The organism is Arthrobacter sp. ISL-95 (assembly GCF_018613695.1).
Lineage (GTDB): Bacteria > Actinomycetota > Actinomycetes > Actinomycetales > Micrococcaceae > Arthrobacter.
On sequence record NZ_JAGGPR010000016.1, the window covers coordinates 214,582 to 272,252 of the forward strand.

The following is a 57,671-nucleotide window of genomic DNA, read 5'->3' on the forward strand; positions in this document are numbered from 1 at the left end:
CGGGATGCCGTAAGCAAACGAAACAATCGCCTGTGCACCACCGATGGCGTACACCTCATCGATGCCCAGAAGCTTGGCGGCGGCCAGGATGGTGGGGTGCGGGAGGCCACCAAAGTCTTTCTGCGGCGGGGAGGCCAACGCAATGGACTCGACCCCGGCGGCAACCGCAGGAACGACGTTCATGATGACCGAGGACGCCAAGGGAGCGAGCCCGCCGGGAACGTAGAGTCCAACGCGCCCCACCGGAATCCAGTTTTGGCTGACAACAGCGCCGTCGCCCAGTTCAACCTCAATGTTTGCAGGGCGCTGCCGGTCTGCAAACTGCCGGGCGCGGTTGATGGACTCCTCCAAGGCGGCACGGACCTTGGGATCAAGTTCGGTCAGGGCCCGGGTGAGCGCCTCTGCCGGAACCCGGGGGTGGGACTGCTCCACGCCGTCGAATTTGCCGGCCAGTTCACCCAAGGCGACGAAGCCACGGCTACGGACATCGGAAATGATGTCCAGGACCTTCTGCTCCGCGTCCGCCATGGTCTGATGCTGCGCCCTGGGCACAGCCGCACGCAGCTCCGCCAAGGAGAGGTGGCGACCCCGGAAGTCGATGCTCCGGAAGTCAAGGGCGTCAGTGGAGGGGGCGGAGGTATCCGAGGAAGTGGTCACCCGGCTATTTTACGGGCTTCTTTGACAGAACCCCGAACAGAGCCAGGACAAACGTGATGAAGGCGATCGCAGCGGGCCACAGAACCAGCACGGCGTAAGAGCGAAGCGTGAAACCAAACCCCGGGCCGAGGGCCGGGTCCGGGGCTGGACCCAGTAACTGAGCCGTAAGCAACCCCACGAGCCACGCGATGAGAGCTCCCAAGGCGCCGCCAACAAGAGCAAATGTCAAGCGGCGGCCGGAGCCCTCACTCTGCAGCTTTCCATCAAGCATGACCCCGGTAAGACATCCTGCCAGCAGCATCAGGGCTCCCAGGACCAGGTCGCGCGGGAGCCAGGAATCAGGATTAGCCGCGTTGGCCAGATCGGGATTGCCCGAGACCAGGTTCAAACCGCCTGGGGCGAGCAGCCACCAGATTACCCCGGCCACCAGGCCCAAAGCAGCAGGAAGAATCAGCCAAAGAACATCCTTCGACCGCCGGGGTTTCGAGGCGGACATCGGTTCTGCAACGGCTGGGACGTGCACGGTGGGCTCGGTCATGCATCTCACATTAACAAAGGTTCACACCTACCCAATAAAATGTGGGGCTCGCAGTACGGGAGGAATACTCTGAAGGAGAGATGTACCGTCGCCAGAGTTCAGGAGAATGCCCCGTGTCCAGCGAACCATCCGGCTTCGATCAGACTTTCAGGGAAATGTTCCGCCGGCATGCTGCCGGGGTGGCGATCATCACCGCGAACCTCAACGGAAACCCGTTTGGATTCACGGCCACGTCCGTGGCTTCCCTTTCCGCCGAGCCGCCCCGCTTCACCTTCAATATGGCCAGGAGTTCCAGTTCCTGGCCGGCTGTAGCAAACGCGGAGTACATCGGAGTCCACATGTTGGGGCTGGAAAACCAAGCCCTCGCCAATCGCTTCGCACGGACGCGCGATCGGTTCGACGGCGATCACTGGGAACCTGGCCCCCACGATGTCCCCATCCTCAAGGACGTCAGCGGCTGGCTGGTAGGCAGGATCCAGATGCGCCTGTCCTTCGAGAACAACGCAGTAGTGGTGGTGGAGGTCGTTGACGGGCAAGTCGGCGAGGACGGCACTCCCCTGCTCTACCACAGTGGCGGCTATAGCAAGCCTGCCCCGCTCGACTACGAAATTTGAGCTGGAGGCGGCCGGCCTGCTAGTTATCCAGGCAGGCCGGACCCAGCAGCACTTTGAGGTCACCGAACAATGATGGGCTCGGATTGACCCTCATGTGGACCGGCAAGCCCATGACCTCCACCTTCGTATCGCCCATCAGTTTGAGCCGGACTTCCGAGTTCCCGCGGTGGGTGCGCAGCACATCACGCAGGTCCGTTACTACTGCTTCGGTGGCCTTGAAGGTCGGGATGGTGATCACCACGGGACCGTTCACGCTTTCGCTGAGGTCCGGCACGGAAAGTTCCATGCAGTTCAGAGTGACAGCACCGTCATCGCGGCGTTGCAGCCGTCCCTTGACCACAACAATCAAGTCCTCAGCCAGGACCGAGGCAATGGGCCCGTACACCTGGCCGAAGAACATGACTTCCATGGAAGCACCGAGGTCTTCTATCTCTGCCCGGGCGTAGGCGTTCCCGCTGGCCTTGGCGATCCTGCGGCTCAGCGAGGTGATCATGCCGGCAATGGTGACGATTGCACCGTCGTGCGGTCCGTCCTCGGCGATGATCGACGTGATGGACTGTTCCGCGTGCTGGCTGAGCACGCCTTCCAGACCCTGCAGGGGATGGTCTGAAACGTAAAGGCCCAGCATGTCCCGTTCGAAGGACAGTTTGTCCTTCTTCTCCCACTCGGGCAGGTCCGGGATCTCGGTGGTCAGCGACGCTTCAGGCTCTTGGTCTTCAAAGCCCGCGAAAAGATCGAACTGGCCGATTGCTTCGTTTCGTTTGAGCGTGATCACCGAATCAATGGCTTCTTCGTGGATCATCGCCAAAGCACGCCGATGGTGGCCCAGCGAATCGAACGCTCCGGCTTTGATCAGCGATTCGATGGTGCGCTTGTTGCACACCACGGCGGGAACCTTGAGGAGGAAGTCCTTGAAGGACGTGTACTTGCCCTCGGAAGTGCGGGCGGCCACCATGGCATCCACCACATTGACGCCCACGTTGCGGATGGCGCCCATGCCGAAACGGATGTCCGTTCCCACCGGGGTGAAGTTCAGCGAAGATTCATTCACATCCGGCGGGAGGACAGTGATGCCCATCCTGCGACACTCGTTGAGGTAGATGGCCGACTTGTCCTTGTCATCACCCACGGAGGTCAAAAGGGCGGCCATGTACTCCGGTGCGTAGTGCGCCTTCAGGTATGCCGTCCAGTAGGAGATCACGCCGTACGCTGCCGAGTGGGCCTTGTTGAAGGCGTAGTCGGAGAACGGGAGCAAAATGTCCCAGAGCGTCTTGACGGCGGCCATGGAGTAACCGTTGTCCTGCATGCCTTGAGAGAAGCCGGCGAACTGCTTGTCCAGCTCGGACTTCTTTTTCTTACCCATGGCGCGGCGGAGGATGTCTGCCTGGCCGAGCGAGTAGCCGGCCAGCTTCTGGGCTACGGCCATGACCTGCTCCTGATACACAATCAGGCCGAAGGTCCCGCCGAGAATCTCCTTGAGCGGTTCTTCCAACTCCGGGTGAATGGGAATTACTTCCTGGATCCCGTTCTTGCGCAGCGCGTAGTCGGTGTGGGCGTTGGCGCCCATGGGACCAGGCCGGTACAGCGCAAGAACTGCGGAGATGTCTTCGAAGTTGTCAGGCTTCATGAGCTTGAGCAGGGACCGCATGGGACCGCCGTCGAGCTGGAACACACCCAAGGTGTCACCGCGGGCCAGGAGTTCGTAGGACGCGGCGTCGTCGAGTTCCAGATTTTCCAGATCCAGGTCAACGCCGCGGTTCATCTTGATGTTTTCCAGGGCATCGGAAATGATCGTCAGGTTTCTCAGGCCCAGGAAGTCCATCTTGATCAGGCCGAGGCCTTCGGACGTCGGGTAATCAAACTGGGTGATGACCTGGCCGTCCTGGAAACGGCGCATGATGGGAATGACATCGATGATGGGGTCCGAGGACATGATGACGCCGGCAGCGTGAACGCCCCACTGGCGCTTCAGGCCCTCGATGCCCAAAGCAGTCTCGAAGACCTTGGCGGCCTCAGGATCGTTGGCGATCAGTTGGCGGAAGTCCCCTGCTTCGCTGTAGCGCTTGGACTCCGGGTTCTGGATGTCCGCCAGCGGAATGTCCTTGGCCATGACGGCAGGCGGAAGGGCCTTGGTGAGTGTCTCGCCCATGCTGAACGGGTAGCCAAGCACACGGGAGGAGTCCTTGAGCGCCTGCTTGGTCTTGATGGTTCCGTACGTGACGATCATGGCCACGCGTTCATCGCCGTACTTCTTGGTGACGTAGTCGATCACCTCGGAGCGGCGGCGATCATCGAAGTCGACGTCGAAGTCGGGCATGGAAACACGGTCCGGGTTGAGGAACCGTTCAAAGATCAGGCCGTGCTGCAGGGGGTCAAGATCGGTGATGCGCATGGCATAAGCCACCATGGAACCTGCACCCGAACCACGGCCGGGCCCTACACGGATGCCGTTGTTCTTGGCCCAGTTGATGAAGTCGGCAACCACCAGGAAGTACCCGGGGAATCCCATGGACGTGATGACGCCCAGCTCGTAGTCCGCCTGCTTCCGGACCTTGTCAGGAATGCCTTGTGGGTACCGGTACTTCAGGCCGGTATCCACTTCCTTGACCAGCCAGGAGGTCTCGTCTTCCCCGGGAGGGCAAGGGAAGCGCGGCATGTAGTTGGCCCCGGTGTTGAAAGAAACTTCGCAGCGCTCGGCGATGAGCAGCGTGTTGTCGCAGGCTTCAGGGTGATCCCGGAAAAGCTCCCGCATTTCCTGCGGCGACTTCAGGTAATAGCCACTGCCGGAGAACGCGAAGCGCGAACCACCGTTGTCATACGTCGGTTCCAGAAGCGTGGAACCGGATTGGATCGCCAACAACGCTTCGTGGGCCTTGGCGTCGTGCTCATGGGTGTAGTGGAGGTCATTGGTGGCCACCAGCGGAAGGTTGAGTTCCTTGGCCAGGCGCAGGAGGTCTCCGGTAACACGGCGTTCAATGTCCAACCCGTGGTCCATCAACTCGCAGAAGTAGTTCTCCGCTCCAAAAATATCGCGGAACTCTCCAGCAGCCTCTACAGCCTCGCGGTAGAGGCCCAACCGAAGTTTGGTCTGGACCTCTCCGGACGGGCATCCTGTGGTGGCGATCAGACCCTCGGAGTAAGTGTTGAGCAGTTCCCGGTCCAGCCGCGGCCACTTACCAAAAACAGAGTCCAGTGAAGCAATGGAAGAAGCCCTGAAGAGGTTCCGCATCCCCACGTTGTTATAGCTCAGGAGCGTCATGTGGGTGTACGAGCCACCACCGGAGACGTCGTCCTTGCGCTGGCTCTCATCGCCCCAACGCACGCGCTCCTTGTCCCCGCGTGCGGTGCCGGGGGTTACATAGGCTTCGACGCCGATGATCGGCTTGATGCCCTTATCCGTGGCTTTGCGCCAGAAGTCGAACGCACCGAACAGGTATCCGTGGTCCGTAGTGGCCAGGGCGGGCATGCCCAACCGTTCGGTTTCATCAAAAAGTTCACCGAGCCGGGCAGCTCCATCCAGCATGGAGTATTCGGTATGGGTGTGCAGATGGACGAACGAATCATTGCTGGAAGTCACCACGACAGTCTACCGTCCCGGGTCAGACAGAAATCGGACCCGGGCAGTGAAATCCGTCTATGCGGAGCCAGTGGCCAGCAGATCCAGAGCGTACTGGAGGTCCGCCGGATACTCGCTGCTGACTTCCACCCAATCGCCCGTGCGGGGGTGCGTGAATCCAAGTTGACGGGCGTGGAGCCACTGCCGGGTCAGCCCCAGTGTGGCTGCAAGGCGCGGATCCGCTCCGTAGGTGAGATCGCCGGCACAAGGATGCCGCAACGCTGAGAAGTGAACGCGGATCTGGTGGGTGCGCCCCGTCTCCAGATGCACTTCCATCAGTGTTGCCTTGCCGAAGGCTTCCAGGACCTCGTAGTGGGTCACTGACGGCCGGCCGTCCTCGATGACGGCGAACCGCCAGTCATGGCCGGGATGGCGTCCGATCGGGGCATCAATGGTGCCTTGGAGAGGATCAGGCAGGCCCTGAACAACTGCGTGGTAGACCTTGTCCACGGTGCGTTCCTTGAACGCCCTTTTCAGCACCGTGTAGGCGTTCTCAGTCTTGGCCACCACCATGACACCGGACGTTCCCACGTCAAGCCTATGAACGATCCCTGCGCGCTCGGGCGCCCCCGACGTCGAAATTCGGTAACCGGCACCGGCGAGTCCTCCCACTACTGTGGGGCCTACCCAACCCGGTGATGGATGTGCCGCGACCCCCACCGGTTTGTCGATGACTACGAATTCCTCGTCGTCCAGCAGGATCTTCAGGCCTTCCACAACTTCCTCCACGACTTCCAAGGGATCCGGCCGCTCGGGAACCGTGACATCAAGCAATGCGCCGGCAACGAGCTTTGCCGATTTGCCCAGCGCAACTCCGCCGCTGGTGACGTTTCCTTCTGAAATCAGCAATGCTGCTGCCGACCGGGAAATGTCCAGGAGCTGCGCTAGACCGGCGTCAACGCGTACCCCGGCCAGCTCTTCGGGCACCACTACGGACCTACTCACCAGCAGGCTCCCCGGTGGTCCCGCCGGCGGCTTTGGCATCTTTGGGCGGCTTTGGTGCGGCAACGTGACGCGTTCCGTCCATGCCGATCCCCCGCAGTGTCAGGAGACAGATAATAACGACGCCGGACACCACCGCCGAGTCTGCGATGTTGAAGATGGCAAAATTCGGCAGCTGAATAAAGTCGACCACATGCCCCATGGCGAAGGACGGCTCCCGGAAGAGGCGGTCCGTCAGATTGCCGAGGGCGCCTCCCAGGAGCAGGCCGAGGGAAAGCGCCCACCAGGCCGAGCCCAACTTTCTCAATTGAAAAAGAATCGCTACCGAGACGGCTGCCATGACGATCGTGAAGATCCACGTCACGTTCTCTCCGATGGAAAATGCTGCCCCGGAATTGCGGATGTAGTACCAGTGCAGCAGCGGAGGCAGCACCGGAATGCGCTCCCCCTCTGTCATGGTGCTGGTCACCCAGAGTTTGGTGAGTTGGTCAAAAACGTAGGCGAACACGGCGAAGCCAGCGAAGAGCCAGAGCATGGCAGGACGCCACTTACGGCGCTCGGTGGGCGTCGGCTGTGTGGCGTCAGCGGTGAAGTCGTCGGTCATAGTGCTTTCATTCGGGAAGCGTGCGGGGTGCTGTCAGTCCTTTAACAGCGAAAGCCGGTGACCGAGGAATCCTCAGCCACCGGCTTTCAGAATACTTGCTAAACGTCAGCGGTTGCTTCGCCGACCTCAGGGGCAGCGACAGAACCACGTGCGTCAAGGTCGCGGAGCTGGCCTTCGATGTAAGCCTTCAGGCGTGAACGGTAGTCGCGTTCGAAGCCTCGGAGCTGCTCAACCTTGCGCTCGAGAACGGAGCGCTGCTGCTCGAGGGCGCCAAGGATCTTGCGGGACTTCTCCTGGGCGTCGTTGACGAGGCTGGAAGCCTCGATCTGAGCCTCGGCAATGATCTTTTCCTTCTGCTGCGCGCCGTCGGAAACGTGCTTGTCGTGCATCTGCTGTGCCATGGCAAGCAGACCTGCAGCGGACTCAGCGGAAGTGGTGACGCCGTTGTTTGCAGCGGGTGCCTTCGGAGCTGCAGCAGCAGCTGCTGCCTTCTCGGCTTCCTTCTTCTTGGCATCTTCTGCGGCCTTGGCTTCGGCTTCCGCCTTCGCCTCAGCTTCCTTGTCAACCTTGACCGGGGCCGGAACCTTCTCAACTACCGGAGCCGCAGCAGCTGCAGCGGGAACGGCCGAACCGGCCTCGCCGAGCTTCTTGCGAAGTTCGTCGTTCTCCTGGTTCAAGCGGCGAAGTTCCACCACGATCTCATCGAGGAAGTCATCTACCTCGTCCTGGTCGTAGCCTTCGCGGAACTTGGTCGGCTGAAAGCGCTTGTTGACAACGTCTTCTGGCGTCAAAGCCATCTGGTCACCTCGTTGGTCTAGTTAGTCAGTAGGCCTTCCGGCCGTTCAAAACTACGGTACCTAAATATCATCTTGTTCCTCCAATTCAACACCATCGTGTTGATTTGGAGAATTTGCGGCCTATGGACCATCGGTGGCCCGGGTTCCGCGGAGCAACTACGCCAGGCTGTTGGTCACTGCCATGGCAATGCTGACGGCAATAATAAGGATCAAGAACCCCAAATCCAGTGATATTCCACCCAATTGGAGGGGTGGTATCAGCTTCCTGAGTCTGCCAAGGGGAGGATCAGTCACGGAGTAGACAACATGGGCTGTAACCAACGCCACACCCCTGGGCCGCCACTGTCGGGCGAACATCTGAACCCATTCGAAGATGAGCCGGATGATCAGGGCAATGAAGAACAGCAACAACACAATATAGATAAGGCCGAAAACAATGCCCACGAGTTAGCTCAGATCTCCCACTTGTTCCGGAATGCCAATCGGTCCCTACTATTGCAACACAGATGCCAGGCGGGTTGACCCGCCTGGCATCCGCAAAGTCTTCTGTCAGCTCTGGTTGAAGAAGCTGGCCTGTGTTTCGCTGGCCTTTTTGTCATCTCCGATGACCTCAACGTATGACGGCGACAACAGGAAGACCTTGTTGGTCACCCTCTCGATGCTGCCGTGCAGGCCAAACACGAGGCCGGCTGAGAAGTCCACAAGCCGCTTGGCATCGGATTCGCCCATGTCAGTGACATTCATGATGACCGGAATGCCATCCCTGAAGCTCTCACCGATAACCTTGGCATCGTTGTAAGAACGGGGGTGAACGGTGGTGATTTGCCTCAGGCCCGAGGCATCTTCGCGGCTGGACGCCGCACGCTTGATGGGTGTCACGGGTGCGCGGTATTCCTCTTCGGCATCTACAGTGGGCATTTCACGGACAACTTCCCGGACGGGAGCGGGCGCCCGGCGCTCTTCCCGTTCCTGTGCCTGGGGGCGTTCATCGTCGTGGTTCGTGGCGACGGACTGCTCAGATTCGTAGTGTTCATCGCCGTCGGCGAGCCCAAGATAGATCATTGTCTTGCGCAGAGCGCCAGCCATGGTGCACTCCTATCGTTTCTGCAGTAGGCGGGCCGCCATGACTTGACATATTGGAACCCCGGCCCGTCATTCCAATACTTTGACGCTACCCCACGGCCGGACGGGAACCGAGAATATCGGAGCCAATCCTCAGGTGTGTCGCCCCGAACCTTACTGCGGATTCCAGGTCCTGGCTCATTCCGGCAGAAATACCTGTCGCAGCCGGATGCACTGCCCGGAGCGCCTCGGAAATCCCCGCGAGCCGTTCGAACGCCGCATCCGGATCAGCCCCCAACGGCGCCACGGCCATCAGGCCGGATAGCACGAGCCCGTCCGCCGACTCGATTTTCTCCGCCAGCACCTCAACGTCGGAGGGACTGGCGCCACCCCGGTGCGCACCGGCGTCGTCATCCAGGTTGACTTGGATGAAACAGTCAAGATCGCTCCGCCCCGTAGCATCCTTCTCCCGGGCGACCGCCCTGGCCAAGGCTTCAACAAGCTGCGGGCGGTCAACGGACTGGACCGAGGCAGCATACTTGGCAACGGACTTAGCCTTATTGCTCTGAAGCTGTCCGATGAAATGCCACTGGACATCAAGCCCGGTGAGCTCCGTGCTCTTGGAAGCCGCTTCCTGATCGCGGTTCTCGCCGACGTCCTTGACGCCAAGTGCCGCCAGACGACGGACATCAGCCGCGGGATGGAACTTGGTCACCACAATGAGTCTCGGCAGATCGCTCCGTCCTGCAGCGCGGGCAGCCGACTCGATCCGCTGCCGCACCAATCCCAGCCGGTCAGACAGCTCAGCGGCGCGGGAGTCGCCGCCTGCCTCTTTCCGCTGCTCGTTGCCATCTTCAAGGCTAGTCATGCGTCCACACCAAACCTGCGAACCGACCGGTCAGGGAGTCCCGCCGGTATGAAAAGAGGGAGTCGTTTTCCAGGGTGCACTCCCCCGAGTACTCCACGGGGACATTCAGTGCGGCCAACTGGGCCCTGACACCCGCAGGCAGGTCAAGGGCCGGCGTTCCCCACGAGGTGGAAGACCAGGTCTCGGGAATCTCTGCCGCCACCTCTTCGCGCAGCTGTTCCGGGACCTCGTAGCAAGATCCGCAAATGGACGGTCCGAGCCAAGCGCTGATATCCACAGCTCCCCGACGTCGCATTTCGGCGACAGTGGCGGGGACGACGGCTGAAGCTACGCCGGGTCGCCCGGCGTGGGCAGCAGCCAGGACGGGGCTGCTACCGGCGTCGGTGCCAACCAGCAGAACCGGGACACAATCAGCCACCATGACGGCCAGTGGCTGTACGGATCGATCTGAAGCCATGTGCAGCGCGGGGGCAGCGGAAACCATGGCATCTGCCGTTGGTCCAGGACCATAGGCTTCAATGAACTCAACGTGATTCCCATGGACCTGGTCCATGTACTGAAACCGCCGTGAAACCGATTGGTCTTCCAGTCCAAGAACCCGTTCCAATCGGGCGCGACGAGCCATCACTTCCGTGGGGTCGTCCTGCACATGGAGAGCCAGGTTCCCGGCGCCTGTATCCGTGAAGGCTACAGAAACGCCGGGCCGTACTTCATTTCGACACCAAAACACCTGGTACTGACTCTTTCGAACGTGGCTTACTTCAGGAAGTCAGGAACGTCGAGATCATCGGAGCGGCTGCCCGAAAGATCCGGTTCAACCACTGCAGGGAGGTCGACATCGAAGCCGGAGTCAGCGGGCAGGGCTGAGGGGCGCTGCTGGCCCCAGTTGCTCAAGCCTGCAGCACCGATACCTGCCGTAGCGTGCTGCGGGGCTGCAGCGCTGGACGGCGCACTGCTCGGAGCAGCCGGCCTATCCGAAGGTACCGGGTTCTGGGCCGGACGCGACTGGTCCATTGAAGGCGAGGTTGCCTTGACGTCGTCGAAGCCTGCGGCAATGACTGTCACGCGTGCTTCATCTCCCAAGGCGTCGTCAATGACGGCACCGAAGATGATGTTCGCTTCCGGGTGGGCAACTTCCTGAACAAGGCGCGCGGCCTCGTTGATTTCGAACAGGCCAAGATCCGAGCCACCCTGAATGGACAGCAGGACCCCGTGGGCACCGTCGATGGAGGCTTCCAGGAGCGGGGACGCGATAGCCAGTTCCGCAGCCTTGACGGCACGATCTTCACCACGCGCGGAACCGATGCCCATCAGGGCGGATCCTGCACCCTGCATGACTGACTTGACGTCAGCGAAGTCCAAGTTGATCAGACCCGGAGTGGTGATGAGGTCAGTGATGCCCTGCACACCGGAAAGGAGGACCTGGTCCGCGGAGCGGAAGGCGTCCAGGACGGAGACGTTGCGGTCGCTAATGGACAGGAGGCGATCGTTGGGGATGACGATCAAGGTATCGACTTCGTCGCGGAGCGCGTCTATACCGGCTTCGGCAGAGCCTGCACGGCGTCGGCCTTCGAAGGTGAAGGGACGGGTCACGACGCCAATGGTCAGCGCACCGAGGGAGCGGGCGATGCGCGCGACCACGGGAGCGCCACCGGTTCCGGTGCCACCACCCTCGCCTGCCGTGACGAAGACCATGTCAGCGCCGCGGAGAACTTCTTCGATCTCATCGGCGTGGTCTTCGGCTGCCTGTTTGCCGACCTCGGGGTTTGCCCCGGCACCGAGGCCTCGGGTGAGCTCACGCCCGACGTCGAGCTTGACGTCGGCGTCGCTCATGAGCAGCGCCTGCGCGTCGGTGTTGATGGCGATGAACTCGACGCCCCGGAGGCCGACCTCGATCATACGGTTGACTGCGTTCACCCCACCGCCGCCGATGCCGACGACCTTGATGACGGCCAAGTAATTCTGCGGTGCTGCCACGTTTCGTGCCCCTTGCTTGTGTCCTATAGCGAAACTGATCGAGTCCAACTTGAATCCTTGGACCTTAACCCTCTAGTTGAAGGTTATAGTTATGTCAAGTAACTCTACTGCGACGGTATTTCCTCTCGTTCCCACATGCAATCTCCGCTTGCGCGTGTCGTGTGATTGCCGCGAAATAAGGTCACCGTCAGTTACGTTCTCAGTACTGTTTATTTTGTAAACGGATGCCGGGGAACACTGACGTCGTAGACATTGACCGGGACCTTCGGATCCGCCGGCATCCTAAGCAGCGCTTCGAGTGCCTTCGCCTTCAGTTCCCTGTCCTCGGCATTGCCCCACACTACCGTCTTTCCGTCCACCAGTTTCAGCTCAACGGCGTCCGGTGAGGCTGCAGAGGCAGTGGACATCCTGGCCAGGATATCGGCGGGCAAAGTGTCCAGAACAGCAGCAATCGCCTTGAACGAGTCCGTACTAGTAGTGCCGACTCCGGCGTCTATCAAGGGCAGGGGCACGGCGGCCAAATCCTGTGTTGCTCCGAGTTGCACGCCGTCCACATCCACCATGACGTAGCTGTCCCCCTGCTTCAGCAGAGCCACCGGGACGCGCTCGTCCACGTGAACCAGCAACTCAGAGGGCGGCCGCGCTTCCATGGTGGCAGAGCGGACCTGGACGAGTGGTTTCAGGAGTTCGTTGATTTCCTGCTCGCTGACTTGTGGCAGCGGCTTGCCTTCGAGGCCGGACAGCGCTTTTTGCACCGCATCCGGCGTCACCAACGATGTTCCGTCCACGGTGATGGTGCGGACGGCCAACGCCGGCGAAAATATGGCCCCTGCGATCAGGGAACCGACCACCACGGCCACAATCGAGAGCGTCCAGAGCACTAGTCGTCGCTGACGCCGTTTCCTTGGCTCGGGAAAGGCAATGACGTTATCGGTCGGCGACTTACCGGCCTGCGCAGCACCGGCAGGCTTCGAGGGGCGGTCCGCCTCCGCGGCCTTCACCTCCGGTTCAACCGGGCGCTGCGCACTAATGACCTCCACTGAGTCACCGCTGGGGCGGCCCGCCTTGCTTTGCCGCGGGTCCGTAGTCGGTTTGAAGGTGGGCTTCCGCGTGCTAGCCATCCAATGCCGCCACAATTTGCGGTCCGTAAGCAGTGACGTCTCCGGCGCCCACCGTCAGGACTACATCACCGTCGATTGCAGAGTCCACCACGGCGTCCACAGCTTCATCAGCGGAAACAAGCCGGCCGTTACCCAAATGATCGGTGATGAGCGTGCTTGTTACCCCGGGGATTGGATCCTCGCGGGCAGGGTAGATATCCAAAACAAGAGCGGTGTCCGCCAGCTCCAAGGCGGCGGCGAACTCCTTGGCGAACTCACGGGTCCGCGAAAACAGGTGCGGTTGGAAGAGAACGTGCACCTTGTTACCCGCGGCCACGGAACGTGCGGCCGATAGTGCTGCGCGCACTTCTGTGGGGTGGTGGGCGTAGTCATCATAGACCCGCACTCCCCTCCCCTGGCCCTTGAGCTCAAAGCGCCTGGACGCACCTGTGAAGTAGCCCAAAGCGACCGCTGCCGTGCCGGCTTCCACGCCGAGTTCGACGGCGACTGCGAACGCGGCCGCCGCATTCAGGGCGTTGTGCCGGCCGGGCACCTGCAGGTCAAGCCTGTGGACGTCACTGCCAATGGCCACTGAAACGTCGCCAGGACCGCCATCATGAAGCCGGATGTCTGCGTCGCCGGATGTTCCGTATGTCAGTACCCGTGTTGTCCCGGTGGACGCTGTGCGCTCAGCCAAAGCCCGTGCTCCGGCGTCATCGGCACATGCCAGCAGGACGCCGTTGGCAGGCAGGAGTGCGGCGAAATCATCAAAGGAAGCAAAGACGGCCTCCGGCGTCCCGTAATGATCCAAGTGATCGGCTTCGACGTTGGTGACCACGGCAATCAGCGGACGGTAATTGAGGAATGACCCATCCGACTCATCGGCCTCTGCCACGAAAATGTCGGATTCACCGTGGGCTGCGTTGACGCCGAGTGCCGGCACGTTGGCGCCAATTGCGAAGGAGGGATCCAGGCCGGCCTTCTTCAGGAGCACAGCCACCATGGAGGTGGTGGTGGACTTGCCGTGGGTACCCGCTACGGTAACAACCCGGTGCCCGGCCATGGTGGCGGCCAAGGCTTCCGAGCGGTGGAGTACAGGCAGCCCGGCCTCACGCGCCGCCACTAACTCCGGGTTATCCGCCCGGATGGCTGAACCAGCGACGACCGTCTGGGAATCCCCGAGGTTCTTGGCGTCGTAGCCTACTGCAATGCGCGCACCTGCCAAAGCAAGGTCACGCATCACCGGCAGGTCCTTGACATCGGTTCCGCTGACCGGGACGCCTCGCGAGACCATGATGCGGGCGACTGCGGACATTCCCACGCCGCCGATTCCGATGAAGTGGACGCGTCCGAGGGACTCGAGCCGGGCGATGCTGGTGGTCATGCGGATACCGCTTCCAAGACAAGATCAGCCATCTGCTGATCGGCGTTTCTGATGCCAAGGGCTTCGGATTTCCGAGCCATGTGGTTAAGCCTGCTGCGGTCTGTCAGCAGCGGAATCAATTCGCTCCGGAGCCATTCCGGGCTGAGGTCCTTGTCCTCGATCATCAGCGCGCCGCCCGCGGAGACCAAGGGGGCTGCGTTCAATGCCTGCTCGCCGTTGCCGATGGGCAAAGGTACAAAGACAGCCGGGACTCCCACTGCAGCTACCTCGCTGACAGTTCCCGCCCCGGCTCTGGCGAGGATGACGTCGGCAGCGGCATAGACGTTCTCCATACCGTCCACGTACTCAACCTGCTGGTAGCCGTCTGCGATGAGGATGCCGCCGTCGTCATCCTTGACCGCTTTGCCCTTGCCTGTGATGTGGAGGGTCTCAATGCCGGCAGCCGCCAGTGCGGGCAGAGCAGCAGTGATTGCACGGTTGATGCTCAAAGCCCCTGAGGAGCCGCCTGTGACGATCAAAGCCGGACGGTGGGGATCCAACCCCAGCGCAGCCTTTGCCGCAGACGCAGCTTCAGTCCTGTTCAATTGCGAGATGGCCCGGCGCATGGGCATGCCCACGTGGCGAGCACCCCGCAAGCGGGTCCCGGCAAATGCCACGGCAACATGTTTGCTGAACCGGGCGCCGACGCGGTTGGCCAGGCCGGCTTTCATGTTGGCTTCGTGGATGACGATGGGGATCCGCAGTTTCCGGGCAGCGAGATACATGGGCGTACAAACGTACCCGCCCACACCCACGAGGACATCCGCACGGGACTCCTCCAGGATTCGCCGGGCCTGCCGCACCGCGCCGCCCAACCGGGCAGGCAGCTTGACGAGGTCCACTGACGGCCGCCGCGGAAAGGGAACACGGTCAATGGTGGCCAGCTGGTACCCGGCGGCGGGGACGAGACGGGTTTCCATGCCCGACGGCGTTCCAACAGCCAGGATGGAGGCTTCCGGATGTTTGTCCTTGATGGCATCGGCAATAGCCAACAGTGGGCTGACGTGACCGGCAGTTCCACCGCCGGCAAGGACGACGGACAAAGGCTTCGGCGCGTTTGCGGAGTCAAAAGTCATGAAGTGCTAAGTACGCTTTCGTGCGGTCTTGGACATGAGGCGCGGGAAGAATCCTGAGCGCTGTTGCGCCGGCAATTGGCCGCGGGCCAAAGACAACACTACGCCCACGCCGCAAAGGGACATGATCAGCGCGGAGCCACCATAGGAGATGAAAGGAAGAGGCACTCCCACCACCGGAAGGAGTTGGGTCACTACTGCCATATTCATGCTGGCCTGGCCGAGGAGCCACACCATGATTCCACCAGCCAGGGTGCGTTGGAACGGGTCGGTCTGCCGGACCACGACGCGGAAGATGGCGATGCCAAGGATCGCGAACAGGACCAGCACCACGATGGTACCCACAAGGCCGAGCTCCTCGCCGATGATGGCAAAGATGAAGTCGTTGTGCGCCTCCGGCAGCCAGTTGTATTTCTGCCGGCTTTGGCCAAGGCCCAACCCGGTCCAGCTCCCTTGTGCAAGGCCGTACATGCCGTTGGTGGACTGAAAATCGAAGTCAAACTGCTCGGTGCACTGCGTGGAGGCTGTTCCCAACCACGAGGTAATGCGGCAGATCCGGTTTTGGCTGCTGATGGTGCCGAGGACAGCGCCCAGAGCACCCACCGCGCCGGCAATTGCCAGCATGCGTCCGGGAACTCCGGCGAAATACAGCCCGGCAGCGGTGATCGCCGCGATGACGATGACAGTTCCGAGGTCGTTGCCCAACATTACCAAGGCAATGACGAGGCCGGCACCGGGGACGACGGGAATGATGACGTGCATCCAACGGTTAAGGAGTTTCTGTTTCCGCGCCAGAACGGCAGCGATCCACACGCAAAGGATCAGCTTGGCCATCTCGGAAGGTTGGAGGGTGATACCTCCGATGTCAATCCAGTTCTTGTTGCCGTTGACGCTGTTGCCCATGACCTGGACTAACGCCAGAAGAACAATCACGGCCCCCAGCGCCCACCAGGAGAGTCTCTTCATCCAGTTCACGTTGGTCCGCGAAATGACGTACATGGCAATGAGTCCAACAACACCGAAGAGCGCCTGTTTGAGGGCATCAGCGTACGGCGATTTGCCCTCGGAAATTGCCTCAACGCTTGAGGCGGACAACACCATCATGATCCCGATTGCCGTTAACGCAAGGGCACAGCCGAGTATCAGGTAATAGGTGGAGCTGTTAGGTGCTTTGCTCTTGCCTTCAAGGCTCTCCCAAAAGCCGCGCAAGTGTCCGCGGAGCCCTGTGGGGCGGCTGCCGTCACCGGATGCCGGCTTGGACTTCCCGTCCCGGGGTCCTTTGCCGCGGGTGCGGGTGGGCGTGCTGACCATTGTTACTCCTCGGTGGTCGGTGCCTGCCCTTCCATAAGCTCGCGTACTGCCAGGACGAAAGCATCGCCACGGTGAGCGTAGGAAGAGAACTGATCCATGGATGCAGCCGCTGGCGCCATCAGCACGGTATCGCCGGGCGTTGCCACCTCGGCCGCCGAGGCCACGGCCCGGGCCATGATGGTCTCACCGTAGATTGGCGAAGCGGCGTCTCCGGCTGCGGTCTGCACTCCCTCAGTGTCGCCCTTGGAAGGCGCGATCACGGGGACATCGGATGCGTGTCGCTGCAGGGCCCCTTCCAATGCCTCGGTGTCCGTGCCAATGAGCACCACGGCTTTGAGCCTGGGTGCGTGTTCTTTGACGAGGTCGTCATAGTTGACGCCCTTGGACAATCCGCCGGCTATCCACACCACCTTCTGAAAAGCCGAAAGGGCGGCGGAGGCCGCGTGCGGGTTGGTTGCCTTCGAATCGTTGATCCACAAGACATCCTTGTGGTTGGCCACCAGCTGGATGCGGTGGGCACCTGGCAGGTAGTTGGCAATACCCTGCTTTACCGCTGATGCATCAACTCCGTAGGCACGGACCAAGGCCGCTGCCGCGAGGGCGTTGGCCACCATATGGCGGGGTGCCACCGGACCTAGATCAGACATTGCGGCAAGTTCCGCCGCGGAGTCCTTACGCTCGGCAATGAATGCGCGGTCAACAAGCAGACCATCCACCACGCCCACCATGCTGATGGCCGGCGTGTTGGTGGTGAAGCCGATTGCCCGGCAACCCTCAACGACGTCGGCGTTCTCCACCATTCGTTCGGTTTCGATCTGTTCGGCATTGTAGATCGCCGCTTTTTGGGTGTTCTGGTACACCTTGGCTTTGTCCGCGAGATAAGAGGCGTAGGAGCCATGCCAATCAACATGGTCCTCGGCTACGTTCAAGCAGACACTTGCCACAGGGGACAACGAATGGCTCCAATGCAGCTGGAAGCTGGAGAGCTCAACAGCGAAAGCATCGTACTCCACCGGATCCCGGAGTGCGTCAAGAATCGGCGTGCCGACGTTTCCCACGGCTATGGCTTTGAGCCCGGCTGCCTGCAGCATGGATTCAGCCATACCCACCGTGGTGGTCTTGCCGTTGGTACCGGTAATCGTCAGCCAATCCGCGGTCTTGCGCCCGGCCCGCTCCCTCAGCCGCCACGCGAGCTCGACGTCGCCCCACACGGGGATGTGCCTGCGCTTCGCAGCGGCAAGCAATGCTTGGTCGGGGCGCCATCCGGGTGATGTCACCACAAGGTCCGGCAAAGTCTCATCGATCAACGGGAGGGCCTTCACGGCTTCCTCTCCCAACAGCACATCAACGGCACCCACAATCTTGAGGGTGTCGGCCTGGGCTTTGGCCTTGACGCTGGTGGCGGCGTCAACCACCACCACTTTCGCGCCGAGCTCGATCAGGGTATCTGCAGCCGCAAAGCCGGAGACACCGATTCCGGTCACCACAACGCGCAGACCGGCCCAGTCCGCATCCCAGCTGTTGAGCTGACTGAGCCTGTCAGTGTTTGACGGCGTCATCTCCGGGCTTTCGTTCACAGCAGCACCACCCATTCAGCGTAGAAAATTCCAAGACCTGCAGCCACGAAGAGCCCGGCGAGTATCCAGAACCGGACCACAACGGTAACTTCTGCCCACCCCTTCAATTCAAAGTGGTGCTGCAGCGGGGCCATCTTGAAGACACGCTTGCCGCCACTTAGCTTGAAGAAGCCCACTTGGATGATCACGGACAAGGTAATGAGAACAAAGAGCCCACCAACGAACGCAAGGAGGAGTTCGGTGCGTGACAGGATGGCGAACGCGGCAACGGCACCACCAATGGCCAAGGAACCTGTGTCACCCATGAAGATCTTGGCAGGTGAGGTGTTCCACCAAAGGAATCCCACCAGAGCAGCACTGAGAATTGCGGCCAGCAGGGCGAGGTCCATGGGGTCGCGGACCTGATAGCAGCCGCTGCCGGCTTCCCGGGGTGAGCCGCAGGCCTGGTTGTTCTGCCATATCCCCATGATGGTGTAGGCACCGAAAACCATGATCGACGCTCCTGCAGCCAAGCCGTCCAGGCCGTCGGTCAGGTTAACGCCGTTGGTAGCTGCGGTGATGATCAAGTTTGACCACAGCACAAACAAGATGGCGCCGACCACTGTGCCGCCGAAAGCGAGGTCCAGCCACGGGATGTCCCGCACCAGGGAAATTTGGGTGGACGCGGGACGCAGGCCGTCCTCATTGGGGAACTGAAGAACCAGCACGGCAAAGATGATGCCCACTGCCGCCTGCAGGATCAGCTTGGCCCGTGCATTGAGGCCAAGACTGCGCTTGTTGGAGATCTTGATGAAGTCATCGAGGAAGCCAACAAAACCCATGCCCACCATGAGGAACAGCAGCAACAGCCCCGAGGCTGACGGCCCGGCCGAGGCCGGATTCATCATCCACATGATCAGGTGTGTCACGAAGTAACTGATGAGCACCGCAGCCACCACCACGGTTCCGCCCATGGTGGGCGTGCCGCGCTTGGTGTGGTGGGACGTCGGTCCGTCGTCCCGGATAAATTGTCCGTAGCTCTTGGCCACAAGGAACTTAATGAACAAGGGTGTCCCGATCAGGGCTACCAGAAGGGCGACGCCAGCGCCGATCAAAAGTGCAATCACAGCAGCTCGTTCCCTTCGCTTGCGGCAGCTTCATCCGCGTTTTCTCCAGTGGGCTCGGCCCGTGGAGGTAATGCTATCCGATCACCCAAATGCCGTAGACCCACACCGTTGGAGGATTTGAAAAGCACCAGGTCTCCGGGTTCCAGCTCATTTTGAAGCAGCTCGTAGGCTTCTTCCACTGTCTCGGTGAAGGAACACTCGTCACCCCAGGAACCTTCCTGGATGGCGGAGACGTAAAGCGCACGGGCCTCACGTCCCACCACCACCAGCCTGGAGATGTTCAGGCGCACCACCTGGGTGCCCACTACGGTGTGTTCACGGATGGAGTCCTCGCCCAACTCGAGCATGGCTCCAAGAACGGCCCAGGTCCTTCTGCCTTGTCCCAGGTCCGCCAGCGTTCGAAGGGCAGCCCGCATGGATTCGGGGTTGGCGTTGTAAGCATCGTTGATGATGGTGACGCCGTCTTCACGTTCGGTCCGCTCCATCCGCCAGCGGCTGGCGGCCGACTGGGAGCTGAGCGAGGACGCGATGTCGGCGGCCGGGATGCCTGCGGCGAACGCGGCTGCGGCTGCTGCCAACAGATTAGTGACGTGGTGGCCACCTATCAGGCGGCTCCGCACCTCAACGGACGGGCCGCCGTCGGGCAGCACCAAATCAAAATCCGGGAAGCCTTGCTCATTGACCACAACGTTGCGGGCTTCCACCTCTTCAGTGGTAGCAGGCGAGGCGGTGAACCCCAGCACCTTGGCCTTCGTCCGGGTGCGCATGGCAGCAACCCGGCCGTCATCGAGGTTGATCACGGCTGTACCGTGCTCACCCAGGGCTTCCACCAGTTCGCCTTTGGTCTTGGCGATATTCTCCACGCCACCGAATTCACCGGCATGGGCAGTGCCAACCACCAGGACCACGCCGATGTCCGGTTTGACCATTTCCGCCAGGTACTTGATATGTCCCAGACCGGTAGCGCCCATCTCTATCACCAGGAAGCGGGTTCCGGCGTCCGCGGCGAATACCGTCAGCGGGACGCCCACCTCACCGTTGTAGGAGCCCTGTGGTGCCACTGTGGCACCGGCGGTGGACAGCACACCGGCAAGAAGGTCCTTGGTGGTGGTTTTGCCCGCAGAACCGGTGATGCCGATGACGGTAAAGTCCTCGCCACGGCTCTTACGCTCAGCACGGATGCGGCTGACGGACTCCGCTGCCAGCGCCCCCATGGCCAACACGGCATCTTCAACCACGACGGCGGGATAAGGGCGGCCCTCGACGTCGGTCACTTCACGTTCGGCGAGAACCAGGACGGCACCGCGTTCGAAAGCGGCGTCGACGAAGTCATGTCCATCGGCGTGCTCGCCGGGCTTGGCAACATACAACGATCCGGGCGTCGCTTCCCGGGAATCAGTGACGACGGAAGTGGGCACGATAACCGGATCTCCGGTCAATCGGCCATGGGTGATGTCGGCGATCTCCGCCGCAGTAAGTGCAATCATCTCGGTTTAGGACTCTATCCGCTGGTCCGTTGAAACGCTGAATCCCTTGGATGTCAAGGCGGCCCGCAACTCCACTCTGTCGTCCAGGGCAAGATTCACGCCCTTGACCTCTTGCCACACCTCGTGGCCGCGTCCGGCGATGAGGATGGTGTCTTCGCCGGTGGCGATGTTAACAGCCAGCCTGATGGCGGCATCCCTTGGGTAGGACTCAATAATTTCGCTGCTCAGGTTCCCGGAGTCCCGGGCAGCGTAGGCGCCTTGGAGGACCTCAGCCCGGATTGCTGCAGCGTCTTCGTCATGGGGATCGTCATCGCTGACGATCACGACGTCGGCAAGGCGGGCAGCAATTGCGCCCATGGTGGGGCGCTTGCCTTGGTCGCGCTGACCCGTCGCCCCGAAGACCACGATGACCCGGGATCCCTCCTTGGAAGAGCGAACGGCTTCCAGGGCACGGGACAAGGCGTCAGGATTGTGGGCAAAATCAACAACCGACGCAGGTTCTGTCGAAACGAGCTGCATGCGTCCGGGAACTGCCACCGTGAAGGGGTCATGCGCATCCAAGGCAGCCTGCAGCGTGGTTTCGTCCACCCCGGACGCCAGGACCATGATGGCGGCCAAGGCTGCGTTGGCCACGTTGAAGTCGCCCGGCAGGCCCGTGTGAACGCGCAGGGTGCGCCCGTTAGCGTGCCTGAGTTCGAATTCCGAGCCCAGTCCACGCGCCGTAATGTCGGCAACCTTCCAGTCGGCGTCGGCGCTGCCTTCATCCAGGGGCTTTGTTGACAGGGTGGTCACCGGGATGTCGGCTGCACCTGCCAGCCTGCGCCCCCACTCGTCGTCCACCGTGACCACAGCGCGCCTGGCCCTTCCGGCAGTGAAGAGTTCAGCCTTGGTTCGGAAGTACTCGTCCATGCTGCCATGAAGGTCCAGGTGGTCCTGGGTCAGGTTGGTGAAACCAGCGACGTCGAACATCACGCCGTCTACGCGGTGGAAAGAGATCGCGTGGGATGAAACTTCCATGGAGGCAGCATCCAAGCCGCGTTCTCGCATCAGGGCCAGCAGCGCATGGACATCCGTGGACTCCGGTGTGGTGAGGAGGCTGGGGATCGGCTTCCCGCCTGCAAGGATCTCGATGGTCCCGATGAGGCCGGGCCGCTTGTCCAGGGCACTCAGCAGGGAGTTGATGAAATAGGTAGTGGTGGTCTTTCCGTTGGTACCGGTCACCCCGTACAGTGTCGGGAACCCGCCTTCGGCAGGCTGGCTGCGATAGATCAGTGCGGCCAAACGTCCGACGGCGGTCCGCGGCTCGGCAACGATGAGTACCGGCACGGGCTGCTCACCTGCCAGCGCAAGCTGGCGCGCCCCGGCGTCGTCCGTGACGACGGCAACCGCTCCTGCGTCGATTGCCTGGGGAACGAAGTCCGCACCATGGCGGGAGGCACCAGGCAGGGCCATATAGAGGTCACCGGCTTCGACGGCCCTTGAATTGAGGGTAATGCCGGTCACTCCCCCGTCATGGCTGGCTTCGGGAACGGCAACACCGAGGGTTTCCGCGATGGTGGCCAAAGGCACTGCAGCCACGGATGCGGGCCGAAAGCCTGTGTGGCCGGCGTCCGGCGTCGTGGCGTTGGTAGCTGCCTCATTGTGCTCTGACACGTGGTTCTCCGTTGGTGCTCGTGGAACGACCGGCTGGGGGCCAGCGGCGCCCGGGCCGTTTGTGGTGGATCGAAATTTGGCCGAAACAGACGCCCAAGAAGCTTACTTGACGAACTGCGGCAATCGCGCGGGGGTGCCGGTGGATGGCGCCACATTGTAAGTCCGAAGGACCTGTGACATCACGGATCGGAACACGGGACCATTCGTGACGCCATAGATGTTTCCCTTGGGGCGTTGAAGGACCACTTCCACGATGAACCTGGGGTCATCCATGGGCGCCATACCCACCATGGAGGCCGTGAAGCCGTCGAATCCGGGAAGCCCGTCCTCGCGGGGCGCCTGGGACGTTCCCGTCTTGGCCCCCACACGGTAGCCGTCAATGGCCGCATCCTTGATCTGGCCCTCGGTCACTGCGCTTTCCAGGATGTCCCGGACTTGCTGGGCAGTTTCCTTGGAAACCACCTGGCGCGAGTCCTTTGCAGGAACCTTCTGTTCCTCGCCCTCAGGAGTGATGTAGCTGTCAATGAGCCTGGGCTGCAGCATCACTCCATCATTGGCGATGCTTTGGAACGCTCGTACTGTCTGGAGTGTCGATTGGGAGACGCCTTGCCCGAAAAGCACGGTGTACTGCTGGCGGTCGTCCCACTGCTCGGGCTTGGCCAGTATGCCGGTGGCTTCCGCGGGCAGGCCGATGTCCGTCTGCTCGCCGATGCCGAATTTCTTCAACCAGTCATACCGTTGTTCCTTGGTGAGCCGGCTGCCCGCCATCACCGTTCCGGTGTTCATGGACCACCCAAGGATTCCGGCAAGTGTGCGCTCTTCAGTGCCGTGCTCAAAAGCGTCGGTGAACGTCTGCCCATCAATGGTGTATGCCGGCGGGATGGTGTAGTGGTCCAAGGGAAATGACTTCCCCTCCTCGATCACGGCCGCGGCGGTGATCATCTTCTGCACGGAGCCGGGCTCGTAGGCGGCCGTCACGGACCTGACACCGCGATCCTTGGCATCAACTTTCCCGGGGTTATTGGGGTCCGGAGCATTGGTATCTGCCAAGGCAATGAGATTACCCGTTTTGGTGTCGATCACAATGATGGAGCCCCACTCGGCGTTCATCTTGTTGACCTGGCTCTGGATGGCCTGCTGGGCAAAGTACTGAATGTCCGTGTTGATGGTCAGCTTGACGTCGCTGCCATCAACGGCCGGCGTAAGCTCATCCGTCGCCACCGGAATCCTTAGCCCATCAGCACCAATTTCGAAGACGCGCTTACCTTCAACACCCCGAAGAATCTCGTCCTGGGTTTGTTCGATCCCTGCTTGACCGTTCGTTCCGTCCTTGAGGAAACCAACCACGCCGCCGGCGACGCTGCCGTTGGGGTAAACGCGCTTGCTGACACCCTCGGCGCTAAGTCCCGGGATGTATAGCTTGGAAATCCGGTCTTCCAGCTCCGGCTTCACGTCCTTAGCCACTGTGAAGTACTTCTTTTCTCCGGTCAGTGACTCGCGGATGGTGCTCACGTCCGCCCCCAGAAGCCCGGCGAGGTCGGCAATCCCCTGATCCCGGGTGATCTCGTCCAGCTTCTCGGTCTTCTCGTTGAAGCGGTGGAAGGTTTCCGTACTGGTATTGACCGTTTGGTCCACCACGATGTTGTAGCGGATCACGCTACTGGCCAGCACAGTGCCATTGGCGTCCACAATCTGTCCCCGCTCAGCAGGGAGCACTTGCGGTGTCAGGCGGCTCGCCAGGGCAGCTTCAGCCATCCCGCCCATGTCAAGGCCTTGGACCATGAACAGTTTGCCGCCCACCACCAGAAGCAGGGTCAGCATGATGCCAAGGCCAACGCGCAACCGCTTTCTTGCCGCCGGCGTCTTCGTTTTTGTCGATGTGCCGGGGTTCTTTGCCACGTTGTTTCCTTGCTGCTGGCCCTGCTCGGTGGTTTGACGATCTACTGCCCTGGTGCCTTTTGCCGGGGTGCCGGTACCGATCCCCCATGAAGCTCAACAGGCGGGGTGGCCACAGGGGGCGCGGGTGTTGCTGCCGGGGTGGACGGCGTTGCAGCCGGGGCCACCGGAGTTGCCTCCGGCTTACGGCTTTCCAACGGATCCTTGGTAGTCACCGACGGAACCACATCAATCAACCCCTCTACTGCCGGAGCAGCAAGAAGGGCACCGGGGTTGTCTCCCTTAACCGCCGGAGAAGCCTTGCCGGTCACCGCCATGGTGTTCAGATCGATCTGACCCTTAACTGTGGAAGCAACCATTCCCAATTCTGCCGCCTTCGCGGCCAGGTTCTGTGGAGCTTCGTAGTTCTGCTTCTTCTGTGTCAGGTCCTGGTTTTCCTTGTTCAGCGTGGCAGCTTCGGCTTTCAGCTGGACCAACTGGTACTGCGCTGTGGACACGGAGATGTTCAACACGAGGACCGTCAGGAGTGCCGCCGCCATCGCCACAAAGCACAAGACGACGAATGGCGTCCTTCGCTTGCCCGGCGCACTGCGTACCAGCGACAGAGGAGTACGGACTTTGCGACCGGTTTCGGCCCTTTCCGGAGGCGCGGGAAGGGTACGGGCGACGCTGCCCACCGTGGAGGGCAAAGTCTTCGCTGCGGCGTTGCTCATGCGCCTCTCCTCGGTTTGATACGCTCCACTGCCCTCAATCGGGCAGACGCCGCGCGGGGATTTTCAGCGATTTCTGCTGCCGTAGGCACTTCCGTGCCCTTGGTGATGGTCTTCAATTCGGGTTTATGTTCTTCAAGCTCTACCGGGAAGCCAAGCGGCGCCGAGGATTTGGAACCTGACTGGAAAACTGACTTCACGATCTTGTCTTCCAGCGAGTGGTAGGACATCACCACGATCCGACCTCCCATGGCCGTCGCGGCCACAGCTGCCGGAACCGCGCGTTCCAGGACATCAAGTTCTTCGTTGACCTCAATCCGCAAGGCCTGGAAGGTGCGTTTGGCCGGGTGTCCGCCACTCTTGGCTGCTGCGGCAGGAACAACGCCGCGGATCTGCTCTACGAGCTCCCCCGTAGTAGCAAAGGGCTTCTCCGTGCGGGCGTTGACGATCCTGTTGGCGATCCGCCCGGCAAACTTCTCTTCGCCCCATTTACGGATGATGCGCACCAGTTCGTCTTCTGTGTAGTTGTTGACCACATCAGCCGCGGTTTGGCCGCGGCTGGTGTCCATGCGCATATCCAAGGGGGCATCGTACGAGTAAGCGAAGCCCCGCTCACGCTCATCCAGCTGCAATGAGGAGACTCCCAGGTCCATCAGAATGCCATGGACTTCGGAGATGCCAAGGTCCAGCAGGACGTCCTCAATCTCGTCATAGACCGCGTGAACGAGGTCGGTACGGTTGGAGAAGGATTCCAAACGGGCGCCCGCCAAGGCCAAAGCTTCCTCGTCGCGGTCGATGCCCACCAGGTGAAGATCCGGGAAACGCTGCAGCATTGCCTCGGAGTGACCACCCATACCCAACGTGGCATCGATAGCGACGGGGGTTTGGCCGCGTTTCCTGGCAGCTTCAAAGCCGGGAGCGAGCAGGTTGATGCAGCGGTCTTTCAGGACGGGCACGTGGCGCTCCGATGTGGGCTTTGCCGCGTCCTGCTCTTCCACGCTGCCTCCTCTTTCCTCAATCGCTTGCATACTGATTCTTAAATCGGATCCCCATCCGCGCCTATCGGCCGCCGGCCTGGCTCAGGGGAAGTTGAGCCAGGAAGACAGTTCGATGGGCGGCTGGAGATCCCATTCAAGAAGCTGGACTGCGGTTTCCTCCAACCGGGGTCAGATGAACCCGGGCAGATTGTCGTCATCCGTTTCCGAGAAGGCTGCTTCCTTCTCATTGAGGTACTCATTCCAAGCTTCGGCGTCCCAGATCTCAGCCCGGGTACCGGCTCCGATCACCGCCAGTTCCCGACCAAGCCCTGCGTAAGCCCGGAGCGCCGGCGGAATCGTCACGCGCCCCTGCTTGTCAGGTACCTCGTCAGAAGCTCCAGACAGAAAAACCCGAATGTAGTCACGTGCCTGTTTGGAAGACAGTGGTGCCTCCCGCATCGACTCGTGGATGCGCTCGAATTCTTTCTGGCTGAAGACGTAGATACAGCGTTCCTGGCCCCTGGTGAGAACCAATCCCTCGGCAAGCTCCTCGCGGAACTTGGCAGGAAGGATGATCCGGCCCTTTTCATCGAGACGCGGCGAGTGAGTACCCAAAAACATTGGCCCCACCGCCCCTCAGTCAAGGTGCCCGTACATGCCCAACACTGCCACTACCCTCTTATGTACTCCACTTTACTCCACAACGCCCCACAGTCAACGCACACAAGCGCCTTTCTCCACCACTTTGAGAATCGTGGGGCCTGAACTCACGCTGTTTTTGGGTGGTGGCGCAAAGTGGAGGACACAGCGCAAAAGGACAGAGCCGTCCGCGTCAGGGTCACGGATTTTCGAGATCCGGCGCCGCCACTACCAGGTCTGATCCGGAGCAAAGGGGGCAAAGTGGAGAAAAGGGTGGGAAGTGGAGCAAGCGGCCCTTAAATGCAAAAAGACCCGCAGTGCGGGTCTTTCGTTATGCCTCGTGGAACCTTAGGGGCATGGTTGACTCAGGAGAGGCCGGGGCTGCCGACCGGTGAGCCGAAACGGATCGTCAGTTGTCGTCGCGACGCCGCTCGTCCCATCGTTCTTCCAGGCTGCTCATGAACGAACTCTTCGGTTTGCTCTTTCCGGGCTTCCCCTTGCCGGCTTTGCCGAAGGCCGCGCCACGCAACGTAGCGAAATAGACGCCAGCACCCATGACAACAAAACCGAGGACACCCACAGGTATCGCCTGCAGTGATACGCCAACAAGCAGGAGGAGGATACCGGCAATGGCACCAAGCACACCTATGATTACGTGCCGGGTAGACCAGCTGCGGATGGGATCCGAACCCATGGTGTTGGCGAACTTCGGATCGTCCTCATGAAGTTGCTTTTCAAGTTGCTCAAGCAGCTTCTGTTCGTGCTCCGAGAGGGGCATCGCGACCTCCTTTTTGTCAGCCAGCGTCTGGACATAACGCTTCCTGTGCGTCTGTTTCCAAAACGATCGGACCAAGAAAATCGTTCCCCGAAAATCCCCTCTTGGTTCAGCGGGCATCTCGGGGCCGACTGTTCAGGAAACAGTTTGTCCAGACGATCTAAATCTCTGTAATAAATAGGATAGTTTGTCGGACGCCGTTCTGAAAGACGCCCGGACTCCTGCCGGTAAACCCTCCGCGTCTCAGGTGTCCGTTGGGGGCTTGCCAGGTTCCAGCAGCCGGGCCGGCAGAAGGGTTTTGGACCCAAAACGCTTGGAGACACGGTCCAATGCCTGTTCGGCCGCCCGCCAGTTATCATCCCGTCGATCAAGGCTTAGTTGCAGGGACGTCTGGCCCGCCGGCTCCAACTGCTCGGCACGCACGCCTACCAGACGAACGCTCATGGATCGGGTGCCCAAAGACTCAAGGAGTTGCACCGCCACTTGGTAGATCAGTTGGGCGCTGTCCACGGGAGTCTGAACGGTGCGGCTGCGGGTGACCGTTGAGAAGTCCGAGTACCGAAGCTTCAACGCGACAGTCCTTGCCAGCATGCCTGAGCTCCTCAGCCGGATGGCAGTACGGTGCGAGAGACGCAGCAACTCCCTGTGCAGCAAAGCCTCGTCCCCCGTATCCACGGAGAACGTCTCCTCCGCTCCGATGCTTTTCTCCAACCTGGCTGGAGTTACGGGGCGGGGGTCAATGCCCATGGACAAACGGTGAACGTGCTCACCACTGGCTCCCAGGACCTTTTTGAGCGACGCCAGCGGGGTGGCTGCGACATCGGCAACTGTGCGGATACCCAAACGGGACAACACTTCGGCTGTCTTCCCTCCCACACCCCACAAAGCGCCGACGGGAAGACTATGGAGATAAGGCACGGAGTCCTCGGCATCGATTTGAAGGATGCCATCCGGTTTGCACCGCGTTGATGCGATTTTGGCCACGAACTTGGTGCTGGCGATCCCTACGGATGCCGTAATGCCAAGCTCCGACTGGACCCTGCGACGAATGAGGTGGCCGATGTCCATCGGTGACCCCAGGCGACGAATTGCGCCGCTCACGTCCAGGAAGGCCTCGTCCACGCTCAGGGGCTCTACGAGGTCCGTAATGGAGGCGAAAATCTCCATAAGCCGGGCTGAGACCTCGTAATACTCTTTGTGTCGGGGGTTGATGATCACCGCCGACGGACACCGCCTCATGGCAATGGACATCGGCATGGCCGACTTCACGCCCGTGGCCCGGGCCTCGTAGGAAGCGGAGAGCACCACGGACCGCTCCGCCGGGAATCCTACAATGACCGGCTTGCCTCGAAGTTCGGGGCGGCTACGCAGCTCCACGGAGACGAAGAAGGCGTCCATATCCACGTGAAGTATGCTGGTTCGCCGCATTTCCCGCAGGGCATCTCCGGCGCTGCGGGCGGGCCTGCTGCCGGCGCTTTGAGCGCCACCGAATGCTTCCTGCCTCACATCGGCAATACTATGCCCGGCCACTGACTAAACTGGAGGCACAGTCCGGCTCAGCCCCAGGAAGGATACCCTGTGAAGCTCTTTGGAACTCCTCAAACGCGAGGGTTTGCCCTGCTCGCAGTCAGTGTCGCTTTGGCGGCGTCAGCTTGCACACCATCGCCCGGCGGTACGGCAGCACCGTCCACGTCAGGTGCCGCTTCGGCATCCACCCAGCCGACGTCAACACCGTCGCCGTCTGTTTCGGGTTCCGCAGCCTCACCTGAAACCACGACGTTCACCGAGACGCCAGCGCCGGAACCCGATGCCACAGCAACGGTAAATGCACTGGTCCCTGGTTTTCCTGCGCAACTTATACCGGTCATGCCCAACACTTCCATCCGTTCAAGCAGCGTGGATAAGAGCGAGGCAGTAGCCACCGTGGCTCTCGTCGGCACGGTCAAAGCCCCACCGGAGGGGGTTATGGACTACTACAAGACCTCCATGGAAGCCCAGGGCTTCAAACTTGTCCCGGGACCGTCCGCTGTTGGCACTGTCACGTCCTTGGACTTCATTCGCGGTGACGGCGAAACGGTGAATGTTTCGATCAGGCAAAAGGAAGGCGTCTCAACGTTCACTATCGGTGCGAACGTGGCGGCCGGGTCCGTCAAGTGACGGCCGGTTCACCTGTCAGCTCGGAGCAGGGACAGTTCATAGGTGGCGTCGCCAGTAAATTGAACCGGTTCCTGTCAGCGCAACAGGAGCTCATGGCTGCTGTTTCCCCGGACGTCGAGCCGCTCATTGGATCGATTTCGAATCTTGTGACGGGCGGCAAACGCCTTCGGGCCCTGATGTGCTACTGGGGTTGGAGAGGCGCCGGCGGCCCTGCCGACAACCCCGACATCATCACCGCCGGGTGTGCCCTGGAGCTCTTCCAGGCAGCCGCCCTGATCCACGATGACATCATTGACCGCTCCGACACCCGCCGCGGCGGTCCAAGCGTGCACAAACGGTTCAGCCAGCTTCATGAAGTTAATGGTTGGGCCTTGGACAGCGGGCGTTTTGGGGATGCCGCAGCCATCCTTACCGGCGATCTCTGCCTTTCCTTTAGCGAGGAATCCTTTACGGAAATCGGCCCCCGGGCAGCAGCGGGAAGCCCTGCCCGGCGCATCTTCAACGTGATGCGGGCAGAAGTAATGGCAGGTCAGTACCTCGACATCCTTGAAGAGGTGGCCGGCCCCGTACGCGACCGGGCGGGCTCTGTGGCGCGGGCACAATCCATCATTCGGTACAAGTCGGCAAAGTACTCCACTGAGCACCCACTGGCTTTGGGCGGGGCCCTGGCCGGTGCGCCGGCCACCCTGATGGAAGGTTATTCGGAGTTCTCATTGCCGCTGGGCGAGGCATTCCAGATGCGGGATGACGTCCTGGGTGTCTTTGGGGATCCCGAAACCACCGGCAAGCCCGCCGGGGATGATCTCAGGGAAGGCAAGAGAACTGTATTGGTTGGGTTTGCCATCAACCAAGCACCCCGTGCCGAGGCAGATTATTTGGATCGGATGCTTGGCGACCCCCTCTTGTTGGAGGACGAAGTTGCTGAGATTCGGCGCATTATCATCGAGTGCGGCGCTTTGGAGGCCACGGAATCTTTGATCGCCGAGCTAAGCAACAAGGCCTTCGACGCCCTTGAACGCCTGCCCCTCGAGGACCTGCCACTGGTGGCACTGCGTCAGCTGGCCGAGGCCGCTGTCAGCAGGACGGCCTGATACCGGTTCTCCCGCACGGCACAATCCTTTAGCTGTTGTGTAACGTCCCCAGTAGCTCTTGTGTAGCGTTGCAAAAGAGCGTCGTTTGAGGTGGACCGGCCCTGGAGCAGATGCGGCGACGACGGCGGTGAGTCACCGCCGTCGTCCGCATTTATGCCGGCTTCCTGTTGAGGAGGCCGGTTATCCATCCAAAGACATTACCAAGCCAGAGACTGGGCGCGACGCCTGATTTCTGTTTTACGCCCCTCACGCAGGGCGTCAATGGGGCGCCCCCGCAATGACTCGTCCGGGGTGAAAAGCCAGATAATCAATTCTTCGTCGGTGTAGCCGGCGTCGCTGAGAACCGCAATGGTTCCCTTCAAGCTGTCTACAACATGCCCGTCCTGGACAAAGAGGGCCGGGATTGAGCGGATGTTCCGCTCTCCCCGCCTAATGGCGACAAGCGCACGCTCATCCAGAAGTCCGTGGACTTTGGTGATGGAAACTTCCAAAAGTTCAGCTACATCCGGCAGCGGCAGCCAGTCGGAAACAAGGCTTTCTACATTACTCACGGAACAAGGTTGCCACGCCGCCCTGCCCGGCGCCTAGCCGAAGCCCGAGGCCGGTTCCTTCGGGCCGCATGGAAACGGTCTTTAGTCCGCACGAATTGTGGCTATTTGTTTGGTTTGACAGGAATTGTTGTGTTGATCGACCAAGTGTGAGAGATTCACACTGATCACATTTGCATCATTGATAACATGAGCAACATTGGTAACACTGACAACAGCGCTAACCATCGCACCCGCTGTTTGAGATGAGGACACATTCCATGACGACGCCCCGCTCGCCGAAACGAACCATGAGCATGCCGGTCATCGCGGCAACCACGGCTGCGCTTCCCGCCGTGGTTTTGTCATCGCTTGCCCTGGCCCAACCGTCCATGGCAACACCGGCACCGCAGCCGCGAAAGATTCCCGCCACGCTGGCCGCGGCCATGAAAGCGCAAGCAGTTAACGTAGGCACCGTCATTCCTGCCAATGCGGTCGCAGCCACTATTCCTGCCACCCTCCGCCCCATGGCTCCGTCCGTCCCGGACACCTACACGATCGTGCGCGGTGACACCATCAGCGCGATCGCACGCCGCTTCAACCTGGACACATCGGCGGTTCTTCAGCTGAACAAGCTTTCTGCCACCACGCTGATCTACCCGGGACAGACCATCAAGCTCACGGGCACCGCCTCCTCTGCACCGGCGCAGCCGGCCCCGGCCGCCCCTAGTGCACCCAGCGCCCCCACCAGCGCAACCGTTTACACCGTGGTCTCCGGAGATACCCTGGGAGCCATTGCTGCAAAACATGGCGTTCCCTTGTCCAGCATCTTCAGCTGGAACGGGCTGAACGGAAGCTCCATCATCTATCCCGGCCAGAAGATCAAGGTCAGTGGCGGATCCGCTCCATCAGCACCGGCAGCACCAGCGCCGGCTCCTGCCCCCTTGGCCGGCACAGGTTCCTACACCATCAAAGCCGGCGACACCCTGAGTTCCATCGCTTCCCGCCACGGCGTTTCCTTGGCTGCGTTAATGGCCGCCAACAACAACGTGACAGCCACCACCGTCATCTATCCCGGCCAGAAGCTCACCATCCCGGGCGCCGGCCTGCAGCCGGTTGGCGAGACCAAGCCACTGGTACCCAGTACGTTCCTCGGCTTCACCTACCCGCCGGCAGTTGTCAGCTCCGCCAACGAGAACAAAGCCCTGCTCAACGCCTCACCGGTGCCCAGCCGCGCCGAGATGAAGGGCATCGTGGCAGACACCGCCCGGCGCATGGGAGTAAGCCCGTCCCTGGCTTTGGCCTTCGCCGAACAGGAGTCCGGCTTTGACCAGCGCGCCGTCTCCCCTGCCAACGCAATTGGCACCATGCAGGTCATCCCCTCATCGGGGCAGTGGGCTTCAGATCTGGTGGGGCGCAAGCTCAACCTCCTGGACCCCTATGACAATGCCACGGCAGGTGTGGCGATCATTCGAACACTCATTGCTACAAGCAAGGACCTGGACACGGCAATCGCCGGTTACTACCAGGGCCAGTATTCGGTCAGCAAGTACGGCATGTACGACGACACCAAGCGCTACGTCGAATCGATCAAGGCACGCCAGCGCACTTTCGGCTAGGCCTTCAACTGCACCTCGGAAGGGGCCCGCATCCCGCGTGGATTCGGGCCCCTTCCCTGCCTCGTTTAGGATCGTATGGTGCAAGAACCAACGCAGGACCACCTCATCGGGACCACCGTGGACGGCCGATACTCGGTCCGTTCCCGCTTGGCGAGGGGCGGAATGTCCACTGTTTACCTGGCCACGGACCAGCGCCTTGAGCGCGACGTGGCTCTCAAAGTCCTGCACCCTCACCTGGCCAACGACCCCACGTTCCTGGAGCGCCTGAGCCGGGAAGCCAAGGCGGCCGCCAGCCTCTCGCACCCTCACATCGTTGGAGTGCTCGACCAAGGGGAGGACGGCCATATTGCCTACCTGGTGATGGAGTACGTCAAGGGCCATACCCTTCGGGACACCCTCAACAAACAGGGCCCGTTGCCGCCGCGTCTTGCCTTGGCGCTGATCGATCCTGTCATTGAAGGCCTGGCTGCCGCGCACCGCTCAGGGCTGATCCACCGCGACGTCAAACCTGAGAACGTCCTCATAGCAGACGACGGTCGGATCAAAGTAGGCGACTTCGGCCTCGCCAGGGCGATCTCTGCCAACACCAGCACCGGCGCCCTGATAGGCACAGTGGCCTATTTGGCTCCCGAGCTTGTGCTCGGCCAGCCAGCAGATGCCCGCAGCGACATCTACTCGGCCGGCATCATGCTCTATGAGATGTTGACGGGCAAACAGCCCTACGCAGGAGACTCCCCCATCCAGGTTGCCTACCAGCACGTCAATGCCGTGGTGGGACGCCCCTCGGATGCCGCTCCGGGCCTCGCCGAGGACCTTGATGAGCTGGTGCAGTGGTGCACTGCGGCTGATGCGGAGAACAGGCCCGTGGATGGCACTGCGCTGCTGACCGAACTACGCCATATCCGCACCACACTGACCGACGAGGAACTGGACCGCAGGCAGGCATCCTCCCGGTCGGCGGGCTCTCCCCTGGCCGCCGCAGCAACTACCCACCTTGACACGTCGCTTAGCAACCCCACAGAGACCATAGCCGCTACTGCCTCGCCCACGGAATTCATCTCCCACCAGAGCAACCCCACCACCATCATGGCCGCGGGTGGTCCCGGCAGGCCATCTGCCGGCGCCATTTTTCCAGGCAACCATCAGGACGGGCGCCAGCCCGGCAAGCGGGAGCTGAAGAGACTCGAACGGCAAGAGAGCAAGGACAGGGCCCGTGCCGCAGCCACACCGAGCCGCCCGCTACGCGAGGGCAACCCACGCCGGCGCGGCATCATCTGGACCATCGTGATCGTCCTCCTTGCAACGCTTGCGGCATCTGCCGGCTGGTTCTTCGGAATGGGCCCCGGATCCCCGGGCACCGTCCCCGACGTCAAGAACAAAACCGTTGCCGAAGCCCAACAACTCCTCCGCACTGCCGGATTCCAATCGGAACCAAAGGACGTTTTCGACGACGACATCCTGGCAGGCCTGGCCGTTGGGACCGAACCCGAATCCGGCGCCGAAGTACGCAAGTTCCAACCCGTTACGCTTTTCGTTTCCAAGGGTGCCCAACTCTTCCCGCTGCCGGGTCTGGCCGGCGTCACCCTGGACGAGGCCAAGATCGCCTTGAATACCGCCGAGATGGCTCTCGGCGACGTGACGGAGGCTTTCGACGAAAAGGTTCCTGCCGGCGTCGTACTGTCCCAGGACCCGGCCAAAGGCACCGAAGTGAGGCATGGCACCCCGGTCTCGCTGGTGGTCTCCAAGGGGCCCCAGCCCATCCCTGTTCCCGATGTGCGTGGCCTGGCACAGGATGCAGCGGTCAAGGCTCTTCAGGAGGCTGGCCTCAAAGCCGTGGTCGCTCCGGAGACTGTCAACGACAAGACCGTGCCCAAGGGCGCCGTGGTCTCCCAGCTGCCTGCCAATGGCACACTGATCCGCGGCGAAGCTGTGACGCTCACCGTGTCCAAGGGGCCCAAGTTGATCAAGGTCCCCAGCTTCGTCGGAAAGCAGTCCGCCGAAGCTGAACGGGAGTTGAAAAAACTGGGGTTCAAAGTTGAGGTCAACAAAGTCCTGGGCGGGTTCTTTGGCACCGTCCGGGACCAGAATCCCGTCAATACCGAGATACCGGAAGACTCAGTGGTGACACTGACAGTTGTTTAGCAACCCTCAACCACAACAAAGGCGCGGCCCGAAGAATCCGGACCGCGCCTTTGTGTTGTATCGCTACTTCTTGGAGAGAGCTCCGGCCACAAGGAAGGCCATCTCGAGGGACTGCATGTGGTTCAGCCGCGGATCGCACACCGACTCGTAGCGATCCAGGAAGGCGTCCTGATCGATAGGATCGGCACCGCCCAGGCACTCGGCCACGTCATCGCCGGTCATTTCAACGTGGAGACCGCCCGGCACTGTGCCCAAGGCCTGGTGGACCTCGAAGAATCCACGCACCTCATCAATGACGTCATCGAAGTTGCGCGTCTTGTAGCCGTTCGGCGAGGTGACCGTGTTGCCGTGCATCGGGTCTGTCACCCACAGCACCTGGGCGCCGGATGACGTGACGCGTTCGACGACGGCAGGCAACTTCTCGCGGATGTTTCCGGCACCCATGCGGGTGATGAACGTGAGGCGGCCCGGTTCGCGGTTGGGGTCCAGCTTGTCGATGAGGCGCAGGGCGTCATCACCACTGGTGGTGGGGCCAAGCTTGACGCCGATGGGGTTCCGCACACGGGACAGGAAGTCCACGTGGGCGTGGTCCAGTTCGCGGGTCCGCTCGCCGATCCACAGGAAGTGTGCGGAGGTGTCATAGGGCAGTCCGGTCCGCGAATCGATGCGCGTCAGTGCGCGCTCGTAGTCCAGCAGCAGCGCTTCGTGGCTGGCAAAAAATTCCACACGCTTGAGTGCTTCGAAGTCAGCACCGCAGGAGTCCATGAAACTGATGGCACGGTCGATGTCCCGTGCGAGCGATTCGTAGCGTGCGTGTGCCGGGTTCTCGGTGAACCCCTTGTTCCACTGGTGAACCAGGCGAAGATCTGCGAAACCGCCTTGGGTGAAGGCGCGGATCAGATTCAGTGTGGATGCGGACGTGTGGTAGGCCTTGAGCATCCTACCGGCGTCGTGGGCGCGGGATTCGGGGGTGAAATCGTAGCCGTTGACGATGTCGCCGCGGTAAGCGGGAAGCGTCACGCCGTCGCGGGTCTCGTCGTTCGAGGAGCGGGGCTTCGCGAACTGTCCGGCCATCCGGCCCATCTTGATGACGGGCATTGCGGCACCGTATGTGAGCACGACGGCCATCTGCAGGATCGTCTTGACCCGGGCACTGATTTTGTCGGCCGTAGCGGCCTCGAAGGTTTCCGCGCAGTCTCCGCCCTGCAGGAGGAAAGCCTTGCCTTGGGCAGCTGCGGCGAGCCGCTCCCTCAGAACGTCCACTTCACCGGCGAAGACCAGAGGTGGAACGACGGAGAGTTCCTTGACGGAAGCCTTGAAGACATCAGTGTTCGACCACGTGGGCTGCTGGGAAATTGGCAGGTCCCGCCAAGCGTCAAGACCGGGATAGTTTGCCGCCCCGCTCTGGGCGGTGCTGGCGAGGGGATCTGCTGCGGAGGGTGCGGTGTTCGCGGTTAGCTCAGTCACCCTTCAAGAGTAGTAGCCCCCGGCAAGGTTGCGGGACTGCAGCCGTAACCGATGCCGCCGCCTGCGTCACAGACTCCCCGTTGATCCGGTCCCCTGGCTCCGGGGTTCGTCCCTGTCTTCGGCAATGTCCGCGGCGGCCTCTTCGGCAACCTCAATATTGTGGACCGGTTCCGGGCCCTTGCCGGCCAACTGGGCCTTGACCACCGCTGCGTACTCATCAACGTACTCCTGGCCTGAAAGCCGCATTAGTTCGTACATGATTTCATCGGTGATGGCCCTCTGGATCAGCCGGTCGTCCTCCATGCCGTAGTAGCGGCTGAAGTCCATGGGCTGGCCGAAAATGAGCCCGATCCGCCGGATGTTGGGGAGCCGTTTACCAATGGGTTGGACCTTTTCCGTGCCGATCATGGCCACGGGAACCACCGGGACACGTGTCTGCAACGCCAGTTTGGCCACGCCCACTTTGCCGCGGTAGAGCCTGGCGTCCGGGCTGCGCGTGCCTTCGGGATAGATCCCCAGCAGGCCCCCGGAGTTCAGGACGTCCTTGCCTGCCTGCAGCGACATCTCAGATGCCGCTCCTCCCGAACGGTCCATGGGCAGTTGGTTGCTCAACCTGAAAAAAAGCGCAGTGAGCCGGCCTTTGAGTCCTTTTCCTGTGAAGTACTCGGACTTGGCCAGGAAAATCACAGGGCGGTGAACCATCAGGGGAAGGAAGATGGAGTCCGAGAACGACAAGTGGTTGGACGCCAGGATCGCGGCTCCGCTTTCAGGAACATTGTCCAGCCCCTTCACCCAGGGACGGAACAGGAGCTTGAGAATGGGACCGAGAAAGATCCTCTTCATGACCCAATAGAACACATTTGTCCTCTCACGGCCGATTGGTTGGCATGCACCCGGGCAACCCGGCCGGCACTCAACAGCAACCCTACTCCAGTGAGAAATGTCCGGAACAGTGACACGATGGATGCATGACGGAACGCAACCAACCCGCCACGCCGCTCGCTTTCCACCATGCCGGACACGGGCCCAACGCGTCCATCGGAGTGGCAATCTGCCACGGCTTCACGGGAAGCCCCCTCACCGTCCTCCCCTGGGCCGAATATCTCGCCAAGCAGGGCTTCGCCGTGTCCGCGCCCCTCCTTCCCGGGCACGGCACCAGTTGGCAGGACCTCGCCAGCACAAGGTGGCAGGACTGGTACCGGACTTTCGAGCAGAGCTATCTGGAGCTTGCAGGGAAGACCAGGACGTGCTTTGTGGCCGGCCTGTCCATGGGCGGAGCAGTGGCTCTTCGAGTAGCGTCCCGCCATGAGGTTCCCGGACTGGTCCTGGTGAACCCGGGGCTGAGCTTCTATGACCGCCGCGTGAGGTACGTAGGAGCTTTGAAGTACGTTATGCGTACAACTACCCCCATAGTGGAGGACAACCCCGCACCGGCAACAACCGAAACCGGCGACTATTCAAAGACATCATTACAGTCGGTCCACGAACTCAAGAAACTCTTCCGCGCGGCTACCCGGGGCCTACCGCACGTAGACGCACCGGCTCTGGTATTCAAATCCTCCGTGGACGAAGTTGTCCCGCCGAGCTCGCTGGCCACCATCGGCAAGTACATCGACTCCTCCCGTCTGAAAGTGGTCACGCTTCCGCACAGCGCGCATGTTGCCACCCTGGATGTTGATGCACCCACCATTTTTGAAGAATCAGCCAGCTTTTTCCGCCAGCATGCCCGGGACAGAGTAGCCTCAGAGTCATCATGAGAATGCTCCCCGACTTTTCGCCGTTCCACAGCAGCTGGACGGGTGCCGGGCCGCGCGTCGGTGTCGTCATGTCCCATGGGTTTACCGGAAGCCCGCACAGCGTCAGACCGTGGGCAGAACACCTCGCTGCGTCCGGCTTCGCCGTCAGGCTGCCGTTGCTGCCCGGTCATGGCACCACATGGCAGGACATGGCCACCCGCTCATGGCGGGAGTGGCACCGTGCTGTGGATGACGCGTATCTTGAGCTGGCATCCGAGTGCGATTACGTTTTCTCTGCCGGTTTGTCCATGGGCGGAACTCTGGCCTTGCGGATAGCAGCCACCCGCCCTGTTGCAGGCACAGTGGTGGTTAACCCGGGACTGGTCCTCGACGATCCGCGGGCTGTTATCGTCGCTGCCCTCAAGTACGTGGTGAAGACAACCCCGGCCATCGCCAACGACATCCTCAAACCGGACCAGGACGAAGGTGCCTACGCCCGCACACCCGTGGCGGCCGCTCACCAACTGAAGAAGATGTACAAGGACACTGCGGCCCTCCTGCCGCGCATCAGCTCCCCCGTTCGGATCTACAAGTCCACGGTGGACAACGTCATCTCGAATGCGAGCCTGGAATTCCTCCGTTCCAGGGTCCAGGCACCTGTGGATGTGAGGTATCTCCACAACAGCCGCCATGTAGCCACCCTTGACAATGATGCACCGGAGATTTTCTCCGGGACGGTCGACTTCATTCAAAAGACCGTAGCGGCCTTGGCCGGGCACGGGCATTCCCCCGAAAAGGACACAGCCCATGAACAGGCCTGATCCCAATTCAGCCGATCAAAGTGCCAACAAGGACGACGACGCCGTGTGGCTGGATCTGGTGTCCAGGCTGGAGGCGACGCAGTCCGGCCCTGCAGGGGAACTGTCTGAGGACACCCAAGAGAGCCAGGACTCTGAAGCCCGGCATGCACAGCCCGGGCCTGGCAGGGCCTTCAAGGACTTTGATCCACTGGGCCTCTCCACCCCGGCGCAGGAACCGGTGCCTGATGCCGCCGCCGCCCGCGCAGACGCCGACCCGCCCGGCCGCCCGGCCGGACCCCGTGACTTCGACGTGGAGGACGAGGACCACACGTTCGTTCCCGAAGAGCCACCAAGTTTGGCGGGAACTGAACCGTTGGTCATGCTGGCATGGGTTGGTGCGGTGGGCGGACCCATCGCGCTGCTCTTCACGGCCATGTTTTGGAGGTCCGCACCATTAACTGCCACGCTGGGCATCGTGGCAGTTTTCGTCGCATCCGTGATTTATCTCATCATGCGGCTTCCACAGGAAAAGAATGAGGACGACGACGGCGCGCGCCTCTAGCTGCGCGCCCTGCCACTGACCCGGGACAGGTCCGCCGCGCCGATCATGCCCGCACGCGGACCGAGTGCTGCCAGTTCAATCCTCGCCATGGGCCGGAAACCTCGCCCCGTCAGGTTCTTTGCAAATGACTCCCGGGCCGGCGCGGCAAGCAACTCCCCCGCATCACACAGCCCCCCGCCGATGACGAACATTCCGGGGTCCAGTGCCGCCGCGAGGTTGGCCAAACCAAGGCCCAACCACTCGCCTTGGTCGGCAATGAGCTCACGCGAGGTGGCATCGCCCGCGAGCGCCAGCGAGGTCACGGCCGCCCCGGACAGGTTTTCTTCCGTTCCACCCGCCTTTTCCAAGAGGGCGCAACCTGCCGGGGAGTTGGTCCGTACCAGTTTCCTGGCTTCCCGCCCCAAGGCGTTTCCGGAGGCGTACTGCTCCCAGCATCCGCGGTTGCCGCATTCGCAGCGGTGTCCCCCGGGGAAAATGATCTGGTGCCCGAATTCCCCGGCCACGCCGTAGCGCCCACGCTCCACGCGGCCATCCATGACCATGGCTCCGCCGATGCCCGTGCCCAGCGTGATGCATACCAGGCGGCTTTCGCCCTGCCCCGCGCCAAAACGCCATTCCGCCCACGCCGCAGCGTCGGCGTCGTTGGTCAGCAGCACTGGACGCCTCAGCAACTTCTGGAGGCTATCCCTCAGGGGCTCATTACGCCAGGCCAGGTGCGGGCTGAACAGCACCGTACCGCCGTCGAGGTCCATCCATCCTGCGGCGCCAATTCCCACCGTAGCGATCCGGTGGCCTGCACTGAGTTCGTTCACGAGCTCCACGATGGTCTGCTCAACGGCACGGGGGTCTGCGCCCGGCGTGGACCTGCGGGCTTCGGCGAGGACGCGGCCCTCAGCGTCCACTACCCCCGCGGCCACTTTGGTTCCGCCGATGTCAATCCCGATCGCCAGTCCCCGACGGCCCAAATGGCTCCGCCGGGCAGCCCAGGGCGCGTCCCTCCATGCCGAGGCCGGGGGCTTGGGTCTTATAAGGGAACTGGACCGTGGTGCGGGCATCCCATCATCTTATTCCGCAGGGCACAATGGCATGCGCACAGCACGGCGCAGAGGGCCCGCATTTGCTTGACATGACTGCTGATCCGTAAAGTTACTCGCCAGTAGGTGAAATAGAACACACCACCGCGAGCGGGCATACTAGAGTGAAAGCAGCCCCTCGTGGCCCGTGGATATCAAAGGAGCTACCGTGCGTGAAATTAGTGTTCCTCCCCTCGTGAACATTGCCCCGGAAACCAACATCACGGACTTCGTGATCCGCGAGGCAGAGAAAGCATCCAACCCTGCCCTTTTCTCAAAGCGGGACAGTGACGGGCAGTGGCAGGACATCCGCGCCAAGGACTTCCTCGAGGACGTGCGTGCCTTGGCTAAAGGGCTCATCGCCAGTGGTGTTGGTGTAGGCGACCGCGTGGGCATCATGTCCCGCACGCGCTACGAATGGTCCCTCGTGGACTTTGCCATTTGGTTTGCCGGCGCCGTCTCCGTCCCCATCTACGAAACGTCCTCCCCCTCGCAGGTGGCCTGGAACCTCGGTGACTCCGGTGCCGTGGCTGCCTTCGGCGAAGCGGCACACCATGAGGACGTCATCCGACAGGCTGTGGCCGCAGAGGACATCACGTCCGTTGCCAACGTCTGGCAGCTTGAGGGTGCCGGACTGGACGCCCTGCGCACTGCAGGCGCAGGGGTCCCCGACGACGAACTTGAGTCCCGCCGTTCCTCGGCCGGCCTCAAGGATCTCGCCACGATCATCTATACCTCCGGCACCACGGGCAGACCCAAAGGCTGCGAACTGACGCACGGCAACTTTGTGGAACTTTCGGAGAACGCCCGCGCTTCCCTGCCTGAGATCATCAACGAGTCGGGCAAGACCATCATGTTCCTCCCCCTGGCGCACGTCTTCGCCCGCTTCATCTCCGTGCTGGCTGTTGCCGGCGGCGTCCAGGTGGCACATACCCCGGACATCAAGAATCTGTTGGCTGACCTCCAGAGCTTCCAGCCGACGTTCATCCTGGCTGTACCCCGGGTCTTCGAAAAGGTGTACAACTCGGCACTGACCAAGGCAGAGGACGGCGGCAAGGGCGCCATCTTCCACCGGGCAGTGGATACTGCGATCGCCTACTCCAAGGCGCGCGAGGCCGGTTCGCTGGGTCTTGGTTTGAAGATCAAGCACGCCGTGTTCGACAAACTCGTCTACGGGAAGCTCCGAGCCGCCATGGGCGGCCATGTTGCACACGCCGTCTCCGGCGGCGGTCCCTTGGGTGAACGCCTGGGCCACTTCTTCCAAGGCATCGGCCTGCAGATCCTGGAAGGCTACGGCCTGACGGAAACCACCGCCCCCATCTCTGTGAACACGCCGTCCATGATCAGAATCGGCACCGTGGGCGCCCCGTTGCCGGGCAACTCGGTGAAGATCGCTGACGACGGCGAAATCCTCGCCAAGGGCGTCTGCGTCATGCGGGGCTACTACAACCGTGAAGACCTCACGGCCGAGACGTTTGCCGACGGCTGGTTCCGGACCGGTGACATCGGCGAACTGGACAGCAACGGCTTCCTTAAAATCACCGGCCGCAAGAAGGAAATCATTGTGACCGCGAGCGGGAAGAACGTAGTTCCTGCCCTGTTGGAGGATCAGATCCGCGCGGATGCCCTGGTTTCCCAAGTTCTGGTAGTGGGCGACAACCGGCCATTCATCGGCGCTTTGGTCACTCTGGATGAAGAAGCGCTCCCGGGCTGGCTTGACCGCCACGGACTGCCCGCGGGCACCACGCTTGCCGACGCCACTGACCACGCCGTAGTGAAGGCCGCAGTCCAGGAGCTCATCAGCAAAGCCAACCAGTCCGTCTCCCAGGCCGAGGCCATCAAGTCCTTCAGGATCGTCCCGGCGGACTTCACTGAAGCCTCAGGGCACCTGACGCCGTCCCTCAAGGTCAAGCGTGCGCAGGTCATGAAGGACTTCGACGCCGTCATCGAGGAAATGTACTCAGCACCCCGCGCTTCCTAGGCACCGGGAACAAAAAAGTACCCCGTCCGGATGTTTCCGGACGGGGTACTTTTGCGTGTACGGCTAGCCGATCACCAGCAGCAAGTCGCCGCCTTGGACCTGCTCCACAGAGGAAATGGCGAGGCGTGAAACCGTGCCCGCCACCGGGGTGGTGATGGACGCTTCCATCTTCATCGCCTCAATGGTGGCCACGGTATCGCCGGCGTTGACTGCATCGCCCGCCTTGACCGTCACGGTAACTGCGCCGGCAAACGGAGCGGCAACCTGACCCGGCTGTGCCGGATCTGCCTTCTCTGCTGCCTTGACGTTACTGACCACCGAACGGTCGCGGACAACAACCGGCCGGGACTGTCCGTTGAGCGTGCACATCACAGTGCGCAGGCCCTTCTCATCGGCTTCTGAGACAGCTTCAAGCTGGGCTATGAGGCGGACGCCCTTCTCCAGCTCGATGACGTGTTCTGCGCCCTGCTGGAGACCGTACAGGTAGTCACGGGTATCCAGCACGGAGATGTTGCCATAAGTGTCAACGCTCTTCAGGTAATCCTTGGTGGGACCCGCGAAGAGCAAACGGTTCAGCGTGTGCTGTCGCGTCTTGGAGTCACCCTTGAGCGCTGCGCTGTCCTCTGCGCTGATATCGACGTCGCGGACCTTGACGCTACGGCCCTGAAGGGCTTTGGTGCGGAACGGCTCGGGCCAGCCTCCGGGAGGATCACCAAGTTCGCCGGAGAGGAAGCCGATCACGGAATCCGGGATGTCGTAGTTCTGCGGGTTCTCGTTGAAGTCTGCGGGATCGGCATTGAGCCCAACCAGGTGCAACGCGAGATCGCCCACCACCTTGGAGGACGGAGTAACCTTCACCAAGCGGCCAAGGATGCGGTCAGCCGCCGTGTACATGTCCTCGATCGCCTCAAACTGCTCACCGAGACCCAACGCGATGGCCTGCTGGCGAAGGTTGGACAACTGACCGCCGGGGATTTCGTGCTGGTAGACGCGACCTGTAGGACCCGGAAGACCGGATTCGAAGGGGGCGTAGACGCGGCGTACAGCTTCCCAGTAGGGCTCGAGCGCGCCAACGTTGGCCAAGCTAAGACCGGTATCGCGGGGCGTGTTGGCCAAGGCAGCAACCAATGCGGACGCTGCGGGCTGGCTGGTGGTGCCGGCCAGGGAAGCCGCTGCCACATCAACTGCGTCCACGCCGGCGTCAACAGCTGCCAGCAAGGTGGCAAGCTGACCGCCCGCGGTGTCGTGCGTGTGCAGGTGCACGGGGAGATCGAAACGCTCGCGCAGTGCCGAGACCAGCTTCGCCGCAGCAGCCGGACGCAGCAGGCCGGCCATGTCCTTGATGGCCAGGATATGTGCACCAGCGTCGACGATCTTCTGGGCCAGGTCCAGGTAGTAGTCGAGGGTGTACAGGTCCTCGTTGGGGTCCAGAAGATTACCGGTGTAGCACAGGGCAACTTCCGCAACGGCCGTCCCGGTGGCACGAACGGCTCGAATGGCGGGGGCCATCTGGTTAACGTCGTTGAGGGCGTCGAAGATACGGAAGATATCGATGCCTGTAGCGGCAGCCTCGTTAACGAAGGCCTCCGTCACTTCCTCCGGGTACGGGGTGTAGCCCACCGTGTTACGTCCGCGGAGCAGCATCTGGATACAGGTGTTCGGCAACGCCTTGCGCAAAGCAGCCAAGCGGTCCCACGGATCCTCACCAAGGAAGCGGAGCGCGACGTCGTACGTTGCACCGCCCCAAGCCTCCACGGAAAGCAACTCCGGCATGAGTGCCGTGACTGCGGGGCCGGCAGCTACGAGGTCGCGGGTACGCACACGCGTTGCCAACAGCGACTGGTGAGCATCACGGAACGTGGTGTCCGTGACAGCCAGTGCTTGCTGTTCACGAAGCGCCTTCGCGAAGCCTTCCGGGCCAAGTTCAATCAACTTCTGGCGCGAGCCCGATGTGGGAACCGGCCCGTCGATCACCGGAAGCTTGCTGGCCGGGTCCGAATGGACAGCGAGTTCGCCGTTTGGCTTGTTCACGGTGACTTCTGCCAGCCAGGTGAGCAACTTGGTGCCGCGGTCTGCGGAAATGTGCGACTTCAGCAGCTCAGGGCGCTTGTCGATGAAGTCCGTGGCCACGTTTCCGGCGATGAAGTCCGGATCCGCAAGCACTGCCTGCAGGAACGGAATGTTGGTGGACACGCCACGAATGCGGAACTCGGCCAGGCCACGACGCGCACGGGCCACAGCGGCGGGGTAATCGCGGCCACGGCAGGTCAGCTTCACGAGCATGGAGTCAAAGTGCGGGCTGATCTCGGCACCCGAATAGACCGTACCGCCGTCGAGCCTGACGCCGGCACCACCGGCGGAACGGTAGCCGGTGATCTTTCCAACGTCAGGGCGGAAGCCGTTGGAGGGGTCCTCGGTGGTGATACGGCACTGGATGGCAGCGCCCTTGATGGACACCGAATCCTGGCTAAGCCCCAGGTCCGCAAGGGTTTCACCCGAGGCGATGCGCATCTGTGCCTGCACGAGGTCAACATCGGTGATTTCCTCGGTGACGGTGTGCTCAACCTGAATACGGGGGTTCATCTCTATGAAGACGTGCTGGCCGGCCCGCTCCCCCTCCGTGTCCACCAGGAACTCCACGGTTCCGGCGTTGACGTAGTTCAGGGCCTTGGCGAACGCCACCGCATCCCTGTAAAGGGCCTGGCGAATGTTCTCATCCAGGTTCGGCGCGGGCGCGATCTCCACCACTTTCTGGTGGCGGCGCTGCAGCGAACAGTCGCGCTCAAAGAGGTGCATGACGTTGCCTTCGGCGTCAGCCAGAATCTGCACTTCAATGTGGCGGGGACGCAGGACTGCCTGCTCCAGGAACATAGTGGGATCGCCAAAAGCTGCATCAGCTTCCCGCATGGCGGACTGCAATGCTTCAGGAAGGGCTTCGCGCGTCTCCACTCGGCGCATACCGCGGCCGCCGCCACCGGCCACGGCCTTGGCGAAGATCGGAAAGCCGATCTCGTCAGCTGCAGCGATGAGCTCGTCAAGGTCCTTGGAGGGCTTGCTCGACTTCAGGACAGGGACGCCTGCCTTACGTGCGGCCTCCAAAGCGGCCACCTTGTTGCCTGCGAGCTCCAGAACCTCCGCGGGCGGACCCACAAAGGTAATTCCTGCCGCCTTGGCAGCACGGGCGAGGTCCGGGTTCTCCGAGAGAAAGCCATAACCGGGGTAAATGGCGTCAGCGCCGGCTTCTTTGGCGACGCGGACAACCTCCTCTACGTCCAAGTAGGCGCGGACGGGGTGGCCCACCTCGCCGATCAGGTAAGCTTCGTCGGCCTTCTGCCGGTGGATCGAGTTACGGTCCTCATGCGGAAAGACGGCTACGGTCTTGGCGCCCAGTTCGTAACCAGCGCGAAACGCCCTGATCGCGATTTCGCCGCGATTGGCCACCAGAATTTTCGAAAACATACTTCTCCTGCATCATTGCGGGTGGATCGGTCGGTGGTCACAGTGTGTAGTGCCGCCAGCATCAAACACAAATCTTTGTGGCAACCATCACAAAGGAATCGTCATGTGGGCTGTATAGGCGTGCGCGCGATCCGACGGCATGCTATTGCCGAGAGCTATCCCCCGGCGGCGGGCGCGTAGAAAGCGGGAAACCACCGCGATGCACCATATGATGTTGAGGGGGCTTCGGCAAGCCCCTGCTCCGGCGCTTCCGGAGCGAATCAGCGCGATACGGCAACCGGCGTTAGGTTTTGGGTTTTCAAGTGCAAGTAGTCAGCATCAGCAGCCTCAAAGGTGGAGTGGGAAAGACGTCCGTAACCACCGGTCTGGCGTCCGCGGCCCTCGCAGCCGGTATTTCCACATTGGTGGTGGATCTCGATCCGCACGCCGACGCCACCACGGCACTTGGCGTTCAGCCAGGCGGACAACTGGACATCGGCCGCATGCTGAAAAGCCCGCGGAAAGCAAACTTGGCGGGCAATGTGGCCGGCAGCAGTTGGGTTTCCAACGGCTCAAGCAACGGCATCTTGGATGTAGCAGTCGGTTCGGCCTTCACGGGAATCTATGACCGCCCGGATTTGGGCAGGCGCGACCTCCGCAGGCTTTCAGCGGTACTGGCTGGTACTACCAACTACGAACTCGTGCTGGTTGACTGCCCGCCCTCCCTCAACGGGCTGACTCGTATGGCGTGGAGCGCCAGCGACCGCGTAGTACTCGTGGCCGAGCCCGGGCTCTTCTCCGTGGCAGGCACCGAGCGCACCATGCGCGCCATTCAGCTGTTCCGGCAGGAGTTCGCCCCCAACTTGGCCCCGGCCGGCATTGTTGCCAACAGAGTCCGCACGGGATCTGTAGAGCACACTTTCCGCTTAGCTGAAATGGAATCCATGTTCGGCGAACTGCTCCTGACGCCACACATTCCGGAGCAGGCCAACTGGCAGCAGATCCAAGGTGCAGCCCATTCGGTCCATCACTGGCCCGGAGACTCGGCAAAGAACGCCGCCAAACTCTTCGATGCCCTCCTTGAAAGCCTCCTGGCCGGACAATCCTCATTGCGGGACCGTCGCCAGCGTTAGCGCCACCACCGGCACACTATCCGGAAAACACGCACTACGCACGAAGGAAGGCCTCGTCCCTGCAGGGACGAGGCCTTCCTTCGTTAATTCTTATGCTTGGGCAGATGTTTAGCTGATGCGGCGCGTGTTTAGCTGATGCGGCGCGCGACGCGTCGCTTGCTCAATTCGTCGTCGGGAAAGGACTGATCACCAGCATGCTCGCTGGGAAGCGCGGCCAGGCTGCCCTCTACTTCCCGCCATACGCGCCCCACGGCGATGCCGAAGACGCCTTGCCCGCCCTGAACGAGGTCGATGACCTCATCGGCGGATGTACATTCGTAGACACTGGCACCATCGCTCATCAGCGTGATCTGCGCAAGGTCCTCGACGCCCCGCTCGCGGAGGTGTTCCACCGCTGTGCGAATCTGCTGGAGTGATACGCCGGTGTCAAGGAGACGTTTGACCACTTTGAGAACGAGAATATCGCGGAAGCCATAGAGCCGCTGCGAACCTGAACCGGCTGCGCCGCGGACGGCAGGTTCAACCAAACCCGTACGCGCCCAATAGTCGAGCTGGCGGTAGGTGATGCCTGCGGCCTTGCAAGCAGTGGGACCGCGGTAGCCCGCGTCCTCATCCAGCACAGGAAGGTCCTCCGTGAAGAGCAAACCTTGGGCGCCGGATGCGGGCGCAGCAATACCGGCAGAGGACTGCTTCAGCTCGCCTGCTTCGCCTTTCGGACTCACGTGACCTCCTTGTTCTCAGTTCCCTTGGGGACGGTGCATACCCTGATACAACGGCGAAATGCAGCAGTGTAATTCCCGCAAGTCCGCACCTTCCAGTGTGACTTGCGCAGGCAGTGTATGCAACGGGAACTTGATAACTTCGACGTTAGGCCTGTGAGGCGCCGAGGTCAAAGACCTTGGCCCCAAAATGAGGTCGTGTCGAAAGTTTCACCCTCAACTTTAGGCTTAGGGTGGATCAGCCTTCGAAATCTTCCGGTTCCACGTCGTCCAGGAACTCCCGGAAACGCCGCATTTCCCGCTCTTCATCCACTGGATCCGGTTCTGAATCCTCACCTTCGTCGTGCTCGGTGATGCGTACGCCGGCTTCCTCCATCACAGCATCGGCACACCAGATGCGGCACTTGGCGCGCAATGCCAGGGCCAGCGCGTCAGAAGCCCGGGAACTTACCACCGTGCCGTCGTCGAACTGCAGTTGTCCATAGAAGATGTTGTCTTCCACGGCCACAATGTTCACGCTGATGATGGAATGTCCCAAGGACTCCACAACATCCACCAAAAGATCGTGTGTCATGGGCCGGGGCGGGACAACGCCCTGCTGGGCCAGGGCGATTGCGCTGGCTTCAGGAGTCCCGATCCAGATGGGAACATGCCGCTCTCCGTTGATCTCCCTTAGAAGCACCAAAGGCTGGTTGGACGGCAGTTCGATCCGGACCCCGACGATTTCGACTTCGATCATCAGCTGTCCATCCGGGAGATACGGTGGTGCATCAAAGCCCTGTGCAGGGTAAGGCAAAGATCGCTGATTTCGCGGGCAGCCTCAGCAGCCCGGGCCTGCGACGCAGCGTCCCGCCGCGAGGTCAAGGGTGCAACAGCCCTCTCCACCAAGCCGAACTCCCGCTCGGCTGCAGCCTGGAAAGGCCGTAGGTGCCGGGGCTCCAGGCCGTGACCTTCCAGCTGAACGCAGGCCCGCGCCACCTGGAGGGCGTGTTCGTCAAACTTGCCGCCCACGTGGCTGATCAGCCCAAAGCTCAGCAGTGATTCGAGCAACGGAACGCTGGCGCCCGACTCGGCACGCAACTGCTCTTCGGTGAGGGCACGGGCGCGCCCTTGCACCTCAGCTGCCATCTCCGCAGAGACCACCCTGGGCGACACCGTGACACCCGAAGGGAGATTCTCCGGCCTCTCGCCGCGATCGATAGCGTCGAGATAATCCTTGATGACCTTCAGCGGCAGGTACTGATCGCGCTGAAGAGCCAGGACGAAACGGAGCCGCTCAACATCGCTGTCTGCGTACTGACGGTAACCGGCAGGAGTCCGTTTGGGGTTGATAAGTCCTTTTTCCTCAAGGAAACGGATCTTGGACGCCGTCATGCCGGGAAAGTCGTCACTCAGCTGAGCAAGGACTTCCCCTATATTCAGGACCTGCGGTCCGCGGCGGTCCTGCTGGGCCATAGCCACAGGCAGATACCCCGTCAGACTTGGCCTGCTGCGCGAACAGGGCTCAGGTAGTAGGTCAACCGGAACTTGCCGATCTGAACCTCGTTGCCGCTCTTCAGGTGCACACGGTCTACGCGGTCGTGATTAACGTACGTTCCGTTGAGGCTTCCCATGTCCACCAGCTCGAATCCGGATTCGGACCGGATGAACTGCACATGCTTGCGGGATACTGTGACATCGTCCAGAAAGATGTCGGCATCCGGGTGCCGCCCAGCCGTGGTGGTGTCCGCGTCCAACAGGAAACGAGCACCGGCGTTGGGGCCGCTGTGCGCAATGAGCAATGCTGAGTTCGGCGGAAGCGCGTCTACGGATGCACGCTCTTCAGGGGCCAACTTGGGCGCAATGCTCGGCTCGTCCCACGTTGGCGTGATGCTGATCGAGGTGGTCTCCGACGTCGGCTGTTCCTCCGCGCCGTTCCCGACATTGGCTTGATTCTGTTCGCCGCCAACCATGGAATTTCCTCCTCATCCGCCGGCAGTTCCAAACCCCGCCGGCCACTTCCGCCTCCCGGTACCGCCGGGCAAATCGGTTGCTGGCCCGCCGTCCCGCTTTCCGGTTTAAGGAAAGCAGCCTGACGGGCCAGATAACTTTAGCCTACCTGTTGTTCGTACTCCGATGCACTGAGCAGGGATTCCACTGCATCAGCTTCTGCAAGCTTTACTTCGATAAGCCATCCCTCACCGTACGGGTCCGAGTTAATCAGGGCCGGATCAGTGTCCAGGGCGTCATTTCGATTGGTGACTTCACCTGTCACCGGCGCGTAGATATCGCTGACGCTTTTGGTGGACTCCACTTCGCCAACAACTTCATTGCCGGTGACTTTTGTACCTGGCTCGGGCATTTGGGCATAGACAACGTCCCCCAAGGCGTCCTGAGCAAAGTCTGTGATGCCAATGCGCACCACGCCGTCGGCATCTGGAGCAGTGACCCACTCGTGTTCTGCGGTGTAGGAGAGTTCTTCCGGAATATTGCTCACTGGTGGCCTTTCATCGGGACATTTACGAACCTCGACGGCGGCCCTTCTGATGGCCACCGCTGAAAGTATAGGCACATTTCCCCTGCACCTGATGGGGTCTCTGCCATGATTGACCCATGACCGAACAAGCACAAGTACCAGCTCAGAAAAAGCGCAATACGGGCCTCAAAATAATCCTGATCCTGGTGGCCGTACTTGTCGCTGTGGCCGCTTACTTCATCCTTGGGGCCATTCTTCCCCGCTGGTGGTCCGATGTCATCGCCGGACAGGTCCGGCGCGATCTTGGGGCCAGCGTTTTGGTGGGCATGTTCTACGGGTTCGTTTTCACTTTCATTCCGTTCCTCGTAGCGTGGCAAGCCACCCGCAAATCGGTGTCCTGGCCCTGGAAAATCGCTATTATCCTGATTGCAGTCGCCATCGCCACGCCTAATCTGCTCACCGCCGGCATCGCCTTCGGCAACACGGAGTCAGCCCACGCCGGCCAGAGGACGTTGAGCGTGGATGCCGGGTTCTTCACCACTTGGACAGCCATTTCCGCCGTTGCTGCTCTGCTCATCTTCATTGCGGTCACCATCCTCTGGGCGGTGTGGCGGCGCAGGGGAAAGCAAATGAAGGTGCTCAGGCAAGCAGAGAACCAGCGCCTCAAGGCCGCGAAGAGCGCTGAAGCTGAAGCGCACAACACCACACCAAGCGCCTAAGACGCGTCGAAGCCCGCCACGGATTATCCGTGGCGGGCTTCTTCATTTCATCGCCGGGCCTTGCAGCCCGGCTTCTCACCCGGCGTCAGGCGACAGTTGCGTCGCGCGGTTCGCGTTCGACGTCGGGAGTTACAGCAGGTGCCGCAGTTCCCCCGCGTTTCGCTGCTGCGGCCGCGGCCAGCATGACCAGCAGTGCGGCGACGGTGATACCTGCTCCAGCCCAGATGGGCGAGGTGTAGCCGAGACCTGCGGTGATGGTTACGCCACCAAGCCAGGCCCCGAGAGCGTTGCCGAGGTTGAAGGCGCCAATGTTCGCCCCCGATGCCAGCGTTGGTGCCGTAGAAGCGAAGTGCATTACGCGCATTTGGAGCCCCGGGACGGTAGCAAAGCCGAAACCGCCCATGAGCGCCAGTGACACCAGCGTTGCGGTGCTGTTCGAAGCAGTGAGTGCGAAGAAAATCAACACTGCAACAAGCCCGGCGAGGATGACAATGAGTGACTTGTCCAACGCTCTGTCCGCGGCCTTGCCGCCCAGGAAGTTGCCAACAAACAGCCCGCCACCGAACAGCACCAGGAGCCACGGCACAGCTCCTGACTCAAATCCCGAAACCTCGGTGAGGGTGAAGGCGATATAGGTGAAGGCACCGAACATGCCACCAAATCCAAGAACCGTGACGATGATGGAGAGCCACACTTGACCGGACGTGAAGGCACCCAGTTCGCTGCGGAGGCCCTTGGTGGGTTCCGTGGTGGCTTTGGGAACCATGAGCGCGATGCCGAGCAAGGCAACCACACCTATGGCGGTGATCGCCCAGAAGGTTGAGCGCCAGCCGAAGTTCTGGCCCAGCAGCGTGCCGAAAGGAACACCCAGGACGTTGGCCGCGGTAAGGCCGGTGAACATGATGGCGATGGCCCCGGCCTTCTTGTGGGAAGGCACGAGGCTCGCGGCTACCACTGAACCGATGCCGAAGAACGCGCCGTGGCAGAGTGCCGCGATGATGCGGCCGATCATCATGGCCGCATAGCTGTCGGCCATGGCGGACAAGAAGTTCCCGGCGATGAACAAGCCGAGCAAGCCGACGAGAACCGGCTTGCGGGGCAGCCTGGTCACTGCGGCCGTCACCAGGAGGGCGCCGACGGTGACGCTCAGGGCATAGCCCGAGATGAACCAGCCGGCCGAAGCCTCGCTGACCTGGAAGTCGGCAGCAACTTCCGGCAAGAGACCCATGATCACGAATTCGGTCAGTCCGATGCCGAATCCGCCGAGGGCAAGGGCAATCAACCCTGCGGGCATGTGGAGCTCCTTAAAATGGTCGGTTCCGAGGTGAAGTGGAAGTGCGTCGCCAGGAACCGTAGAATAATAGTTGCAGACGCTCTATATATAGTTGCACACGCTAGATACTTGCGCAAGCAACTACTTGCAATGCATCTCGATCTACACCACATCAAGGCAGGAGCACAGCAGACATGGGCATCAAGGATGACGCCGTAGAAGTACGGGCGCAGGGCTGGCGAACCCTTGCCGCCCTGCACGGAAGCATCGAAACGGAGCTCGAGAAGGCCCTCCAGGCTTCAAGTGACCTGTCGGTGGTGGAATACACGGTCCTGGACGCACTGAGTCGCCAGGACGGTTGGCACATGCGGATGCAGCAGCTGGCCCGCGCCACCGCCCTGTCCAGCAGCGCCACCACTCGTCTGGTTAACCGACTCGAGGACCGGGGCCTCCTCACCCGCATCCTGTGCGCCGACGACCGTCGCGGCATTTACACCGAGCTGACACAGGCAGGCCAGAAGCTTCTCGAAGCTGCCAAGCCCGTGCATGACCAGACCCTGGCCTCCGCCCTTGAGGCCGCCGAGTCAGTACCCGAACTCGAGCCCCTGGTGCGGGCGCTCGGCGCACTGCAGAAGGCCTAGCCTGATCGCCCGGCCTTGCTTGTATCCCCCGACGTTCAACGGCGAGTTATGCAAACAAGGCCGGGAGCAAGGCGTCTTAACGACCAAAGGCCGGAATCAGCGTGTTTCCACGTGATTCCGGCCTTCATGGTCGGGCTGACAGGATTTGAACCTGCGACCCCTTGACCCCCAGTCAAGTGCGCTACCAAGCTGCGCTACAGCCCGCTGGTTCCACCGTTCTCCGCCTAAGTTTTCCTCCGAAGAGTCTCACCTAAGCAGTCCGGCCGAACCACCTCCAAAAGCTTACACGAAGTTGGAGGTCGGAGACGCCACCACGGCCAAAGTGGGTTGTGATGCCCGTCTCACTTAGCGCTTCTTGCCACGCTTCTCGCGTACGCGCATGTTGACCTCAATGGGCGTGCCCTCAAAGCCAAACGTTTCGCGGAGGCGACGCGTGATGAAGCGACGGTATCCCGGGTCCAGGAAGCCGGTGGTGAACAGCACGAACTTCGGCGGGCGGCTGGATGCCTGGGTGCCGAAGAGGATGCGAGGCTGCTTTCCGCCACGGACCGGGTGCGGGTGCGCTGCCACGAGTTCGCCCAGGAACGCGTTGAGGCGTCCGGTGGGGATACGGCGGTCCCAGCTCTCCAAAGCAATGTCCAGCGCGGGGACAAGCCTGTCCTTGTGCCAGCCGGTCTTGGCCGAGATATTCACGCGCGGAGCCCACTCCACATGGGCAAGGTCCTGGTCGATTTCGCGCTCCAGGTAACGGCGGCGTTCGTCATCGAGCAGATCCCATTTGTTGAACGCGAGCACCAGCGCACGGCCGGATTCGATCGCCAACTGCAGGATGCGGACATCCTGCTCGCTGAGGACCTCATCTACAGCAAGAAGCACGACGGCGACCTCCGCCTTCTCCAGCGCGGCCTGCGTGCGCAGGGAAGCGTAGAAGTCGGCGCCCTGGGCCATGTGCTGGCGGCGGCGGATACCTGCGGTGTCCACGAAGCGCCACGTGCGATCGCCGAGCTCGATGAATTCGTCAACGGGATCACGCGTGGTGCCGGCCAACGGATCAACCACTACACGCTCGGAGCCCGCAAGCTTATTGAGCAGCGAGGACTTGCCTACGTTCGGGCGACCAATCAGCGCGATGCGGCGAGGACCGCCGGAACGCTCCACACCATCCACCAAGGAGAACTCGGGCAGGGTGTCCATGACGTGATCCAAGAGGTCTGCAACGCCGCGGCCGTGCAGGGCCGAAACCGGGTACGGTTGGCCAAAGCCCAGGCCCCACAGTGCAGCGGAATCGGCTTCCTGGGCGAAGTCGTCCACCTTATTGGCCACCATGATGACCGGCTTCTTGCTCTTGCGGAGCATCTTCATGACGCCCTCGTCCGTGGCTGTTGCGCCAACAGCGGAGTCCACCACGAAGAGAACGGCGTCGGCAAGCTCAACAGCCATCTCGGCCTGCTCTGCAACCCTGGCGTGGATGCCCTTGGCGTCGTGCTCCCAACCACCGGTATCCACCAAGGTGAAGTTGCGGCCGTTCCAGCGGGCTGAGTACATCACACGGTCGCGGGTAACGCCCGGGGTGTCCTCAACAACAGCTTCGCGGCGGCCAAGAATACGGTTGACCAAGGTGGACTTGCCCACGTTCGGGCGCCCGATGATAGCCAGAACCGGGTCCAGTTTGAGGGGACCTTCGTCGCCTTCATCGCCGTATTCACCGCTGAGCAGCGCGGCGTCTTCTTCGTCGAGTTCGTAGTCCTCCAGGCCTGCCCGGAGGGTGGCCGCGCGGAGCTCGGCTTCGTCGTCGTCCAGGGCCGCCAGGTTTTCCGCCACCTGGTCGGTGCCGGTGGGCGTGTATTCGTCGTCGCCGGCTCCGTGGAGGCCGGATTTTTGAGTCGTATCGCTCATTGCACTTTCCTTAGTGGTGGTCTGCCGGCGTCCCGGCTACTGCTGAGTGGCGGTGCTGCGAAGTGTTTTCTCCGGGCGCAGGTTCCAGGGGAAGACCCTGGGCTGTGGCCCGTATGGCGTCCTGGACGTGACCGACCAGGGCTTCACGGATCTCCGCAGCCGCCCTGTCCATTGAAACACGCCCCGGTTCGCCCTTCCGGCGCTTCACCGTAATGGGTTCGCCGAAGCTCACATGGAGCTTGCGGCGTGGTTTGGGGATATGGTCGCGATGCTCATCGCCCTGACGGGTTCCGAGGATGGCGACCGGTATAACTGTGGCTCCCGAGTTGAGGGCGAGCCACGCAACACCGTTGCTAATGTTTTCTGCCGAACCGCCACCCCGGGTTCCTTCGGGAAGAATCCCTACGCAACGGCCGGCGTCGAGCAGTTTCTTGCCGACGTGCAGGGCGGTTCGGTCACCGGAGCGGTCCACCGGAATCTGTCCGGATCCCCTCAGGACAGAGCCCAAAAAGCCTGTGAACATCTCTTTCTTGACCAGGATGTGCATGGGACGAGGCGACGCGCCGAACATCACTGGCCCGTCAAGGAAGCTGATGTGGTTCGCCGCGAAAACCACGGGTCCGGCCGCGGGAACGTTGCTTTTGCCCACCACGATGGTCCGGTAGATGACGTGATCCAGGAACCAGCCCACCGGCCGGCTCCATAGCCTGCTCCCCGCGGAGGGGAGCTGATTCTCAATCACCATAAATAACCTTGCTCACGATCGCCAAGGCGGTCTCCACCGTTTCCTCGAAGTTCAGATCCGAAGAATCGAGCGTCACCACGCCGTCGGCCGCTTGGGTGAAGTTCACCACCGTGGAGTCCTTGGCATCGCGCTGGATTACCTGGGCCTTGAGCTGTTCCTTGGTCTGCGTCCCGCCAAGCTGGATCCCACGACGCCGTAGCCTGGCTTCCTCGCTGGCGGTCAAGAGCATGCGAACCTCAGCATTGGGAACGACGACGGTGGTGATGTCGCGCCCTTCCACCACCATGCGGCGGTGGTGCTGGTCGATCAGCTCACGCTGGCGACGGATCAGCTCGGTGCGGGCACCAAGCGTCGTGGCGACTGCACTGACCGACGAGGAAATCAAAGGATCCCGGATTTCGTCCGTGATGTCCGTCCCATCAACCGCCACATACTCCGTGGCGGTACTGGTGCTGATCTCCAAGGGCATGATCTTTGAAGCCTGTTCCACCGCGGCGCCGTCCTGAAGGTCAACGCCGGTTTTCAGGCAGAACCAGGTCAGGGCACGATACATCGCACCGGTATCCAGGTACGCAAGCTTCAAGCGCCGGGCAACTTCCTTGCTGACGCTGGATTTGCCGGATCCCGACGGGCCATCGATTGCGATCACGAGCGGCTTGCCGGGACGGGCAACTGTCTCCGGGCCAAAGAATTCACGCGTCATTACTGGAGTACCCGCCATCCACGGTCAGTCAAAGCTTCAACAAGGAGGTCATGCTTGCTCGGAAGCACGGAGAGCTCCACCATGCCCACGTTTTGTCCGGAGGAGTGGTCGAGCCGGAGGTCTTCAAGGTTCACGCCGATCTCGCCGATCTCCGTAAGGAGGTGCGCGATCTGGCCGGGTGTGTCGTCCACCAGGATGGTGAGCCACGAGTAAGCCTGAGGGGGTCCGCCGTGCTTTCCGGGAATCCGGGCCTGGCCTGCGTTGCCCTCACTGATCAGCTGGGCGAGGTCGAGCCGCGCGCCGGGGGCGAGGGGTTCTTCCAAGGTTCCGATCAGACGGTTCAGGTCCTCACGCACACCGTGCAGGATGGAAACCACCTTCTCCGCGTTGCCGCCCAGGATCTGCACCCAGAGGGTGGGATCGCTGGCTGCGATGCGAGTGGTGTCCCGGAGTCCGTTGCCCGCCAAAGAGAGGGCATGCAGCGGCGTACCCTGCAGGCGGCTCGCCAGAAGCGAGGACATGATCTGCGGCAAATGAGACACCAACGCGACGGCTTCATCGTGCTCGTCCGCCGTGAACTGGAAAACAATGGCTCCCAGATCCCCCGCAAGCGAACGTGCAGTCCGGAGTGCAGCATCCGAGGTTTCCTCGGAGGGGCAGAGCACCCACGGCATGGATGTAAAAAGCTCGCCCCTGGCCGCAACCGGGCCGGACTTTTCCCTGCCTGCCATGGGGTGGGTACCCACATAGCGGGCCAGGTCAACGCCGCGTTCCCGTAACTGTGCCTGGATGGTGGCCTTGACGCTGGCAATATCAACCACCACCGCTGACGGGTAATCCGCCAGCGCCTTCTGCACGACGTCGGCCGTAACATCCGGCGGTGCCGCGACAACTACCAGCCGGGGCTGTTCATCCAGCTCCCCCAAGGGCCGCCCCGCACCGATGTCCACCGCCACCGCCTGGTTGGTGGGCGAGATATCAAATAGGAAAACGGGGACTCCGCGTCCACGCAGGCCGAGGCCAATGCTGGCCCCAAGCAAGCCTGTACCGAGAACGACGACCGGGCCATCAAGATGGCCCCGGCCGTGCGTACCGAATGCCGACATGCCCTAGAGCCCCACAGATGACAGAAGGTGCCCGACTTCCTGCCTGCCGAGGTTGCGGATGCTGCCCTGGCGCTGGTCGCCCAAGCCGATGGGTCCAACCTTGACGCGGACAAGACGCTCCACCGGGAACCCGATGGCGTCGAACATGCGACGCACAATGCGGTTCTTGCCCGAGTGCAGGACAACCTCAATCAGAACGTGGCCCGGGGTGGAGTCAACCAAGCGGAAGGAGTCCACCGCAGCTACGCCGTCTTCGAGCTCGACGCCGTTCTTCAGCTTTGCTCCC

At 61.6% G+C, this 57,671-nt stretch carries 54 protein-coding genes and 1 tRNA gene (2 of these 55 only partly in view); 12 read left to right on the forward strand and 43 right to left on the reverse strand.

Annotation, left to right across the window (positions count from 1 at the left end):
• Window positions 1-657: the 5' end (the start) of a histidinol dehydrogenase gene (gene hisD, locus J7I86_RS19745; protein WP_214822567.1), read on the reverse strand. The gene continues 708 nt to the left of window position 1, outside the view; 657 of the gene's 1,365 nt are visible here — the first part of the coding sequence; the start codon lies at window positions 655-657; the stop codon falls past the left edge of the window.
• A gap of 4 nt (window positions 658-661) precedes the next feature.
• Window positions 662-1,195, reverse strand: coding sequence for a hypothetical protein (locus J7I86_RS19750; RefSeq protein WP_214822568.1), 534 nt, complete (start codon window positions 1,193-1,195; stop codon window positions 662-664).
• A 113-nt stretch (window positions 1,196-1,308) separates the two neighbouring features.
• On the opposite strand from J7I86_RS19750, the gene J7I86_RS19755 reads away from it, so the two are divergent.
• Window positions 1,309-1,809 (forward strand): flavin reductase family protein, encoded by a 501-nt coding sequence (locus J7I86_RS19755; protein ID WP_214822569.1) that lies wholly within the window; start codon window positions 1,309-1,311, stop codon window positions 1,807-1,809.
• A 19-nt stretch (window positions 1,810-1,828) separates the two neighbouring features.
• On the opposite strand, the gene dnaE is transcribed toward J7I86_RS19755, so the two are convergent.
• The 24 genes from dnaE to J7I86_RS23185 form a co-directional block, all read right to left on the reverse strand.
• Window positions 1,829-5,386, reverse strand: coding sequence for a DNA polymerase III subunit alpha (dnaE, locus tag J7I86_RS19760; RefSeq protein WP_214822570.1), 3,558 nt, complete (start codon window positions 5,384-5,386; stop codon window positions 1,829-1,831).
• A gap of 57 nt (window positions 5,387-5,443) precedes the next feature.
• Window positions 5,444-6,370 carry an RluA family pseudouridine synthase gene (locus J7I86_RS19765; RefSeq protein WP_214822571.1) on the reverse strand — a complete coding sequence of 309 codons (927 nt, stop codon included), beginning with the start codon at window positions 6,368-6,370 and terminating at the stop codon, window positions 5,444-5,446.
• Window positions 6,363-6,971, reverse strand: a complete 609-nt coding sequence (gene lspA, locus J7I86_RS19770) for a signal peptidase II (protein ID WP_214822572.1) — start codon at window positions 6,969-6,971, stop codon at window positions 6,363-6,365. Before lspA ends, J7I86_RS19765 begins: the two co-directional genes overlap by 8 nt.
• Window positions 6,972-7,069: 98 nt before the next feature.
• Entirely contained in the window at window positions 7,070-7,768 is a 699-nt protein-coding gene (locus J7I86_RS19775) for a DivIVA domain-containing protein (protein WP_214822573.1), read from the reverse strand.
• A 156-nt stretch (window positions 7,769-7,924) separates the two neighbouring features.
• Window positions 7,925-8,212 (reverse strand): YggT family protein, encoded by a 288-nt coding sequence (locus tag J7I86_RS19780; protein ID WP_159734804.1) that lies wholly within the window; start codon window positions 8,210-8,212, stop codon window positions 7,925-7,927.
• Between the two features lie 105 nt (window positions 8,213-8,317).
• A complete protein-coding gene (locus J7I86_RS19785) occupies window positions 8,318-8,854 on the reverse strand; it encodes a cell division protein SepF (RefSeq protein ID WP_214822574.1) in 537 nt (178 codons plus the stop codon).
• Window positions 8,855-8,939: 85 nt separating this feature from the next.
• On the reverse strand, window positions 8,940-9,698 hold the full coding sequence (locus J7I86_RS19790; RefSeq protein ID WP_214822575.1) for a YggS family pyridoxal phosphate-dependent enzyme: 759 nt from the start codon (window positions 9,696-9,698) through the stop codon (window positions 8,940-8,942).
• On the reverse strand, window positions 9,691-10,428 hold the full coding sequence (locus tag J7I86_RS19795) for a polyphenol oxidase family protein (RefSeq protein ID WP_214822576.1): 738 nt from the start codon (window positions 10,426-10,428) through the stop codon (window positions 9,691-9,693). The genes J7I86_RS19790 and J7I86_RS19795 overlap by 8 nt, the downstream gene beginning before the upstream one ends.
• 26 nt (window positions 10,429-10,454) lie before the next feature.
• Window positions 10,455-11,675 (reverse strand): cell division protein FtsZ, encoded by a 1,221-nt coding sequence (ftsZ, locus tag J7I86_RS19800; protein WP_011774419.1) that lies wholly within the window; start codon window positions 11,673-11,675, stop codon window positions 10,455-10,457.
• A gap of 209 nt (window positions 11,676-11,884) precedes the next feature.
• Complete coding sequence (locus tag J7I86_RS19805; protein WP_214822577.1) at window positions 11,885-12,796, reverse strand: FtsQ-type POTRA domain-containing protein; 912 nt, start codon at window positions 12,794-12,796, stop codon at window positions 11,885-11,887.
• On the reverse strand, window positions 12,789-14,159 hold the full coding sequence (murC, locus tag J7I86_RS19810) for a UDP-N-acetylmuramate--L-alanine ligase (protein WP_214822578.1): 1,371 nt from the start codon (window positions 14,157-14,159) through the stop codon (window positions 12,789-12,791). The genes J7I86_RS19805 and murC overlap by 8 nt, the downstream gene beginning before the upstream one ends.
• Window positions 14,156-15,274: an undecaprenyldiphospho-muramoylpentapeptide beta-N-acetylglucosaminyltransferase gene (murG, locus tag J7I86_RS19815; protein ID WP_214822579.1), complete on the reverse strand. Its 1,119-nt coding sequence runs from the start codon at window positions 15,272-15,274 to the stop codon at window positions 14,156-14,158. The genes murC and murG overlap by 4 nt, the downstream gene beginning before the upstream one ends.
• Window positions 15,275-15,280: 6 nt before the next feature.
• Window positions 15,281-16,582 (reverse strand): putative lipid II flippase FtsW, encoded by a 1,302-nt coding sequence (ftsW, locus tag J7I86_RS19820; protein WP_214822580.1) that lies wholly within the window; start codon window positions 16,580-16,582, stop codon window positions 15,281-15,283.
• Between the two features lie 2 nt (window positions 16,583-16,584).
• Window positions 16,585-18,174 (reverse strand): UDP-N-acetylmuramoyl-L-alanine--D-glutamate ligase, encoded by a 1,590-nt coding sequence (gene murD / locus J7I86_RS19825; protein WP_214822581.1) that lies wholly within the window; start codon window positions 18,172-18,174, stop codon window positions 16,585-16,587.
• Complete coding sequence (mraY, locus tag J7I86_RS19830; RefSeq protein WP_214822582.1) at window positions 18,156-19,265, reverse strand: phospho-N-acetylmuramoyl-pentapeptide-transferase; 1,110 nt, start codon at window positions 19,263-19,265, stop codon at window positions 18,156-18,158. Before mraY ends, murD begins: the two co-directional genes overlap by 19 nt.
• Entirely contained in the window at window positions 19,262-20,752 is a 1,491-nt protein-coding gene (murF, locus tag J7I86_RS19835) for a UDP-N-acetylmuramoyl-tripeptide--D-alanyl-D-alanine ligase (RefSeq protein ID WP_214822583.1), read from the reverse strand. Before murF ends, mraY begins: the two co-directional genes overlap by 4 nt.
• Window positions 20,753-20,758: 6 nt before the next feature.
• Window positions 20,759-22,405: a UDP-N-acetylmuramoyl-L-alanyl-D-glutamate--2,6-diaminopimelate ligase gene (locus J7I86_RS19840; protein WP_214822584.1), complete on the reverse strand. Its 1,647-nt coding sequence runs from the start codon at window positions 22,403-22,405 to the stop codon at window positions 20,759-20,761.
• Between the two features lie 102 nt (window positions 22,406-22,507).
• Window positions 22,508-24,304, reverse strand: coding sequence for a penicillin-binding protein 2 (locus tag J7I86_RS19845; protein ID WP_214822585.1), 1,797 nt, complete (start codon window positions 24,302-24,304; stop codon window positions 22,508-22,510).
• Between the two features lie 41 nt (window positions 24,305-24,345).
• A complete protein-coding gene (locus J7I86_RS19850) occupies window positions 24,346-25,014 on the reverse strand; it encodes a hypothetical protein (RefSeq protein WP_214822586.1) in 669 nt (222 codons plus the stop codon).
• Window positions 25,011-26,009 (reverse strand): 16S rRNA (cytosine(1402)-N(4))-methyltransferase RsmH, encoded by a 999-nt coding sequence (rsmH, locus tag J7I86_RS19855; RefSeq protein WP_309476766.1) that lies wholly within the window; start codon window positions 26,007-26,009, stop codon window positions 25,011-25,013. The genes J7I86_RS19850 and rsmH overlap by 4 nt, the downstream gene beginning before the upstream one ends.
• Window positions 26,010-26,177: 168 nt before the next feature.
• A complete protein-coding gene (mraZ, locus tag J7I86_RS19860; protein WP_026542500.1) occupies window positions 26,178-26,609 on the reverse strand; it encodes a division/cell wall cluster transcriptional repressor MraZ in 432 nt (143 codons plus the stop codon).
• 427 nt (window positions 26,610-27,036) lie between these two features.
• A complete protein-coding gene (locus J7I86_RS19865; protein ID WP_209759632.1) occupies window positions 27,037-27,405 on the reverse strand; it encodes a DUF3040 domain-containing protein in 369 nt (122 codons plus the stop codon).
• A gap of 240 nt (window positions 27,406-27,645) precedes the next feature.
• Entirely contained in the window at window positions 27,646-28,908 is a 1,263-nt protein-coding gene (dinB, locus tag J7I86_RS19870; RefSeq protein ID WP_214822588.1) for a DNA polymerase IV, read from the reverse strand.
• A gap of 92 nt (window positions 28,909-29,000) precedes the next feature.
• Complete coding sequence (locus J7I86_RS23185; protein WP_309476767.1) at window positions 29,001-29,270, reverse strand: hypothetical protein; 270 nt, start codon at window positions 29,268-29,270, stop codon at window positions 29,001-29,003.
• Here J7I86_RS23185 and J7I86_RS23190 point away from each other — a divergent pair.
• Together J7I86_RS23190 and J7I86_RS19880 are read left to right on the forward strand one after the other, a co-directional pair.
• Complete coding sequence (locus J7I86_RS23190) at window positions 29,269-29,559, forward strand: hypothetical protein (RefSeq protein ID WP_309476768.1); 291 nt, start codon at window positions 29,269-29,271, stop codon at window positions 29,557-29,559. The genes J7I86_RS23185 and J7I86_RS23190 overlap by 2 nt on opposite strands.
• Window positions 29,556-30,650: a polyprenyl synthetase family protein gene (locus J7I86_RS19880; RefSeq protein ID WP_214822590.1), complete on the forward strand. Its 1,095-nt coding sequence runs from the start codon at window positions 29,556-29,558 to the stop codon at window positions 30,648-30,650. Before J7I86_RS23190 ends, J7I86_RS19880 begins: the two co-directional genes overlap by 4 nt.
• A gap of 197 nt (window positions 30,651-30,847) precedes the next feature.
• On the opposite strand, the gene J7I86_RS19885 is transcribed toward J7I86_RS19880, so the two are convergent.
• Window positions 30,848-31,201 carry an Rv2175c family DNA-binding protein gene (locus J7I86_RS19885; protein WP_214822591.1) on the reverse strand — a complete coding sequence of 118 codons (354 nt, stop codon included), beginning with the start codon at window positions 31,199-31,201 and terminating at the stop codon, window positions 30,848-30,850.
• A gap of 257 nt (window positions 31,202-31,458) precedes the next feature.
• Here J7I86_RS19885 and J7I86_RS19890 point away from each other — a divergent pair, with 257 nt between their 5' ends.
• Both J7I86_RS19890 and pknB read left to right on the forward strand, forming a co-directional pair.
• Complete coding sequence (locus tag J7I86_RS19890) at window positions 31,459-32,796, forward strand: LysM peptidoglycan-binding domain-containing protein (protein ID WP_214822592.1); 1,338 nt, start codon at window positions 31,459-31,461, stop codon at window positions 32,794-32,796.
• A gap of 75 nt (window positions 32,797-32,871) precedes the next feature.
• Window positions 32,872-34,938: a Stk1 family PASTA domain-containing Ser/Thr kinase gene (pknB, locus tag J7I86_RS19895; protein ID WP_214822593.1), complete on the forward strand. Its 2,067-nt coding sequence runs from the start codon at window positions 32,872-32,874 to the stop codon at window positions 34,936-34,938.
• 63 nt (window positions 34,939-35,001) lie between these two features.
• On the opposite strand, the gene J7I86_RS19900 is transcribed toward pknB, so the two are convergent.
• The gene (locus tag J7I86_RS19900; RefSeq protein ID WP_214822594.1) at window positions 35,002-36,405 is read right to left on the reverse strand and encodes a class II 3-deoxy-7-phosphoheptulonate synthase; all 1,404 of its coding nucleotides are present in this window, start codon (window positions 36,403-36,405) and stop codon (window positions 35,002-35,004) included.
• Window positions 36,406-36,471: 66 nt separating this feature from the next.
• Window positions 36,472-37,263, reverse strand: a complete 792-nt coding sequence (locus J7I86_RS19905; RefSeq protein WP_214822595.1) for a 1-acyl-sn-glycerol-3-phosphate acyltransferase — start codon at window positions 37,261-37,263, stop codon at window positions 36,472-36,474.
• Window positions 37,264-37,373: 110 nt separating this feature from the next.
• Between J7I86_RS19905 and J7I86_RS19910 the strand changes: the two genes are divergently transcribed.
• The 3 genes from J7I86_RS19910 to J7I86_RS19920 are packed head-to-tail and all read left to right on the forward strand — an operon-like array spanning window position 37,374 to window position 39,503.
• Window positions 37,374-38,162, forward strand: coding sequence for a carboxylesterase (locus J7I86_RS19910; RefSeq protein ID WP_214822596.1), 789 nt, complete (start codon window positions 37,374-37,376; stop codon window positions 38,160-38,162).
• A complete protein-coding gene (locus tag J7I86_RS19915) occupies window positions 38,159-38,962 on the forward strand; it encodes a carboxylesterase (RefSeq protein WP_214822597.1) in 804 nt (267 codons plus the stop codon). Before J7I86_RS19910 ends, J7I86_RS19915 begins: the two co-directional genes overlap by 4 nt.
• Window positions 38,949-39,503: a hypothetical protein gene (locus J7I86_RS19920; RefSeq protein WP_214822598.1), complete on the forward strand. Its 555-nt coding sequence runs from the start codon at window positions 38,949-38,951 to the stop codon at window positions 39,501-39,503. The genes J7I86_RS19915 and J7I86_RS19920 overlap by 14 nt, the downstream gene beginning before the upstream one ends.
• On the opposite strand, the gene J7I86_RS19925 is transcribed toward J7I86_RS19920, so the two are convergent.
• Complete coding sequence (locus J7I86_RS19925) at window positions 39,500-40,558, reverse strand: ROK family protein (protein ID WP_214822599.1); 1,059 nt, start codon at window positions 40,556-40,558, stop codon at window positions 39,500-39,502. The genes J7I86_RS19920 and J7I86_RS19925 overlap by 4 nt on opposite strands.
• A gap of 187 nt (window positions 40,559-40,745) precedes the next feature.
• Here J7I86_RS19925 and J7I86_RS19930 point away from each other — a divergent pair, with 187 nt between their 5' ends.
• Window positions 40,746-42,557: a long-chain fatty acid--CoA ligase gene (locus tag J7I86_RS19930; RefSeq protein WP_214822600.1), complete on the forward strand. Its 1,812-nt coding sequence runs from the start codon at window positions 40,746-40,748 to the stop codon at window positions 42,555-42,557.
• A 63-nt stretch (window positions 42,558-42,620) separates the two neighbouring features.
• Here the strand turns inward: J7I86_RS19930 and J7I86_RS19935 are convergent, their stop codons facing one another.
• Window positions 42,621-46,016, reverse strand: coding sequence for a pyruvate carboxylase (locus J7I86_RS19935; RefSeq protein ID WP_214822601.1), 3,396 nt, complete (start codon window positions 46,014-46,016; stop codon window positions 42,621-42,623).
• A 302-nt stretch (window positions 46,017-46,318) separates the two neighbouring features.
• Here J7I86_RS19935 and J7I86_RS19940 point away from each other — a divergent pair, with 302 nt between their 5' ends.
• Entirely contained in the window at window positions 46,319-47,128 is an 810-nt protein-coding gene (locus J7I86_RS19940) for a ParA family protein (RefSeq protein WP_214822602.1), read from the forward strand.
• A 128-nt stretch (window positions 47,129-47,256) separates the two neighbouring features.
• Here the strand turns inward: J7I86_RS19940 and J7I86_RS19945 are convergent, their stop codons facing one another.
• From J7I86_RS19945 to gcvH, 5 genes are all read right to left on the reverse strand, one after another.
• A complete protein-coding gene (locus J7I86_RS19945) occupies window positions 47,257-47,850 on the reverse strand; it encodes a MerR family transcriptional regulator (protein ID WP_214822603.1) in 594 nt (197 codons plus the stop codon).
• Window positions 47,851-48,085: 235 nt separating this feature from the next.
• Entirely contained in the window at window positions 48,086-48,586 is a 501-nt protein-coding gene (locus J7I86_RS19950; RefSeq protein ID WP_214822604.1) for a bifunctional nuclease family protein, read from the reverse strand.
• The gene (locus J7I86_RS19955) at window positions 48,586-49,302 is read right to left on the reverse strand and encodes a MerR family transcriptional regulator (RefSeq protein WP_214822605.1); all 717 of its coding nucleotides are present in this window, start codon (window positions 49,300-49,302) and stop codon (window positions 48,586-48,588) included. The genes J7I86_RS19950 and J7I86_RS19955 overlap by 1 nt, the downstream gene beginning before the upstream one ends.
• 20 nt (window positions 49,303-49,322) lie before the next feature.
• A complete protein-coding gene (locus J7I86_RS19960) occupies window positions 49,323-49,799 on the reverse strand; it encodes an FHA domain-containing protein (protein ID WP_159734836.1) in 477 nt (158 codons plus the stop codon).
• Window positions 49,800-49,936: 137 nt separating this feature from the next.
• Window positions 49,937-50,323: a glycine cleavage system protein GcvH gene (gene gcvH / locus J7I86_RS19965; protein ID WP_024820444.1), complete on the reverse strand. Its 387-nt coding sequence runs from the start codon at window positions 50,321-50,323 to the stop codon at window positions 49,937-49,939.
• Between the two features lie 116 nt (window positions 50,324-50,439).
• Between gcvH and J7I86_RS19970 the strand changes: the two genes are divergently transcribed.
• The gene (locus J7I86_RS19970) at window positions 50,440-51,021 is read left to right on the forward strand and encodes a hypothetical protein (protein ID WP_214822606.1); all 582 of its coding nucleotides are present in this window, start codon (window positions 50,440-50,442) and stop codon (window positions 51,019-51,021) included.
• An 85-nt stretch (window positions 51,022-51,106) separates the two neighbouring features.
• On the opposite strand, the gene J7I86_RS19975 is transcribed toward J7I86_RS19970, so the two are convergent.
• On the reverse strand, window positions 51,107-52,315 hold the full coding sequence (locus tag J7I86_RS19975; RefSeq protein ID WP_214822607.1) for an MFS transporter: 1,209 nt from the start codon (window positions 52,313-52,315) through the stop codon (window positions 51,107-51,109).
• A 173-nt stretch (window positions 52,316-52,488) separates the two neighbouring features.
• On the opposite strand from J7I86_RS19975, the gene J7I86_RS19980 reads away from it, so the two are divergent.
• Entirely contained in the window at window positions 52,489-52,935 is a 447-nt protein-coding gene (locus J7I86_RS19980) for a MarR family winged helix-turn-helix transcriptional regulator (protein ID WP_214822608.1), read from the forward strand.
• A 127-nt stretch (window positions 52,936-53,062) separates the two neighbouring features.
• On the opposite strand, the gene J7I86_RS19985 is transcribed toward J7I86_RS19980, so the two are convergent.
• The 6 genes from J7I86_RS19985 to J7I86_RS20010 form a co-directional block, all read right to left on the reverse strand.
• A tRNA-Pro gene (locus J7I86_RS19985) sits at window positions 53,063-53,139 on the reverse strand.
• 141 nt (window positions 53,140-53,280) lie between these two features.
• A complete protein-coding gene (gene der / locus J7I86_RS19990) occupies window positions 53,281-54,831 on the reverse strand; it encodes a ribosome biogenesis GTPase Der (protein ID WP_105690808.1) in 1,551 nt (516 codons plus the stop codon).
• A gap of 10 nt (window positions 54,832-54,841) precedes the next feature.
• The gene (locus J7I86_RS19995) at window positions 54,842-55,576 is read right to left on the reverse strand and encodes a 1-acyl-sn-glycerol-3-phosphate acyltransferase (protein ID WP_214822609.1); all 735 of its coding nucleotides are present in this window, start codon (window positions 55,574-55,576) and stop codon (window positions 54,842-54,844) included.
• Window positions 55,566-56,279, reverse strand: coding sequence for a (d)CMP kinase (gene cmk / locus J7I86_RS20000; RefSeq protein WP_214822610.1), 714 nt, complete (start codon window positions 56,277-56,279; stop codon window positions 55,566-55,568). The genes J7I86_RS19995 and cmk overlap by 11 nt, the downstream gene beginning before the upstream one ends.
• On the reverse strand, window positions 56,279-57,385 hold the full coding sequence (locus J7I86_RS20005) for a prephenate dehydrogenase (protein WP_214822611.1): 1,107 nt from the start codon (window positions 57,383-57,385) through the stop codon (window positions 56,279-56,281). Before J7I86_RS20005 ends, cmk begins: the two co-directional genes overlap by 1 nt.
• A gap of 3 nt (window positions 57,386-57,388) precedes the next feature.
• A protein-coding gene (locus tag J7I86_RS20010) for a pseudouridine synthase (protein ID WP_214822612.1) crosses the window boundary here: on the reverse strand, window positions 57,389-57,671 show its final stretch. Its footprint extends 932 nt past the window's final position; only the last 283 of its 1,215 coding nucleotides appear in the window; the start codon falls outside the window, past its right edge; it ends in the stop codon at window positions 57,389-57,391.

Bases quoted from the DNA above. Each gene is read 5' to 3' on its own strand.
- ftsW (WP_214822580.1), bottom strand. From the start codon at position 16,582: ATGGTCAGCACGCCCACCCGCACCCGCGGCAAAGGACCCCGGGACGGG.
- J7I86_RS19805 (WP_214822577.1), bottom strand. From the start codon at position 12,796: ATGGCTAGCACGCGGAAGCCCACCTTCAAACCGACTACGGACCCGCGG.
- murC (WP_214822578.1), bottom strand. From the start codon at position 14,159: ATGACCACCAGCATCGCCCGGCTCGAGTCCCTCGGACGCGTCCACTTC.
- J7I86_RS19915 (WP_214822597.1), top strand. From the start codon at position 38,159: ATGAGAATGCTCCCCGACTTTTCGCCGTTCCACAGCAGCTGGACGGGT.
- J7I86_RS19970 (WP_214822606.1), top strand. From the start codon at position 50,440: ATGACCGAACAAGCACAAGTACCAGCTCAGAAAAAGCGCAATACGGGC.
- J7I86_RS19960 (WP_159734836.1), bottom strand. From the start codon at position 49,799: ATGGTTGGCGGCGAACAGAATCAAGCCAATGTCGGGAACGGCGCGGAG.
- pknB (WP_214822593.1), top strand. From the start codon at position 32,872: ATGGTGCAAGAACCAACGCAGGACCACCTCATCGGGACCACCGTGGAC.
- J7I86_RS23190 (WP_309476768.1), top strand. From the start codon at position 29,269: ATGCCCAACACTTCCATCCGTTCAAGCAGCGTGGATAAGAGCGAGGCA.
- der (WP_105690808.1), bottom strand. From the start codon at position 54,831: ATGAGCGATACGACTCAAAAATCCGGCCTCCACGGAGCCGGCGACGAC.
- J7I86_RS19955 (WP_214822605.1), bottom strand. From the start codon at position 49,302: ATGGCCCAGCAGGACCGCCGCGGACCGCAGGTCCTGAATATAGGGGAA.
- J7I86_RS19935 (WP_214822601.1), bottom strand. From the start codon at position 46,016: ATGTTTTCGAAAATTCTGGTGGCCAATCGCGGCGAAATCGCGATCAGG.
- J7I86_RS19750 (WP_214822568.1), bottom strand. From the start codon at position 1,195: ATGACCGAGCCCACCGTGCACGTCCCAGCCGTTGCAGAACCGATGTCC.
- murD (WP_214822581.1), bottom strand. From the start codon at position 18,174: ATGGGTGGTGCTGCTGTGAACGAAAGCCCGGAGATGACGCCGTCAAAC.
- J7I86_RS19865 (WP_209759632.1), bottom strand. From the start codon at position 27,405: ATGCCCCTCTCGGAGCACGAACAGAAGCTGCTTGAGCAACTTGAAAAG.
- mraZ (WP_026542500.1), bottom strand. From the start codon at position 26,609: ATGTTTTTGGGTACTCACTCGCCGCGTCTCGATGAAAAGGGCCGGATC.
- J7I86_RS19925 (WP_214822599.1), bottom strand. From the start codon at position 40,558: ATGCCCGCACCACGGTCCAGTTCCCTTATAAGACCCAAGCCCCCGGCC.
- J7I86_RS19785 (WP_214822574.1), bottom strand. From the start codon at position 8,854: ATGGCTGGCGCTCTGCGCAAGACAATGATCTATCTTGGGCTCGCCGAC.
- lspA (WP_214822572.1), bottom strand. From the start codon at position 6,971: ATGACCGACGACTTCACCGCTGACGCCACACAGCCGACGCCCACCGAG.
- J7I86_RS19920 (WP_214822598.1), top strand. From the start codon at position 38,949: ATGAACAGGCCTGATCCCAATTCAGCCGATCAAAGTGCCAACAAGGAC.
- J7I86_RS19890 (WP_214822592.1), top strand. From the start codon at position 31,459: ATGACGACGCCCCGCTCGCCGAAACGAACCATGAGCATGCCGGTCATC.
- J7I86_RS19775 (WP_214822573.1), bottom strand. From the start codon at position 7,768: ATGGCTTTGACGCCAGAAGACGTTGTCAACAAGCGCTTTCAGCCGACC.
- J7I86_RS19950 (WP_214822604.1), bottom strand. From the start codon at position 48,586: ATGATCGAAGTCGAAATCGTCGGGGTCCGGATCGAACTGCCGTCCAAC.
- murG (WP_214822579.1), bottom strand. From the start codon at position 15,274: ATGACTTTTGACTCCGCAAACGCGCCGAAGCCTTTGTCCGTCGTCCTT.
- J7I86_RS20005 (WP_214822611.1), bottom strand. From the start codon at position 57,385: ATGTCGGCATTCGGTACGCACGGCCGGGGCCATCTTGATGGCCCGGTC.
- J7I86_RS19975 (WP_214822607.1), bottom strand. From the start codon at position 52,315: ATGCCCGCAGGGTTGATTGCCCTTGCCCTCGGCGGATTCGGCATCGGA.
- cmk (WP_214822610.1), bottom strand. From the start codon at position 56,279: ATGACGCGTGAATTCTTTGGCCCGGAGACAGTTGCCCGTCCCGGCAAG.
- J7I86_RS19850 (WP_214822586.1), bottom strand. From the start codon at position 25,014: ATGAGCAACGCCGCAGCGAAGACTTTGCCCTCCACGGTGGGCAGCGTC.
- J7I86_RS19995 (WP_214822609.1), bottom strand. From the start codon at position 55,576: ATGGTGATTGAGAATCAGCTCCCCTCCGCGGGGAGCAGGCTATGGAGC.
- J7I86_RS19980 (WP_214822608.1), top strand. From the start codon at position 52,489: ATGGGCATCAAGGATGACGCCGTAGAAGTACGGGCGCAGGGCTGGCGA.
- J7I86_RS19910 (WP_214822596.1), top strand. From the start codon at position 37,374: ATGACGGAACGCAACCAACCCGCCACGCCGCTCGCTTTCCACCATGCC.
- J7I86_RS23185 (WP_309476767.1), bottom strand. From the start codon at position 29,270: ATGACCGGTATAAGTTGCGCAGGAAAACCAGGGACCAGTGCATTTACC.
- murF (WP_214822583.1), bottom strand. From the start codon at position 20,752: ATGATTGCACTTACTGCGGCGGAGATCGCCGACATCACCCATGGCCGA.
- J7I86_RS19790 (WP_214822575.1), bottom strand. From the start codon at position 9,698: ATGACTAGCCTTGAAGATGGCAACGAGCAGCGGAAAGAGGCAGGCGGC.